This window comes from Variovorax sp. P1_H2 (genome assembly GCF_056405295.1).
This window is the reverse complement of the sequence record NZ_JBFUCJ010000027.1, coordinates 1-55,372: the sequence shown is the minus strand read 5'-3', so window position 1 is coordinate 55,372 and position 55,372 is coordinate 1. Positions and strand designations below refer to the sequence as shown.

The following is a 55,372-nucleotide window of genomic DNA, read 5'->3' as shown; positions in this document are numbered from 1 at the left end:
CTGACCGAGCTGGCCTTCAAGTTCGGCCCGGCCGAGTACTTCTCGCTGATGGTGCTGGGCCTGATCGGCGCCGTGGTGCTGGCCTCGGGCTCGCTGCTCAAGGCCGTGGCGATGATCGTGCTGGGCCTGCTGCTCGGCATCGTCGGCACCGACGTCAACTCGGGCGTGGCGCGCTTCAGCTTCGACATCCCCGAACTGACCGACGGCATCGGCTTCGTCGTGATCGCGATGGGCGTCTTCGGTTACGGCGAGATCATCGGCAACCTGTCGCAGCCCGACGAGGAGCGCGAGGTATTCACCTCCGAGGTCAAGGGCCTGTTCCCGACCAAGGACGACTTCAAGCGCATGGCGCCGGCCGTGCTTCGCGGCACGGCACTGGGCTCCGCGCTGGGCATCCTGCCGGGCGGTGGTGCGCTGCTGGCCTCGTTCGCGGCCTACGCGCTCGAGAAGAAGATCAAGATGCGCCCAGGCGAAGTTCCCTTCGGCAAGGGCAACATCCGCGGGGTGGCATCGCCCGAGTCGGCCAACAACGCCGGCGCCCAGACCTCCTTCATTCCGCTCTTGACCTTGGGCATTCCGCCCAACGCGGTGATGGCGCTGATGGTCGGCGCGATGACGATCCACAACATCCAGCCCGGCCCGCAGGTCATGACCAGCAACCCCGAGCTGTTCTGGGGCCTGATCGCCTCGATGTGGATCGGCAACGCGATGCTGATCATCCTGAACCTGCCGCTGATCGGCATGTGGATCAAGCTGTTGACGGTGCCCTACAAGTTCCTGTTCCCGGCGATCGTGCTGTTCTGCGCGATCGGCGTGTACTCGACCAACAACAACACCTTCGACATCTGGATGGTGGCGGCCTTCGGCTTCATCGGCTATCTGTTCATCAAGCTCAGGACCGAGCCGGCGCCGCTGCTGCTGGGTTTCATCCTCGGGCCGATGATGGAAGAGAACCTGCGCCGTGCGCTGCTGCTGTCGCGCGGCACCTGGAGCGTGTTCGTGACGCGTCCGCTGTCGGCCGGGCTGCTGATCGCGGCCTGCCTGCTGCTGGGGATCGTCTTGCTGCCGTCGATCAAGGCAAAGCGGGAAGAAGCTTTTGTAGAGGAATAGGCGTCGGCCGGAGAGCGGCGGTTCGCCTGTTCTTCGGTTGCGCGTAGCGCGCCTGTTCGTGGGCCGTCACGGAACCGGCTTCGCCGGGCCGTGGACGGCACCCCCCGGTAGGGGGTGGGCGCCCGGCACGAAGTGCGGGCAACCTGGGGGCGAGCAACATCTACGGTGCCAGGTAGTCCGACACCACCTTCCACTTGCCGTCGACGATCTGCGACAGCCGCGACTGGTCGTTGCCCAGGCGCTTGGTGGCCGAGAAGGTCATCTTCGAGCTGCCGAACATGTCGGGCTCGAAGGTGCTGCTGTCCATGGCCTTGATGAAGCTGTCGGTCGTCAGGTTCGGGCCGGCCTTGTTCGCTGCCTGGATGAAGGACTGCACGATCATGTAGCCGTAGACCGAGAACACGGTCGGGTCCTCGTTGAACTTGGTCTTGTACTTGTTGGCCCAGAAGCGCAGCGGCTGGGACTGCTCGTCGGTGTAGGGGTTCTGCACCGTCATGGTGGCGTAGATGCCGTCCATCGGCTTGCCGCCGAGCTTGTGGATCAGGTCGGTGTAGGCCGCGCTGGAGCCCAGGAAGGTCGGGTTGAAGCCGGTCTTGCGCGCCTCGCCGACGGTGCCGATGGTCTCGCGGATGATGGTACCGAGCACCACCAGGTCGCAGTTGGCGGCCTTCATCTTGGCCACCTGGGAGGAGAAGTCGGTCGCCCCGCGCTTGAAGGAGGTCTTCTCGGCCAGTTCCATGCCCACCGCCTTCAGGCCGGCCTCGGCGCCGCGCTGCACCTCGAGGCCGAATTCGTCGTCCTGGTAGATGGTGCAGACTTTCTTGGCGCCCTTGTCCTTGATCATCCTCGGCAGCGCCATGCGGATCTGGTCGTAGTAGGTCGCGGCGAAGGAATACTTGAGCCGGTTGAGCGGCTCGTACATCTCGCGCGCCGCCGTGATCGGGAAGAAATTGACGATGTTCTTCTCGAACTGCACCGGCATCGCCGCCATGTTCTGGGCGGTGCCGATGTGGCCCGCCATGATGAAGATCTTTTCCTGGTTGACCAGCTTCTGCGCCGCCAGCACCGCCTTCTTGGGGTCGTAGCCCGAATCCTCGACGTAGAGCTTGAGCTTGCGGCCGTGGATGCTGCCCTGCTCGTTGAGTTCGTCCACCGCGAGCTGCATGCCGTTGCGCGACTGCTTGCCGAAGCCGGCCAGCGGGCCGGAGAGATCCTGGATCGTGCCGACGCGGATCTCGTCCTTGCTCACGCCCTGCTGCTGCGCGCTGGCCAGGCCGGAGCCCAGCGCGAGACCCGCCGCGGCGGCCAGGGGGAACAGTGTCTGGGTCTTCATACGGTTGTCTCCTCTAGGTGGTCGAATGATTGGGCTACGCGTACATGGCGTCGATGCGGTCGGCATACTTGGCCTGCACCAGCTTGCGCTTGAGCTTCATGGTCGGGGTCAGTTCCTCGTCCTCGGCGCTGAGCTGGGTCTCGAGCAGGAAGAACTTCTTGATCTGCTCGACCCGCGCGAACTTGGCATTGACGCGATCGAGTTCGGCCTGGATCAGGTCCTGGACCTCCTGCGCGCGCGTCAGGCTCTGGTAGTTGCTGAAGGGCACGTCATGGTCCTGGGCGAATTTCTCGACGTTCTCCTGGTCGATCATGATGATCACGCTGAGGTAGGGCTTTGCATCGCCGATCACCACCGCGTCGGTGATGTAGGGGCTGAACTTGAGCTCGTTCTCGAGCTCGCTCGGCGTGATGTTCTTGCCGCCTGCCGTGATGATGATGTCCTTCATGCGGTCGGTGATGCGGAAATACCCGTCCCCGTCGACCGTGCCGACGTCGCCGGTGTGCAGCCAGCCCTCGGCGTCGATGGTCTCGGCGGTCTTCTCGGGCAGGTTCAGGTAGCCCATGAAGACATTGGTGCCGCGCACCAGGATCTCGCCCGTCGCGGGATCGAGCCGCACCTCGTTGTAGCCCGCGGCCGGACCGATGGCGCCCGGCTTGATGCGCGCCGCCGGCACGCCGGTGGCGGCGCCGCAGGATTCGGTCATGCCCCAGACCTCCAGCATCGGCACGCCGAGCGCGAGGTACCACTTCACGAGMTCGGGCGAGATCGGCGCCGCGCCGGTGACGAGGAAGCGGGCGCGGTGGATGCCGATCAGCTTGCGCACGTTGTCCAGGGCCAGCCAGCGCGCGATGCGGAACTTGAAGCGCAGTACAGCGCCGACCGGCTGCCCGGCCAGCACGCGATCGGCGATGGTGGTGCCGACGCCGATGCTCCACGCATAGGCGGCCTGCTGCACGCGGCTGGCTTCCTTGAGCGCGATCATCACGCCCGAATAGAACTTCTCCCACACGCGCGGCACCGCGGTGAACACGGTCGGTGCGATCTCGCGCACGTTCTCGGGCACGGTCTCGGGGTTCTCGACGAAGTTGAGGATCGAGCCGGTGTACATCGCGAAGTACTCGCCGCCCATGCGCTCGGCGATGTGGCACAGCGGCAGGAAGCACATGCGCTCGTCGTGCTCGTCCTGCGCCACCAGCGTGTTGTAGCCGCGCGTCGTGTAGACCAGGCCGCGGTGGCTGTGCATCGCGCCCTTGGGCTTGCCGGTGGTGCCCGAGGTGTAGACCAGGATGGCCAGGTCCTCGGGCCGGCAGCCGGCGACGCGCTGCTCGAGCTCCTGCGGATGGGCCTTGTTGTAGTCGCGGCCGAGCGCGCGCAGGGCGTCCAGGCTGATGACGTCGTCATCGTGCAGGTCGCGCAGGCCCTCCATGTCGAAGACCACGATCTTGCGCAGCAGCGGCAGGCCGGCGCGGACCGCGAGCGCCTTGTCGAGCTGCTCGTCGTCCTCGACGAAGAGCACGGTGGTGCGCGAGTCCTCGCAGAGGTAGTGCACCTGCGAGGCGGCGTCGGTCGGATAGATGCCGTTGGCCACGCCGCCGCAGCTCAGCACCGCGAGGTCGCAGAGCACCCATTCGATCACGGTGTTCGACAGGATCGAGGCGCACGCGTGCGGCGCGAAGCCGATCGCCATCAGGCCGCCGGCGATCTCGGCGACCGCGTCGGCGGTCTGCTTCCAGTTCCAGCTGCGCCAGATGCCGAGCTTCTTCTGCCGCATCCAGACGCTGTCGCCGCGCAGGCGGGCGGCGTTCCAGAACATCGCGGCCAGGGTCTCGCCGGGCACCACGATGTCGGTGCGCGATTGAATCCGGCCCAGGTCCCAGAGGCCGGCGGGTGCCTTGGCGTGCATGGCGTGGGTCATCTCCAGGTCTTCTTCTTTTTCCAGCGCCGCTCGCCGCGCACGCCGTCGTCCTTGAGGCCGAGGTAGAACTCCTTGATGTCCTCCTTCTCGCGCAGCCGCTCGCAGGTGTCTTCCATCACGATGCGGCCGTTTTCGAGCACGTAGCCGTAGTCGGAGGCATTGAGCGCCATGTTGGCGTTCTGCTCGACCAAGAGGATGGTGGTGCCGCGCTCGCGATTGATGCGCACCACGATCTCGAAGATCTCCTTGGTGAGCTTGGGCGAGAGGCCGAGGCTGGGTTCGTCGAGCAGGATCAGGTGCGGCGCCGCCATGATGGCGCGCGAGATGGCCAGCATCTGCTGCTGGCCGCCCGAGAGCAGGCCGGCGTCCTGCGTGGCGCGCTCCCTGAGGATCGGGAAGTAGCCGAACACGGTCTCGATGTCGCGCGCGACGCCGTCGCGGTCACGGCGGGTGTAGGCGCCCATCAGGAGGTTGTCCTTGACCGACAGCAGCGGGAAGACTTCGCGGCCTTCCGGCACATGGCTCAGGCCCTGCTGGACGATGTGGGCCGGGTCCTGGGCGGTGATGTTCTTTCCCTTGAACTCGATGCTGCCCTTGCGCGGATCGATGATGCCCGAGATGGTCTTGAGGATGGTGGTCTTGCCGGCGCCGTTGGAGCCAAGCACCGTGGCGATCTCGCCGGCCCGCACCTTGAGGCTGACGCCGCGGATGGCCTTGATGGGGCCGTAGGCGCTTTCGACGTTGAGGAGCTGGAGGACGACGTCGGTCATGAGACACAAACCTCCGACGCGGTGTGTCCGGGGGGCCGGCGGCGGGCGGTATGCCCCGGACCGGCCGACGTCACCGGCCGCTTCGCGGCTGCCCTGCGCTGCTCACGGTACGCGGGGTCTCGCTCAAACTCGCTTCGCTCAAACAGTCGCGAGCCCTGATCCGCGTACCGCTGCGCTGCTCGGCGGTGCCTCAACGGCCGGCCCGGGGCATACCGCCCACCGCCGCTGACACGCTGGGGGCGAACTGTCCGCCTCGACGGTCGATGGGCGCGCAGGTCTCTGACGTTGGAGGCGCCTGCCCGCGTCGCACACCCCCGAAGCCCGGCATGCGGTGCGGGACGGGCGATCCCCTCTGCGCCGCTGAGGAGCGCAGCTTCAGGCGGCTCGCGAAGCGGGGATCCGCTCACTTCGCGCAGCGAAGTTATGCGGATACCAAAAAGGGCCGCGCGAGTTTGAGCGCAGCGAGTTTGCGCGGACCCCGCCTGAAGCGAGCACCGCAAGGGAGCCCGAAGGGCCGGCGCAGTGGGGTCGACTGGCCCGTACCGCGTGCCGGGCGCCCGCCCCGAAGACAACGAAGAAGACATCAAGCAGCCCTCCGCAAGCTGCTCACGTCATCCACGGTACCCAGATACGCCTCGATCACCTTCGCATCCGACTGCACCTCCAAAGGTGTCCCGGAAGCCAGCGCCTCCCCCATGTTCATCGCCAGCACCCGGTCCGACACCTTCGACACCAGCGACATGTCGTGCTCCACCATCAGCACCGAGATGCCGAGCTCTTGCTGGATGTCCTGGATCCAGAAGGCCATGTCGGCCGTCTCCTCGACATTGAGGCCGGACGAAGGCTCGTCGAGCAGCAGCAGCTTGGGTTCGGTGCACAGCGCCCGCGCCAGCTCGACCACCTTGCGCACGCCGTAGGGCAGGCCCGCGACCATCGAGTCGCGGTGGTGCTGCAGGTCGAGCAGGTCGATCACCTGCTCGGCCTTCTCGCGCGCCTCGATCTCGGCGCGGCGGGTGGCGGAGGTGAAGAACACCTCGCTCCAGAAGCCGGTCTGGCGGTGCGTGTGGCGGCCGATCAGCAGGTTGTGCAGCACGGTCGCATGTTCGAACAGCTCGATGTTCTGGAAGGTGCGCGCAATGCCCAGCGCCGCGATCTCGTGCGGCGCCTGCTCGGTCAGCGCCAGCGGCGCAGCGCCGCCATGCCAGACGATCTCGCCGGTGGTCGGCGTGTAGATGCGGCTGATCAGGTTGAACACCGTGGTCTTGCCGGCGCCGTTGGGACCGATCAGCGTGAAGACCTCGCCGCGGCGGACCTCGAAGCTGACCTTGTTGACCGCCAGCACGCCGCCGAAGCGCACGCTCAGGTCCCTGGCGGAAAGCAGGATGTCGGATGTCGTCATCTGAGTCGGTCCGACTTGGTGAAGGACTTCTGCCGCTTGAACAGGCCGCGCCGGTAGAACGGGAACAGCTGCAGCCAGGTGCGCACCTTGAGCCAGCGTCCATAGAGGCCGAGCGGCTCGAACAGCACGAAGCCGATCAGCACCAGCCCATAGACCAGGCCCTGCAGGCCCGGCGCCTGGCCGATCGCGGCCGGCAGCCAGTCCTTGGCCGACGCGATCAGCTGCGGCATCGCTATCAGGAAGATCGCGCCCAGGAAGGCGCCATGCACCGAGCCCAGCCCGCCGATCACCACCAGCAGCAGCAGGTCGATCGACTGCAGGATGTTGAACTGGTCGGGCGAAATGAAGCTCAGCTTGTGGGCGTACAGCGCGCCGCCGAGCCCGGCCAGCGCGGCCGAGATCGCGAAGGACGTCGTCTTGTAGCGCGCCAAGTGGATGCCCATGCTCTGCGCCGAGATCTCGGAATCGCGAATGGCGACGAAGGCGCGGCCGGTGGGCGAGCGCAGCAGGTTCAGGATGGCCAGCGTGCACAGCACCGCGATGACCAGGCACACCAGGTAGAAGCTCTCGCTCGAGTTCAGCTCCCAGCCGAACAGGCTCGCCGACTTCACGTGCAGCCCCGAGTTGCCGCCGGTGACGCTCTCCCAGCGCGCGAACACCTCCTCGACGATGAAGCCGAAGGCCAGCGTCGCGATGCCGAGGTAGATGCCCTTGACGCGCAGGGCCGGCAGCGCCACCACCACGCCGACCGCCGCCGACAGCGCCGCGGCCGCGACCAGCGCGATCGGGAACGGCACCCCCATGTTGCTCAGCACCGCCTGCGTGTAGGCCCCGGTGCCGAGGAAGGCCGCGTGGCCGATCGAGAACTGGCCCGTGAAGCCGGCCAGCAGCATCAGGCCGAGGCCGACGATGCCGTAGATCAGCACGAAGGTCAGCTGTGCCAGCCAGTACTCGGGCACCACCCACGGCGCCGCGATCAGCGCCACGCCGAGCAGGCTGTACCAGAACACGTGGCCGCCGTGCTTGGCGAGATCGATGTCCTGCGAGTAGCTGGTCTTGAAGATGTAGCGCATGAAGAACGGCCTAGACTTTCTTGCGCAGTTTTTCGCCAAAGAGGCCGTTGGGCTTCACCATCAGCATCACAAGCACCACGATGTAGGGCGCCGTGTCCTTGAAGCCGTCGGGCAGGTAGAAGCCCGCGAACGATTCGACGATGCCGATCACCAGGCCGCCGACGATCGCGCCCGGCAGGCTGCCGAAGCCGCCCACCACCGCGGCCGGAAAGGCCTTGAGGCCGATGAAGCCCATGTTGGCGTGCACGAAGGTGATCGGCGCCAGCAGCATGCCGGCGATCGCCGCCACCGCCGCGGCCAGTCCCCACACCAGTCCGTTGAGGCGCTTCACCGGAATGCCCATGTAGTAGGCCGCGAGCTGGTTCTGCGACGAGGCCTGCATCGCGATGCCGAGCTTGCTGTAGCGGAACATCGCGAACAGCAGGCCGCAGAGCACCGCGGTAGCGACGATGATGGCCAGCTGCTCGAGGTTGACGACCAGCTCGCCCAGCTTCCAGATCTGGTCCTTGTAGGGCACCGGCAGCGTGTGGGTCTCGGTGCCGATGCCCGGGATCATCGTGACCAGCCCGCGCGCCACGTAGCCGATGCCGATGGTCAGCATCACGATCGAGAACTGCGGCTGGCCCAGGATCGGACGGATCACGACCAGTTCGAGCAGCACGCCGAGGGCGACCATCGCCGCCACCGCCAGCAGCGCGGCCAGCCAGAAGGGCAGTCCGAACAGCGACATGCCGGCGAAGGCGCAGAAGGCGCCGACCATCATGAGCTCGCCCTGCGCGAAGCTCACGGTCTCGGTGGCCTTGTAGATCAGCACGAAGCCCAGAGCGATCAGGCCATAGATGCAGCCTTGTGCGATGCCTGAGAGCAGGAGCTGAAGTATTTGCAAGTAGGTCTCGTTCGGGTTTCGCGGTTTATAGCGGTGACTCGCCCCCGCGACGCAGAGGGTTGTCCCGCATCGGCTTCTTCACGCGGCGCTCCGCGCGCGCTTCATTGGTGCACGGCGAGCCGCCGCGATCCGGCCAGGATGTCGCTGGGACGCAGGCCGTAGACCTGCCGGATCGAGTGGCTGAAATGGGTCGAGTCGGGATAGCCGGTGTCGAGCGCGATGTCGGTCAGCGTGCTGCTCTGGCGCACATGGCGCAGCAGGCTGCGGGCGCGCTTCCAGGCCCGGAAGGCGCGGAAGGTCAGGCCGGTCTCCTGCTTGAACAGATGCAGGAAGCGGGAGAACGAGAGCCCCACCGAGGCAGCGCATTGCTCGGCCGAGGTGGGCGCCGCCGGATCGGCGTTGATGCATTCGATCACCTCGCGGATGCGGGCGTCGAGCGGCCGCGCCGCCAGCGGCGCACCGAAGAACAGCGTGTCGAAATCGAAGCGGTCGAAGCTCTCGCGTCCCGAGGCCTCGGCCAGTTGCACGTGCACGTCGCGCACGCGCTGCACGAAGGCCGGCGCATCGGCTGGCCCGCAGTGCCGGAGGAAATCCGGCAAGCGGGCCGGGTCGACGAATTCGGGTTCGATCAGCAGATTCAGGATGCTGCGGTGCTCGGTCTCGATCTGGTGCGGCACCAGGGGCGGTACCACCATCAGCTCGCCGCTCTGCCAGGCGCCGCCACCGATGCGAATCCGCAGCACCGCACCGACGGGCGAAAGATAGACGCCGTGTCCGCCCATGCTGCGCTCCGTGGCTGCGCCCAGCAGGCCGGCGTAGAACACGCGCTGCGAGGTGATCCACATGAGGCGCTCGTCGCGGTCGTTGCCGCGCGGCGCGCGCTTCGCTTGCCTGCTGACCAATGCCGTCTCCTCCGCTGAACGACGGCCGGCCCGGTGGCCGGCGTCGCCATGGGTCGATCGTAGCGGCGGACGCTTGAAAAATGCCGTCCGCGGCGCGGGGGTTTTCCCCTCTAGCTGTTCAATGACTCATTGCTCGAATCGAATGCGACTCGGTCGACCAAGCCTACGCCGACAAGGGTCTTCCCCTAATTTAGAAGCTTCGAGCCAATTCGCGGCAGCTTGCGGGAAAGTTCCGCTTGTCGGTACTGCGGTACCTGGGCAGGATCGCGGTCGACGCCGCATGGTCGCGGCGCAAGCCTATTGGACGAGCAGTGCGAGATCTTTTTTGAAGTTGACGGGAATTGACGGCGAATCGCAGGATGCAAAGCATGTCGGAGAAATTGACGTGCTGTGCTGGGATTGGAAGATCACTCAAAAATCCAGCATGCATTCCGGCAGCGGTGGCGGCGCGGGGAAGGCGACTGTCGGGGACTTAGTCTTTGACCACTACATCGACCGCGCATCGCCCAATTTGTTTAAATATTGCGTGACTGGCAAGCATATCGAAACGGCCGTGCTTGTCGCTCGCAAAGCTGGAGGCTCGCCGCTCGATTATTTCAAGATGACGATGAACGATGTCATTGTCACGGGCGTCTCATCTTCGCTTTATACAACGATGCCGAGATTGAGAGAAGAGATTCGACTCTCTTTTGCCCGAGTGACTCAAGAATATGTCATTCAAAATGCGCAAGGTGGTTCCGATGGCACCGTGTCGGCGGCTTTCGATATTCAAGCAAACAGAGAGATTTRAAAAGGATTGAGGATGCTATTCATCGATAGAAACGGACTTGTCGACGCCGAAAAAGTCAAGCTCAAGATTTTTCCTTTGATTGAAAATCGCCCAATGGGGACGGTAAACGGTATTGTGGTCCATCAGACTGGCGGGTCTACGGCTGACGGGGCCTACAGTTCCTATTCCAAATTGCAGCCAAATGGCAAGCGACCAAATGGGGCTCATTTCATGATCGAGAAGGACGGCACGATTTATCAGACTGCGTCGTTGCATAAGACAACCAATCACGTCGGCGACTTGCAATCGAGATGTCTTCTCAAGAAAAAATGCAGCAATGTCGACTTGCAGGCAGCACGAAAGCTGGATCAAACCAAAAGCAACAGGGCTCGGGCGGATGCGACCAATAAGGTGGAGTTTGCGAAGCCATTCCCCGATAGATTCCCCTATAACGCCGACTCGATAGGCATAGAAATTGTGGGTGCGCCGACAAGGGAGTCGAACGAGGAAATTTATGAGCGAGTCAATGCTGCGCAAAATGCATCCTTGCAATGGCTCGTCAAAGAACTGGCAGAGACGTTAAATGTCTCTATGCAAGAAATCTATCGACATCCGGAGATTGGGCGCAAAAATCTAACCGAGGCCAGTACCGCAAAATGGTGAAGAAGCTATTTGTTGTTTTGGTTGCGTTATGCAGCGCTTTGCCTGCAGCGGTGCAGGCGCGAACTGTCAAGAGCGTAAAAATTGTGAAAACGGGCTTGGATATGGGGCCAGACCCAAGAAATCCGCCTGATATGTGCACGCCATTTAAGCCAACTCCAAGCCAGGTGAAGCGCTTCTTCACCAAGGCATACCCGATTCCCGATATTGTTGTATTCAAAGATCGGTACACCCCCTGTCATGCAACTGGGACTATCGAATTCAGCGATGGTCATTCGGCAAAATGGAGAATTTATTCCGGCGGAACCGCAAAACTTGAATTCGACGCAGGGGGTTCGGTTCACCTTTTTTACAAGGATCGAAAATGGTACGACCCGACCGCCTGCACATACGGAAATGATGTTCCCTCTGTGTGCTGACCCCTCTGTGCGTCCGATGCTGCTCGTGCCCTCCCGAATCGCATTTGATGCGACTCGAAGTATCGAACGAAGGGCCCGCGCTCAGCGCAGCGCGCGGCGCAACTCCGCCGCGCAGATCGAAACCGCCGTCTGGGCCTCGTCGAGCAGCCGCCCCATCGTGATGAAGCCGTGGATCTGGCGCTCGAAGCAGACGTAGCTCGTGCGGTTGCCGGCGGCGGTGAGCGCGCGCGCATAGTCCAGGCCTTCGTCGCGCAGCGGGTCGTAGCCGGCGGTCAGCACCAGGGCCGGCGGCAGGCCCGCGAGGTCCTCGTGCAGCAGCGGCGAGGCGCGCCAGTCGAGGTCGTGCGCCGCATCGGTGATGTACTGGTCGTGGAAATAGCGGATGGTGTCGGCGGTCAGCACGTAGCCCTGACCGTTGCTGACATGCGAGGGATGGACGCGGCGCATGTCGGTCGCCGGATAGATGAGCAGCTGGTAGGCGATGGGCAGGTCGCCGGCGTCGCGGGCCGCGATCGCGGCCACGGCCGCCAGGTTGCCGCCGGCGCTGTCGCCGCCGACCGCGAGGCGGCCGGGATCGACGCCGAGTGCCCCAGCCTGCCGGCGAACCCAGCGCGTGGCCGCGAGCACATCGTCGACCGCCGCCGGAAAGCGATGCTCGGGGCCCATGCGGTAGTCGACCGCCACCACGGCGCAGCCCGACAGGTTGCAGAGCTCGCGGCACAGCGTGTCGTGGGTGTCGAGGTCGCCGATGGTCCAACCGCCGCCGTGGTAGTACACCAGCACCGGCAGGACGGCAGAGGCCGCGGCGCCCAGGGGCCGGTAGAGCCGCATCGGGATCGCGCCCTGCGGCGCCTCGGCCCGAAGTTCGCGCACCTCGGCCACCTCGCCGGGATCGGGCTGCGTCAGGGCCCGCCGCTCGCGGTAGAACTTGCGGGCGTCGGCCGGCGTCAGCGTGTGCGTCGGCGGCACGCCGCGCTGCACGAGGAGGTCGATGAAGGCCTGGGCTTGGGGATGCAGCATCAGAGGGGCTCCGGCAATCGAGAAGATCAGGCTTGTCTTGGCTTCACGCGCGAGGCCGCTTCCTTGGCGTTGCGGCGCGCGGTGTCGATGTCGGCCGCATGCGCCAGCGCCACGCCCATGCGCCGCTTCGTGAAGCTCTCGGGCTTGCCGAACAGCCGCAGGTCGACGCCCGGCACCGCCAGCGCCTCGGCCACGCCGTCGAAGACGATGCCGGTGGCGTCGACGCCGCCGTAGACCACGGCACTGGCGCCCGGGCTCTTGAGCGTGGTGTCGACCGGCAGCCCGAGGATCGCCCGGGCATGCAGCTCGAACTCGTTCTGCCACTGGGTCGCCATCGTCACCATGCCGGTGTCGTGCGGCCGCGGGCTGACCTCGCTGAACCAGACCTGCTCGCCCTTGACGAACAACTCGACGCCGAACAGGCCCTGGCCGCCGAGGTCGGCGGTCACGGCCTGCGCGATCCGCTGCGCCTTCTGCAGGGCGGCCGGCGCCATCGGGTGCGGCTGCCAGCTCTCGACATAGTCGCCGCTCACCTGCACGTGGCCGATCGGCTCGCAGAACTGCGTCTGCACCACGCCGGTGCCGTCGAGGGCGCGCACGGTCAGCAGCGTGATCTCGTAGTCGAAGTTGATGAAGCCCTCGACGATCACCCGGCCGTGGCTGACCCGGCCGCCGGCCATGGCGTAGTCCCAGGCCTTCTGCACGTCGGCCGGACCGTCGATCTTGCTCTGGCCCTTGCCCGAGCTGCTCATCACGGGCTTGACGATGCAGGGATAGCCGATGCCCGCGTCGATCGCGGCTTGCAACTCGGCCAGTGAATCGCAGAACTTGTACGGGCTGGTCGGCACGCCCAGCGTCTCGGCGGCCAGCCGGCGGATGCCCTCGCGGTCCATCGTGAGGCGGGCCGCCCGCGCGGTCGGAATGACGCGCACCACGCCGGCGTCCTCCAGCTGCTGCAGCATCGGCGTCGCGATGGCCTCGATCTCGGGCACCACCAGCTGCGGCTTCTCGGCCTCGATCAGCGCCTTCAGCTGGTCCGGGTCGCTCATGGTGATGGTGCGGGCGTGGTGCGCGACCTGCTGGCCGGGCGCGTTGTCGTAGCGGTCGACCGCGATGGTCTCGACGCCGAGGCGCTGGAGGGCGATCAGCACCTCCTTGCCGAGCTCGCCGGAGCCGAGCAGCATCACGCGGGTGGCGGAAGGGGAAAGGGGCGTGCCGAGGGTGGTCATGGGTCGGTTCGTGGCGGGAAGGATGAACGCGGGACTTTAAATCACTCGCGCCGCATTCGGCACTGTCACGGACGGCAACGCGGGCGGCCGCGCTCTGTTCCACAATCTCCGCCACGGGATGCCGTCCGCGGGCGGCGGCGCCCTCCTCTTTCATTCTTCAGTTCAAGGAGCATTTCTCATGGCAATCCAGACGGTCGGCATCATTGGCGCGGGCACGATGGGCAACGGCATCGCCCAGGCCTGCGCTGTCGCAGGCGTCAACGTGGTCATGGTCGACATCGCGCAGGCCGCGGTCGACAAGGGCGTCGCCACGGTGGCGGGCAGCCTCGACCGCCTGATCAAGAAGGACAAGCTCACGGCGGCCCAGAAGGACGCCGCGCTGGCGCTGATCAAGGGCTCGACGAACTACGACGACCTGAAGTCGGCCCAGCTGGTGATCGAGGCCGCGACCGAGAACCACGCGCTCAAGCTCAAGATCCTCCAGCAGGTCGATGCGCTGCTGGCGCCCGAGGTGATCATTGCGTCGAACACTTCGTCGATCTCGATCACGCAGCTGGCCGCCGCGACCTCGCGCGCCGACCGCTTCATCGGCATGCATTTCTTCAACCCGGTGCCGATGATGGCGCTGGTCGAGATCATCCGCGGCTACCTGACCAGCGACGCGACGCACGACGCCGTGAAGGAACTGGCGGTGAAGCTCGGAAAGTCGCCGATCACGGTCAAGAACGCACCGGGCTTCGTGGTCAACCGCATCCTGGTGCCGATGATCAACGAGGCCTTCTTCGTGCTCGCCGAGGGCCTGGCGACCGCCGAGGACATCGACGCCGGCATGAAGCTCGGCTGCAACCAGCCGATCGGCCCGCTGGCGCTGGCCGACATGATCGGGCTGGACGTCTGCCTGGCGGTGATGGAGGTCTACCTGGCGCAGTTCGGCGATTCGAAGTACCGGCCGTGTCCGCTGCTGAAGGAGATGGTCGCGGCCGGTCAGCTCGGCCGCAAGACCGGGCGCGGCGTGTACAGCTACTGAGTCGAAGCTGAAGACCTTGCGGGACAGACCAAGAAACGGCGCAGCAGTTCTTGCTCTGTCCCCAAATGCTGAGACCTTGCGGGACAGACCAAGAGACTGCGCAGCAGTTCTTGCTCTGTCCCCAACTGATTAAGGAGACAACCGCAAATGACCACCACACCGACCCACCCGCCCGCCGAAGGCTGCATCGACACCCAGGTGCTCGACCACGTGCTGCTGATCGGCATCAATCGGCCCGCCAAGCGCAACGGCTGGACGCCGCCCATGTTCAAGCAGCTCGCCGAGGCCTACACCCGGCTCGACGACGACCCCGGGCTGCGCGTGGGCGTGCTGCATGCCTTCGGGGACCATTTCACGGCCGGCCTGGACCTGCCGGCCGTGGCCGAGTACATGCGGCGCGGCGAGAAGGCGGTCCCGCAGGGACTGGTCGAACCGCACGACTTCGGCATGGCCGGCTACCGCCGGCGCACCAAGCCGATGGTGGTGGCGGTCAAGGGCATCTGCTTCACGGTCGGCATCGAGCTGATGCTCGGCGCCGACATCGTGGTGGCGGCCGACAACTGCCGCTTCTCGCAGATGGAGGTGCAGCGCGGCATCATGGCCACCGGCGGCGCGACGCTACGGATGGCCGAGCGCGCGGGCCTCGGCAACGCGATGCTGCACCTGCTCACGGCCGACGAGTTCGACAGTGCCGAGGCCTTCCGCCTCAACTTCGTGCAGCGGGTGGTGCCGGCCGGCCAGGAGTTCGACGAGGCGCTGCGCATCGCGCATCGGATCGCGGCCCAGGCGCCGCTGGCGGTGGTCGCGACCCGGCTCAACGTCATCAAGGCGATCGAACAGGGGCCGCTGGCGGCGGTCGAGGAGTTCATCCCGGTGCAGCAGCGCCTCGCGAACAGCGAGGATGCGGCCGAAGGCGTGCGCTCCTTCGTCGAACGCCGGCCCGCGCGCTTCAGCGGCCGTTGATGCATCGGCTGCGGCCCCCATGACGGAGGCCGCAGCAGGGAAAGACCCTGCAGTCCGAATTATATTGTGCGCAATTTAATTGCTCGCTACAATTCGCTCCATGCCCGCCGCAACGATCCCCGCCGACGACCTGCTGAAGCTGGACAACCAGCTCTGCTTCGCGGTCTATTCGGCCTCGCTCGCGATGACGCGGCTCTACAAGCCACTGCTCGAGAAGCTCGGCCTCACCTACCCACAGTACCTGGTGCTGCTGGTGCTGTGGGAGCACGACGGGCTCACGGTGTCCGAAGTCGGCGAGCGGCTGTCGCTCGACTCGGGCACGCTGACGCCGCTGCTCAAGCGGCTCGAGGCCAATGGCCTGGTGGCGCGCATCCGCGACGTCGCCGACGAGCGCCGCGTGCATGTGAATCTCACGGCCGTGGGGCGAAAGCTCAAGGCGCGCGCCGCCGACGTGCCGGGCTGCCTGATTTCCGCCTCGGAGTGCTCGGTGCCCGAACTCATTTCGCTGACTCAGCAGATCCAGTCCTTGCGCGACCGCATCAAGAAGGCCGCATGAACAAGCCCCCACGCTCCGTCACTTCGTGTACTCGCTGCCCCCCGAGGGGGCCCAGTCCGCCTTGGGGCGGCCCGGCGGCGGACTGAGCCTCTCATCCCCATTCCGTTTTCCCTCCTCCCTCCACCACCACTGCAAAGGAATCACCATGACCACCAAGCTCGACAAGGTTCTCTACACCGCCCAAGCCCACACCATCGGCGGCCGCGACGGCGCCGGCAAGTCCAGCGACGGCGCGATCGACGTCAAGCTCAGCCCGCCCGGCTCGGGCAAGCCGGGCACCAACCCCGAGCAACTGTTCGCGGTCGGCTACGCCGCCTGCTTCATCGGCGCCATGAAGGCCGTCGGTCCGAAGATCAGCGTCAAGGTGCCGGACGACGTCGCCATCGACTCCAGCGTTTCGCTCGGCCCGATCAACGAAGGCAAGGCCTACGGCATCGCGGTCAAGCTCGCGATCACGCTGCCGGGCCTCGACGACGCGCAGAAGAAGCTGCTGGTCGACACCGCGCACCAGGTCTGCCCGTACTCGAACGCCACCCGCGGCAACATCGACGTCGAACTGTCGATCGCCTGATCGACCGATAGCGCCAGCCCGGCCCGGCGTCGCCTGCGCGACGGCGGCCGGGCTTTTCTTCATGCGCTCGACGCAGGTCTGCGCTAATGTTTCTGGATGAGCACAGAACAATTGCTGATCCGCAAGGACGACCTGTCTTCCACCCGCCTGCGCAGCAGCGCCGACGAGCGGCTGGGCGACGGCCAGGTGCGCGTGCGCATCGAGCACTTCGCGCTGACCTCGAACAACATCACCTATGCCGCCTTCGGCGAGGCGATGAGCTACTGGCAGTTCTTCCCGAGCGGCGAGGAGGGCTGGGGCAGCATCCCGGTGTGGGGTTTCGCGACCGTGTCGCACTCGCTGCATCCGGGGGTCGCGGTGGGCGAGCGGCTGTACGGCTACTTCCCGATGGCCTCGGCCGTGGTGCTGACGCCCTCACGGCTCTCGCCCGAACGCTTCACCGACGCCGCGGCGCACCGCAGCGCCCTGCCCGCGGTCTACAACCAGTACTTCCGCTGCAAGTCCGATCCGCTCTACACGGCGGGCACCGAGGACATCCAGGCGCTGCTGCGGCCGCTGTTCATTACCTCGTGGCTGATCGACGACTTTCTCGACGACAACGATTTCTTCGGCGCCCGTCCGGGTGCCGCGCTGCTGTCCAGCGCGTCGAGCAAGACGGCCTACGGCACCGCTTTCCAGCTGGCGCAGCGCGAAGGGATCGAGGTGATCGGCCTGACCTCGGCCGCCAACAAGGCCTTCTGCGAAAGCCTGGGCTGCTACCACCGGGTGCTGGCCTACGAAGAACTGGACCAGGTTGCGGCCGACACGCCTTGCGTCTATGTGGACTTCGCCGGCAACGCAGCGCTGCGGCGCGCGATCCATACCCGCTTCGCGAACCTGAAGCACAGCGCGTCGATCGGCGGCACGCACGTCGACCAGCTGGCGGCCAGCGGGTCCGGCAAGGATCTGCCGGGGCCTCGCGCGACCCTCTTCTTCGCGCCGGCGCAGATCAAGAAGCGGACCGCCGAGTGGGGTGGCGAGGCCTTCGGGCAGCGGATGGTCCAGGCGTGGCATGCATTCATTGCGCGGGTCGGGGATGCGCAGGCACCCTGGCTGCGGGTCGCGCGGCACCAGGGCGCGGCCGAAGTGCAAGCGGCCTACAACGAAGTTCTGGCGGGTCGGGGGGATCCTCGCGTGGGCCACATCCTTTCGCTGGCCGAGTCGGCGACCGACCAGCGCCCCCAGGCTGTCAAGTGAGCAAAACCTCGACGCCCTTTGCTTCCACCCGCTGAAGCAGCTTGGCGGCGGCGCCCGTTCCGGGCGCGATGACGAAGTTGGCCTTGGCCCCGGCCCTCGTCGCCGCGCGGCGCTGAAGCCACGTCATCGTTTCCTTTCCGGGCTCCGGCAGTTCGCGTCGGTGGACGACTCTGGGGTTGTCACGCAACGCACGCACTGCGCGACGGTGCGCCGCCAGCCCCCCGAGGAGCATGTCGTCGACGACGAGATCCGGGTCATTGACGATACGGCTGCCGGCCATGTGGCCCTTTGTTTGTGCCGAAGCGGCGAATTCCAGGCACCATCTTGATCAAAGAGTCATTAGTTGCACAAATGATCATTTCAAAACAAGGACATGTCAGACTAATTCTCTATTTCATCGGCATTTCTCTAGATACCAAGGTAAATATTCGTCTATCTTTATAAATTTCAATGATCATTTGATCCACGTATTGACAATAGATCAAAGAAAGCAATACTCCATTTCGCTCGCACCCATCCATCGATCACGGTCGAGCGACCAGGGAGACAAGAAAAATGAATGTGGCGATCGGCTGCGACGGCGCGGCTTCGGGGCTCAAGACCTTGCTGATGGCGCACCTGCGCGCGCAAGGCCATCAACTCACCGACTTCGGCACCCACGGTGAGGAAGACGCGCTCTACCCGGACATCGGCATCGCGGTCGCCGAAGCGGTCGCCAACGGCAAGCATGAGCGCGCGATCCTGCTCTGCGGAACCGGCATCGGCATGGCCATCTCGGCCAACAAGGTGGCCGGCATCCGCGCCGCGCAGGCGGACGCCCCATGAACACCCCCCTGCTCAAGGCCGACGGGGTTGCCAAGCGCTTCGGCGGTGTACCGGCCCTCATCGACGGCCGCCTCACGCTGGAACGGGGCAGCGTCCACGCCCTGTGCGGCGGCAACGGCGCGGGCAAGTCGACCTTCCTCAACATCCTCATGGGCATMCTGCGGCGGGACGGCGGCAGCGTCCGGGTCAGGGACCAGCTGGTCGACTTCCAGGGACCCGACGACGCCCTGCGCGCGCGCATCTCGATCATCACGCAGGAGCTCTCGCCGATTCCGGGCATGAGCGTCGCCGAGAACATCTATCTCGGCCGCGAGCCCCGGCGCCTCGGCGTCGTCGTGGACTACGCGCGCCTCTTCGCGATCGCCGGCGCGTTGATGGATCGCCTGGCCTTCGACATCGACCCGCGCGCGCCGATGCAACGTCTGAGCCTTGCGCAAACCCAGTTGGTCGAGATCGCCAAGGCCTTCAGCCACGACAGCGAGATCATCATCATGGACGAGCCGACCTCGGCCATCGGCGAGCGCGAGACCGAGGTGCTGTTCGATGCCATTCGCAGCCTCACCGCCCATGGCGCCGGCATCGTCTACGTATCGCATCGGCTGTCGGAGATCTTCCGCATCGCCGATCGCTACACGGTGTTCCGCGACGGCGCCTTCGTCGAGAGCGGCCTGATCGGCGACATCGACCGCAACCACCTGGTCAGCACCATCGTCGGCCGGACGCTGAAGCCGGCCGAGAAGGCGCGCCGCGCGCCCGGCGCGCCGGTGCTCCAGACCATCGCGCTGGGGCGCCGCGGAGAGTTCTCGGACATCTCGCTGACCGTCCACAAGAACGAGGTGCTGGGGATCTACGGCCTGATGGGCGCGGGACGCAGCGAGTTCCTCAACTGCATCTACGGCCTGAGCAAGCTGCAGCATGGCGAGATCAAGCTATGCAGCAGGAGGCTCGCGACGGGAAGCCCTTCGCGCAGCATCGCGGCCGGGCTCTCCCTGGTCACCGAGGACCGCAAGGAGACCGGGCTCGTCCTGACCAGCTCAATCGCCATGAACATCGCGCTGTCGGCTTACCGGCGCATGACGACGCTGTCGCTGGTCCACACCGGCGAAGCCCGCAAGCTGGTGACGACGATGGTCGAGCGCATGCGCATGAAGACCCGCTCGACCGAGCTGCCGGTCTCGTCCATGAGCGGAGGCAATCAGCAGAAGGTGGTGCTCGCGCGCTGCTTCTCGACCGCGCCGATGTGCCTGATGTGCGACGAGCCGACCCGGGGCATCGACGAAGGCGCCAAGCAGGAGGTCTATCGCCTGCTGGACGCGTTCRCACAGTCCGGCGGCGCGGTGCTGCTGGTGTCGTCGGAGGCGCAGGAAGTCCTGGACGTCAGTGATCGGATCGCGATCTTCAAGGCGGGTTGCCTGGTTGCCGTCGTCGACGCCGACCACGCCACTCAAGAGCAACTGCTTCACCTGGCCTCGTGATGACCCACAACACCCTCTCCTTGCCCACCGGCGCCAGCCGCGATGCGCCGAACGTGCGCGAGCTCTACGCCCGCTACGGCATCCTCGCCGCCCTGCTCGGGGTCTGCATCGCACTGTCCTTCGCCAACGAGTTCTTCATGACCTGGGGCAACTGGGCCGACATCCTGCGCCAGACCTCCATCAACGGCATCCTGGCCGTCGGCATGACCTACGTGGTGCTCACCGGCGGCATCGACCTGTCGGTCGGCGCCATCCTGGCCTTCTCGGGCATCGTCAGCGCCTGGCTGGTCGCGAGCGGCGGCTCCTATGGCGTGACCGCCAGCGTCCTCGCGGGGCTCGGGGTCGGCCTGTCGCTGGGCGCAGTCAATGGCCTGCTCATCGCACACTTCTCCGTGCCGCCCTTCGTCGCGACGCTGGGCATGCTCAGCGCGGCGCGCGGCTTCACCTACATCTTCAACGACGGCATGCCGGTCTCCGACCTGCCGCCCGCCTTCCTCGCGATCGGCGACGCCCGCGTCGGCGGCGTGCCTTTGCCGATCCTCATCTTCGCGGCGGTCATCGGCGTCTTCTGGTTCGTGCTGCGCTACACCATCTACGGGCGCTACATCTATGCGGTCGGCGGCAACGTGAAGAGCGCCAAGACCAGCGGCATCGGCACCCGCAAGGTGGTGTTCGCGGTCTACGCGGTGAGCGGGCTGCTGGCCGGACTGGCCGGCATCCTGCTCGCCGCCAGAACCACGGCCGCGCTGCCCCAGGCCGGCGTCTCGTACGAGCTCGACGCGATCGCCGCGGTGGTCATCGGCGGCACCAGTCTTTCGGGCGGCACCGGATCGCTGGCGGGCACGCTGCTCGGCGCGCTGCTGATCGGCGTCATCAACAACGGCTTGAACCTGCTGGGTGTCTCGTCTTACTACCAGCAGGTGATCAAGGGCGTGATCATCGTCGGCGCCGTGCTGCTCGACACCTCGCGCAAGAAGAACACGTAGGCGTTTTTTCACCAAGGGAGACAACCATGAAGCGACTGAAGACTCTGGCATCGGCCGTGGCACTGGCCGTGACGCTCGCGAGCGCGGCAACGGCCCACGCGCAGGACAAGCCCCTGCGCGTCGGTGCCGCCATCTACGGCCTCAAGGGCGAATTCATGCAGATGTGGAGCGCGCAACTGAAGGCCCACCCGTCCGTGATGGATGGCTCCGTCAAGGTCACGATCTTCGACGGCAACTACGACGCCCTCACGCAAAGCAACCAGTTCGACACCATGATCACGCAGAAGTACGACGCGATCATCTTTGTGCCGATCGACCTGAAGGCCGGCGCCGCGCCGGTGCAGAAGGCGATCAAGGCCGGCATCCCGGTCGTCGGCTCCAACACCCGCGTGTCCGGCGATGTGCTGACCTCCTATGTCGGCAACGACGACGTCGTCGCCGGCCGCATGGAAGCGGAGGCACTCATGAAGAAGATCGGCGGCAAGGGCAACATCGTCGTCATCGAGGGCCCGATCGGCCAGTCGGCGCAGATCGAGCGTGCCAGGGGCAACGACGAAGTGCTGGCGAAGCATCCCGAGGTCAAGGTGCTGGCCCGCAAGACCGGCAATTGGTCGCGCGCCGAATCGATGTCGCTGATGGAGAACTGGCTGACCGCCTTCCCCGGCAAGATCAACGGCGTCATCGCGCAGAACGACGACGAAGCGCTGGGCGCGGTGCAGGCGATCAAGTCCAAGGGCATGGACATCGCGAAGATTCCCGTGGTCGGGGTCGACGGCATCGCCGCGGCCATCGGCGCGGTGCAGCGCGGCGAGATGACGACCAACTTCCAGGACGCGCAAGCGCAGGCGCAAGGCGCGATGGACGTGGCGCTGCGCGCGATGAAAGGGCCTTCATACCAGCCGCGCTCCCCGATCTGGACCGAATACGCCGACCGGATGCCCTGGGGCGATGGCACGGCGAAGTCGTACACGGTCCCGTGGACCGAGATCACGCCAGCCAACGCGCAGGCGTTCCTCAAGAAGGTCAAGCCGCAGTGACGCACCAGGGGACGGCCATGCATTCGCAGTGGACCCACGGCTTCGATCTTTCCGGGCAGGCGGCGGTGGTCACGGGCGCAGCCAGCGGCATCGGCCTGGCGGCCGCAGAGCTGCTGTCGCGCTGCGGCGCCCGGCTCGCGCTGCTGGACCTTCGGCCCGAGGTGCTCGGCGTGGCGGCCGATCTCGAAGGCGGACTCGATCGCCATCTGGCCTGCCAGGTCGACCTGGAGGATCCTGACGCGATCGCCGAAGCCATCGCCCAGGCGCACGACCGCTTCGGCGCCGTCGACATCCTGGTCAACAACGCCGGCATCGCGCTGCTCGACAAGGCCGAGGATCTGTCCGCAGCGGCATGGGACAGGACGATGGCCGTGAACCTCAAGGCCCCTTTGCTGCTCGCGCAAGCCGTCGGCTGCGGCATGAAGCAGAGGCGCTACGGACGCATCATCAATCTGGCCTCGCAGGCCAGCGTGGTGGCGCTGGACCGCCACGCGGCCTACTGCGCCAGCAAGGCCGCGCTGGTCGGGCTGACCCGGGTGCTGGCGCTCGAGTGGGCACCCTACGGCATCACGGTCAACGCGATCTCGCCCACGGTGGTCGACACCGCGCTGGGCCGGCAGGCCTGGGACGGTGACCCGGGCATCGCCATGCGGGCGCGGCTCCCGGTCGGGCGCTTCGCCAGGCCCGACGAGATCGCCGGCCTGATCTTGTTCCTGTCGAGCGATGCCTCGGCCATGGTGACCGGAGAAAACATCCTGATCGACGGCGGCTACACCGCCCAGTGACAGGCAATCCAGAGAGGAGACAGCGATGAAATTTCACGACCAGGACATGCTGGCGGTGGTGTGCCACGCACCCCAGGACTACCGGCTCGAGCGCGTCAAGCGACCCGCCGCCGGCATCGACGAAGCAGTGATCCGGATCGCCGCCTGCGGCATCTGCGCCAGCGACTGCAAATGCCACGCGGGCGCGGCCCGCTTCTGGGGCGACCCGCAGAAGAACAAGCCGGCCTACGTCAAGCCGCCGGTCATTCCCGGCCATGAGTTCTGGGGCCACGTGGTCGAGCTCGGTCCGGGCGCCGACGCGCACCATGGCGTCGCGATCGGCGACCGCGTCATCGCCGAGCAGATCGTGCCCTGCACGCGCTGCCGCTACTGCAAGACGGGCTTGCGCTGGATGTGCGAAGTGCACGACGTCCACGGCTTTCAACGGCAGGTGGCGGACGGCGGCATGGCGGACTACATGCGATTGTCGAAGCGCGCGGTGATCCACAAGATTCCCGATCACATCTCCTTCGAGGATGCCTCGGTGACCGAGCCCTTGTCGTGCGCGATCCACGCGGTCAACCGGGCCGACATCCAGCTCGACGACGTGGTCGTGATCGCGGGCGCCGGCACCCTGGGGCTGCTGATGGTGCAGGTGGCCCGCCTCAAGACGCCGAAGAAGCTGATCGTGATCGACATGGTCGACGAACGCCTCGAGCTGGCGCGGGGCTTCGGTGCCGATGTCGTGATCCATCCAGGCCAGGAAGGTGCCGAGGCCGTCGTGCGCGCACTGACCGACAACTACGGCTGCGACGTCTACATCGAAACGACTGGCGCGCCGGCCGGCGTCATTCAGGGCCTGAACATGATCCGCAAGCGCGGCCGCTTCGTCGAGTTCAGCGTGTTCGGGCGCGACACCACGGTCGATTGGTCGATCATCGGCGAAGAGAAGGAACTGGACCTGCGCGGCGCCCATCTGAGCGGCGACTGCTATCCGATCGCGATCGACCTGCTCGCGCGCGGCCTGGTGAGCTCGGCGGGCATCGTGACCCACAGCTTCGCGTTGTCAGAGTGGGACACGGCGATCAGGCTGGCGGATTCCATGGATTCGATCAAGGTGCTGCTGAAGCCGAGCGCTTGAGCCTGCCGCTCGGCATCCAGCGGGCGCTGATTTCGGTCGATCACAAGGAGCCCAACAGCAGCGCGCACCGCTGGCCGGCGTCGTGGCGAACTACCTCGACCTTTACCCGCTCCGGCGGGTTCTTCTTTTTGGCGACTTGCGCTTGGGCGGACCTGCCCGCAGCACAGCCTCCCAGGCCCGGCGGGCCCAGAGCGCCGCTTCGTCTCGATCCTCGAACAGCTCGGGCGGAGCTTCGTAGTAGGAGAGGCGCGCGGTCTTGCCCTGGCGCATGTATTCGAAAGGCACCAATTTCCGGGCGTCGAAGAAGGCCACCGTCTGGTCGTCCGCCTTGAGGTAGAGACGGTCGCCGATGACCAGGCCGAACATGCGGCCGTCATGAAACACGCCATGGCCACCGAACATTCGCCGCAGCGAGATCCGACCGAAACGTTCGAAGACCTCATGCAGCTCGTCGGCAAATTCACTCATGGCGCCCCGTCGGTCCGTCGTGCGCCGGGGCCGCCATCTTGGAGGAGTTCCCCATTCAGGCGCTCACGCGCCAGAGCGCAAACACCATCGCCACCAGGACCACGATGACCCCGGTGGCCAGAACCAGTCGATCGGCAAACAAGCGGCGCATCGAAACCTCCTAGACGAAGCTGTAGCGCTCCGAATGGTACTTGGCGAGCGGCACCTTCATTTCGCCGAGTGCCGCCTCGATCGCGTCCATCATCACGTTCGGGCCGCAGATGAAGTACTCGTGGTCGGCGTAGCCCGGCGGCAGATGCCGCTTGAACAACGCGGCGTCGATGTAGCCGCTCTCGCCGGTCCAGCCTTCCGGCGGCTGCGACAGCACATAGACCACGCTGAGATCGATCCGCTTCGCCAGCGCATCCAGTTCCTCGCGGAAAGTCAGCGACTCCCAGTCCTTGCCGCCATAGAGCAGGATCAGCGGCCGCCTGTCGCCGCGATCGGCCAGCGTGCGGATCATGCTCATCATCGGCGTGATGCCGATGCCGCCCGCGATCAGCACGTGCATGTCGGCCGGGTTGCCGATGGTGAAGGCGCCGTACGGCCCGTCGAGGTAGACGCGCCGGCCCACCGGCACCTTCGCGATGCCGCGGGTGAAATCGCCGAGGTTGCGGATCGTCATCTCGACGCGCCCGTCGGCCGCCTCGGCGCTCGACGAGAACGAGAACGGATGGCCGGTGATCTTGAACGGGTTGCCCCAGAGCGTCAGCCAGCCGAACTGGCCGGGCCGGAAGCGGAAGCCCGCGTGGCCCTCGGGCCGCATCACCAGCGTCGTCGTGTCGCCGCGCTCGGCCCGCACCTCGGCCACGCGGTAGGGCCGGCGCAGCATGAACAGCGGCTTCACGATGCGCACGTACAGCAGCAGCGCAATCCAGAAGATCGTCATGCCGATCCACAGCGCGCGCTTCACCGGATCGACCAGATAGAAGCCCCAGCCCACCATGTGCAGCAGGCCGCCGCCGACCGCGGCGAGCGCGAGCAGGATGTGGGTCGCGTGCCAGAACTCGTAGCTGATCTTCAGCCGCGTGCGCCAGAGCGCCATCACCACCAGGAGGACCAACGCGCCGAGCGACAGCACCGCAAAGACGGCGCCCAGCGGCACCTCGGCCAGGGAGTCGGGCATCGCCATCTTGTCCGAACCGGTGGCCAGCAGGATCGTCGGGTGCACCACCACCAGCCCGACCGCGATCAGCGAGACGCGGCGGTGGAAATGGTAGATGACGTCCTCGCCCCACGGATCGGTCACGTACCGGAAGCGCGCCGTGAGGCCGAACTGCAGGCCCATCATCGCAAGGCCGGTGTAGCCGAGCGCCACCGAGAATTCGGTCCAGAAGCCGCGGCTGGGCGGCAGCGCGCCGGTCAGCAGTGCCAGCAGCGGGGCCAGGATGAAGAGCAGGTAGATCGCGGCCCAGACGGCCTTTCGGACGGCATCGCGGGAGCTCATCGGCGTACCTCCGCGCAGCAGCGCTGCGGTATTCGCCTTGGGAGCGGCCCGGCGGCTCATGGCTCACCCCGGTTGGGTTCGCTTGGAATCAGATGCATGACGTGAGCAGCAGCGACGGACCGAGCGCGAGCACGCCGCTCGCAAAGGCAGCGAGGGTGGTCCAGACGATCGCGTCGTGCAGGAAGCTTGCGGTGTCGCCGGACCCGGGGTCGGGCGCGGCCCTGGCGAACTTGAGCCACATCCAGCCGATCACGGCCAGGTGCGCGATGAAGACCAGGACCAGGGTCCAGCGCAGCGAGGCCGCCGACCAGCCGAACGCGCAGCCGATGGCGTGGATCGCATACAGCGCCGACAGGGCGATGCACCAGACGATGAACGCGGCGGCGAGCCACCAGGCACGCCGGGGTGGGACGGTCGTCGCTGCCGCATTCATGGCCGAGCTCCCAGGACCGTCACCAGCGACGGCAGCGCGAGCACCAGGCCCAGCGCGATGACGCCCGTCACCAGCGTGTAGTCGATCCACAGCCGCGTCAGGCGCAGGTCGGTGAAGCGCCGCTGCGAGATGTAGCCGCCGCGGATGCGCTGGAAGTTGCTGATGAGAAACAGCAGCCCGACAGCGGCATGCAGGCTCACGTAGCCCAGCAGCACCGCAGCGGTGGCCCCGAGCGCGTGCGCGCGCGGATGCGGCGTGACGCCCATGATCAGCTGCACCAGCGCCGCGACGGCAGCGATCAGCGCGACAGCGACCAGGCCCATCCAGCCCGATGCCTTGCCGCCGGCCATCACCGCCTTGAGCGAGCCGCGCGCGGCCACCGCCGCGACGACCAGGCAGGCGATGGCGCCGAAGGCCAGCAGCCGGCTCGGCTCGGGCGGCGGCATCTTCTGCCAGTCGCCACCGGCCAGCCAGAGATAGAAGGTACCGAACACCAGCGACGTGAACAGCGTGCCATTGGCCACCAGGGCGCAGACCAGCGACAGCCAGGACGGCGAGCTCGCGGCCTCGGTGTGCGGCGGCACGGCAACGCCCAGCCCGACCGGCAGCGGACCATAGTCGCGCGGCAGGCCGGCGCGCCGCCCCGCGAAGACGAACAGGCCGAAGGTGACCAGCGCCAGAGCCAGCGACACCCAATAGGCCTTGAACAGGAAACCCAGCACGGCACCGCCCGTGAAGATCGCCGTGACCAGCGGCAGGTAGGTCGGGTTCGGCAGCACGATCAGCTGCTCGGCCTTGCCGCTCGTGATGTGCACGCCCAGCGCCTCCTGCCAGCCGTTGCGCGTCGAGCCCAGGTAGCCTTCGCCACGCGCCAGCGACAGCGCGAGCTCGGCCTTCGGCACACCCTCGGTCTGCGGACCGACATGCGGTATCGACGCGAAGGCATACGGCGCCGGCGGGATCGGCATCGCCCATTCGAAGGTCTGGGCCCGCCATGGATCGCGCCGGACGCGGCGCCCATGGCGCAGCTGCACCACCAGGTCGATGATCAGCAATCCGAAGCCGATGGTCATCACGAAGCTGCCCACCGAGGACAGCAGGTTGAGCCAGTTCCAGCCTTCGTCGCCACGGTAGGTGTAGACCCGCCGCGGCATGCCGAGCAGGCCGGTCAGGTGCATCATGAAGAAGGTCATGTTGAAGCCGACGAAGATCAGCCAGAACGCCGGCACCGACAGGCGCTGCACCGCGGCGCGCCCGGTCAGCAGGGGCAGCCAGTAGTAGAGCGCGGCGACCATCGGGAAGGCCAGCGCGCCGGCCACCACGTAGTGCATGTGGGCGACCACGAAATAGGTGTCGTGCGCCTGCCAGTCGAAGGGCACCATCGCGAGCATCACGCCGGTGAGCCCGCCCATCGCGAAGACGAAGAAGAAGCCGAAGACGTAGAGCATCGGCACGTCCCAGCGCGGCTTGCCGTGCGACAGCGTCGCCAGCCAGGCGAAGACCTGCACGGCCGTCGGCACCGAGACGATCGCCGAGCCGGCCGAGAAGAAGGCCAGCGCCAGATGCGGGATGCCCACCGCGAACATGTGGTGCACCCAGATGCCGAAGCTCAGGAAGGCCAGCGCGATGATGGCCACGACGATGGCCCGGTAGCCGACCAGCTTCCGGTTGGCGAAGACCGGAATGAGGGTCGACAGCACGCCTGCCATCGGCAGGAAGATGATGTAGACGTCCGGATGGCCGAACAGCCAGAACAGGTGCTGCCACAGCAGCGCGTCGCCGCCGCGCGTCGGGTCGAAGAAGGGCAGGCCGAAGGCGCGTTCGAGTTCCAGCAGGATCGAGGCCAGGATCAGCGGCGGAAAGGCGACCAGCATCATCATCGCCGTGACGAGGATGTACCAGCCGAAGATCGGCATCCGGTCGAGCGACATGCCCGGCGCGCGCATCTTCAGCACCGAGACAGTGATCTCGATGGCCAGCGACAGCGCCGAGATCTCGACGAAGGTGATGCCGAGCAGCCAGACGTCGGCATTCACGCCCGGGGTGTAGACGTTGGAGCTCAGCGGCGTGTACATGAACCAGCCGCCGTTGGGCGCCACGCCCAGGATCAGCGATACGGTCACGATCGAGGCCCCGAAGAGGTAGCACCAGTAGCCGTAGGCGGTCAGCCGGGGGAATGCGAAATCCCGCGTGCCGAGGATCTTCGGCGTCAGGTAGACCGCGAAGCTCTCCACCATCGGGATCGCGAACAGGAACAGCATCATCGACCCGTGCACCGAGAAGACCTGGTTGTAGGTCTCGGGATCGAGGAACAGCGAATGCGGCGTGGCGAGCTGCACGCGGGTCAGCATGCCCAGCAGGCCGGCGATCAGGAAGAAGGCGAAGGACGTGATGAACATCCGCAGGCCGATCACCGAATGATTGACCGCGGCCAGCCGCTGCCATCCCGGCCCGGTGGCCCAGATCTTGTTCAGCTGCCGGTGCAGCCGCAGGGCGCGGGCGCCTTCCGGCCGCGGGTCGACGGGTCCGGTCATAAGGAAACCTCCGTGCTTCGCACTGCGGTGCGAGCTTGCTCGGGGCGGCCCGTCGCGGCGCTCATTTCCTGGCCTCCGGTGCTGCAAGTGCCTGCGTCATTGCGGCGGAAAAGTCCTCCGGACGATGGACGATGACCGCGAAGCGCATGCCCGTGTGGCCGAGGCCGCAGAACTCGTCGCAGGTTCCTTCGTAGCGGCCGGGTTGATCGGCCTGGATGCGCAGCCGGTTGACCCTGCCCGGCACCGCATCGATCTTGCCGGCGAAGCGCGGCACCCAGAAGGCGTGGATCACGTCCTTGCTCGTCACGACCATGTCGACCGGCTTGCCGACCGGCAGCAGCAGCACGTTGCGGGTCTCGACGCCGCCGTGCTCGGGATAGCGAAAGGTCCAGGTCCACTGCGACGCGATCGCCTCGATGCGCTGCGGCGGCGCGCTGCCGGCGAGCGGCAACAGGCGCTCGCCGGTGACCAGGCCGTAGGCCAGCAGCGGCAGCAGCACGAAGGCCGGCAGCACCAGGCCGCCGAGCACGATCCAGCGCGTCGGCGAGACGCTCGAGCCCCAGCCCGGCCGCCTGATCACCAGGATGAAGATGCCGACGACGAGCAGGAACAGAAGGGCCGAGCCGATCAGCATCACCCACCACATCGTTGCGATCGAGGCCGCGGCCGGCCCCGAAGGATCGAGCGTCGACAGCGGTCCGCTGCAACCGGTCAATGCCGCCAACGATCCGGCTTGGAGCGATGCGCGCAAGACGCTACGATATCCGCTGATCGGCTGCCGCCGCGGCCAAGGAGAAGAACCATGGCCGACAAGGGCGACCCGACGCCACCCCAGAGCCAGGTGCTGCTGGAACTGCAGCGACTCGATGTCGGCTCGGCGGTGGCGCTGGTCGGTCATCCCTTGCACGTGATGCTGGTGCATTTCCCGGTCGCATTCGTGGTCGCGACACTCGGCGTCGATGTCTTCTACTGGTGGTCGGGCGATGTGTTCTGGCTGCGTGCAGGCCTCTGGGCGGCCGGCATGGCGTTCTGGAGCGGCGTCGCCGCCAGCCTGGTCGGCACCGGCGAGCTGCTGCTGGTGCGCGGCATCCGCCTGCACGAAGCCAGCTGGTCGCACGCCATCGCCGCGATGACGCTGGTGGCCATCGCCGGCGCCAGCTGGGGCCTGCGCCTGACCGATCCGGCCTCCGTGCTGCCGCACGGACTGGTGCTCTCGGTCCTGGCCTCGATCATGGTGGGCTTCGCCGGTTGGCACGGGGGCAAGCTGGTGTTCGATCATGGCATCGGCATCCTGGTGTCGCCGAAGGACTGATGCCACAGGCGTGAGAGCGCGCCGGGCTCGAACAGGTGGGCGGCGAACTGGTTCGAGTCGATCTGCGGCTTGGCCAGCACCACCCACAGGATGGCGACGATCAAGACCGCGTAGGTGCCTGACAGCGCGACGAACGAGAAGCGCCCGAAGGTCCCCTTGGGCGAGAACAACTGGTGCACCACCAGACCAGCCACCACGTGCAGCATGGCCATGATGCCGACCAGCACCATCTTGATCGAGAACCACTCCTCGAAGGTGGCCTGAAGGAAGATCAGCGCCGTGCCGCTGCCGATCGCGATGAAGGCCGCCGGCGAAGTCAGCTCCACATACACCAGCCGGACGATCCGGTGCAGCCGGTCGAGCTCCGCCCCCGCCTCGAGCCCGCGCCGCTGCCAGAACAGGAAGGGCAAGGCGAGCAGGCCGCCCGACCAGACCGCGATCGCGGCCAGATGGACGAACTTGAGGAAGGTCGTCACAGGGCCGCCTCGGCGGGTCGCAGGCTGGTCCAGGCGCGCCAGAGTCCGACGGCGAGATAGGGCAGCATCGCCGGCACCCACATCAGCAGGCCGGCGAGCTGCTGGTCGGCCAGCGGCGTGAAGCCCCAGGCCAGGGTGCTCGCGAAGTGCACCGGATAGAGCGGCTGCGCCGCGAAGACGATCAGGGCGCCCAGCAGCCCCATCTGCCCGATCGTCACCGCGAGCGCGACCAGCGCCAGGCCGGCTGGCGTGGCCGGCGACAGGATCGCCCGCCACAGGAGCCAGGCGCTGCCAAGCAGGGAGAGCTGCATCAGCCAATAGGCCGGAACGCTGGCCAGCCCCCAGGCATAGGGGCCCGGCGCGTGCCAGAGCCAGAGGACGACCGCGTGGGCCGCGACAAGCATCGCCAGCGGCACCGGACCGGCGCGCCGCTGCGGGAATGCCAGCGCCAGCAGCGGCGCCACGGCGCTGACGAGGATCACGTGGTGCAGCACGCGGACCGAGAAGAGCGCCGACGACAAGGCGCAAAGCGGCGAGACGAAGACCACGGCCATCAGCGCGATCGCGCCCCAGCCGGCCCGAGCGTCGGAGGTCCGGCCGCGGGCAACCCCGAAGGCCAGGGCGGCGAGCACGGCGATCAGCAGTGGATCGAGGTTCCAGCGCGTCCATGCATCGCCTGGGACCGCGGCGGCACCGCAGTAGGCGATCAACGAATTGACCATGGGCTTTCCTTCCCCGTTCTGCAGCCCCCTCGGGCTTTCGACTCCCGGAAAAATGCTAGCAGGGCCGGTGAGATTCGTCCAAGGGTTCGACTCGAATGACAAACTTGCATGGCTGTGCGCGCAAGCCGGGCAAAGATCAAGCGCCATCGCGCCGAAGCCCGACAATGTCGATGTGCCCCCTTTCAACTCCCCTCCCCCCGGTGCCGCCCCCGCCGCACATCCCTACGACCGCCTCACGCCCGACGTGGTGCTCGATGCGCTCGCGGCGCTCGACCTGCACGGCGACGGCCGCCTCACGGCGCTCAACTCCTACGAGAACCGCGTCTACCAGGTCCACCTCGAGGACCGCAGCGCGGTGGTGGTCAAGTTCTACCGGCCGGGCCGCTGGAGCGAGGCCGAGATCCTCGAGGAGCACGCCTTCGCCCTCGAGCTCGCGGCGGCCGAGGTGCCTGCCGTGGCCCCGATCGCGGTCGGCGGCCGGACGCTGCACCATCACGGCGGTTTCGCCTTCAGCGTCAGCCCCTACCGCGGCGGCCGCGCGCCCGAGCTCGACGATTTCGAGGTGCTCGAATGGATCGGCCGCTTCCTCGGCCGCATCCATGCGGTCGGTGCGCGCACGCCTTTCACGGCGCGGCCGGCGCTCGATCTCCAGACCTTCGGCATCGATTCCCGCGACTGGCTGCTCGGCCACCAGATGGTGCCGCTCGACGTTCAGCGCGAATGGGAGACCGCCTGCAACGCCGCCTTCGAGATGATCGCCGCCACCGCGCTCGGCAGCGGCCACGACGGCGACAACGACCCGGCGCTCAAGAGACTGCGGGTGCATGGCGACGTCCATCCCGGCAACATCCTCTGGACGCCGACCGACCGCCCCGGCGGCGGCCCGCACTTCGTCGACCTGGACGACGCCCGCACCGGCTTCGCGGTCCAGGATCTGTGGATGCTGCTCTCGGGCGACCGCGCCCAGCAGACCGGGCAGCTGAGCGGCCTGCTCGACGGCTACGAGCAGTTCCGCGACTTCGATCGCCGCGAGCTGGCGCTGGTCGAGCCGCTGCGCACGCTGCGCCTGATCCACTACAGCGCCTGGCTGGCGCGGCGCTGGGAAGATCCGATCTTCCCGATCAACTTCCCGTGGTTCGGCTCGAGCGACTACTGGAAAGGCCAGATCCAGATGCTGCAGGACCAGTGCGAGGCCATGGCCGAGGAGCCGCTCTACGCCTGATCACGCCCGATCGTCGGGCGGCGGCGTGTCGGCTCGCACGGCGCGGAGGAAGCCCTGCACCACCGCGTTCTCGGGCCCGTCGCGCCAGACGCAATAGGCATCCGAGCCGGGCACTTCTTCCTCGAGCGGCCGGAACACCGCCCCGCGCAGCGCGGCGCGCCGCAATGCACTCGGCACCAACGCCACGCCCATCCCCTGCGAAACCAGGGAAACGACCGAGAGCCAGTGGCGCACCTCGTGGCGCACCTCGGGCCGGAAGCCGGCACCGGCGCAGATCGCGAGGATGCGCTCGTGGTAGTCCGGCGAAGCGCTGCGCGAGAACAGCACGAAGGGCTCGTCGCGAAGGCTCGCGGCGGCCACCGTGCGCCTGCGCGCCAGCCGATGGCCGACCGGCAGGCAGGCGACGAACGGCTCCGACACCAGCAGCGCATGGCGCAGCTCCGGGGGCATGCGGCTGGTGTGGACGAAGCCGACGTCGAGCCGGTCGTGCAGCAGCTCGGTGATCTGCTCGCCTGAGTTGAGCTCGGCCAGCGCGACGCGCACCGCCGGATGCCTGGCCTGGAACTTGGCCAGCGCCTGCGGCAATCCGCGATAGAGCATGGCGCCGACGAAGCCGATCCGCAGCCGGCCCGCCGAGCCCCGCGCAACGTCGTGCGCCTCCAGCGCGGCCTCCTCCGCCTGGCGCAGCAGCAGCCGGGCCGAAGCCTGCAGCGCCTGGCCGGCCGGCGTCAGCCGCACTTCCTTGCTGTTGCGATCGAACAGCCGCGCGCCGACCGATTCCTCCAGCTGCCGGATGGCGACGCTCAGCGGCGGCTGCGAAATCGCCAGCCGGCGCGCCGCCCGGCCGAAATGAAGTTCCTCGGCCAGCACGACGAAATAACGCAGGTGACGCAGTTCCATGCGGGCCAGTTTTTCACAATAGGTAAATMAAATCAATCAAGACATATCTGATATTGGACAAGCATCGTCGAGCGCGGAAAGATGCGACCGACAAGGAGACGAGACATGTCCAGCACCCCCGCAACCCGCGTTGACTCCCCCGTCCACCCGGTGCCCGACCGCCACGGGCAGAACCTGTTCACCACCGACACCGAGCTGCAGCAGATGCTCGCGCTCTACCTGCCGCCCGCGCTGCTGCAGCACATGCGCCCGCACTTCGAGCGGCTGGGCGCCCTGGCCGGCGGCCGGCTCGACGAGCTGGCGCAGACCGCAGACAAGAACCCACCGACGCTGTCGCTGCGCACCCGCACCGGCATCGACCAGCAGAAGGTGACCAAGCACCCGGCCTACGTCGAGATGGAGCGCCTCGCGCTCAGCGAGTTCGGGCTGGCCGCGATGTCGCACCGCGACGAGACGCTGGGCTGGAAGGGCAAGATGCCGCCCCTGGTCAAGTACGTGCTGACCTACCTCTTCGTGCAGGCCGAGTTCGGCCTGTGCTGCCCGGTCTCGATGACCGACTCGCTGGCCCGCACGCTGAAGAAGTTCGGCAGCCCCGAACTGGTGAAGCGCTTCCTGCCGCGCTTCCAGTCGCTGGATTTCGACACCCTGGCCCAGGGCGCGATGTTCATGACCGAGCAGGCGGCGGGTTCCGACATCGCCGCGACCCTCACCCTGGCTCGCAAGGACGAGGCCGGCCAATGGCGCCTCGAAGGCGACAAGTGGTTCTGCTCCAATCCCGACGCCGACTTCGCGATGGTGCTGGCGCGCGCCGACGACGCGCCGGCCGGCATGAAGGGCGTCTCGCTGTTCCTGCTGCCGAAGCAGCTCGAGGACGGCAGCGCCAACCACTACCGCATCCTGCGCCTCAAGGACAAGCTCGGCACCCGCTCGATGGCCAGCGGCGAGATCCGGCTCGAAGGCGCGGTGGCCTACCTGGTGGGCGAGGAAGGCCGCGGCTTCCAGCAGATGGCCGACATGGTCAACAACTCGCGCTTGTCGAACGGCGTGCGCGCCGCCGGCCTGATGCGCCGCGCGGTCGCAGAGGCCGAATACATCGCCAGCGAACGCCGTGCCTTCGGCCGCCGGCTGGCCGACATGCCGCTGATGCAGCGGCAGCTGCACAAGCTCAGGCTGCCGGCCGAGCAGGCCCGCAGCATGGTGTTCCAGACCGCACTGGCGCTGGCGCGCTCGGACGGCGGCGAAGAAGGCGCCTACGCGCTGCTGCGCATCCTGACGCCGCTCATCAAGTTCCGCGCCTGCCGCGACGCCCGCAAGGTCACCGGCGATGCGATGGAAGTGCGCGGCGGCTGCGGCTACATCGAGGAATGGAGCGACCCGCGGCTGGTGCGCGACGCCCACCTGGGCTCGATCTGGGAAGGCACCAGCAACATCGTCGCCCTCGACGTCATCCGCGCCATCAAGCGCGAGGGATCGCTGCCTGCGCTGCAGGCGCACTTCGGCGCGCTGCTGGACGACACCGCGGTGGCGCCGGCCTTCGCGCAGGCGCTGCGCGATGCGCTGGCGCGCGCGGCGGCACTGGCCGCGACCGCGGCGCACGAGGGTGGCGACGTCCTGGCGCGCCAGGCGGCCTCGGCCCTCTATCACACCTGCAGCGCGATCGCGATGGCCTGGGAAGGCGCGCGCAGCGGGTCCGCGCAGCGCGTCCAGTGGGCGCAGGGCGTGCTGCTGCACCGCGTGCTGCCGCGCGATCCGCTGGCGCCGGATGCCGTGCCGGCGTCATGGCACAGCACGGCGATCGAAAAGCACGTCGCCACCGCCTGACCCCACACAACAACGATCCAGGAGACAACGTGAAACTGCTCAAGACCCTCATCCTCGCCGCCGGCGTCACGGCCCTGCCGGTGCTGCCTCTGCTGTCGACGGCCCATGCCCAGGCCTTCCCGACCAAGCCGATCTCGCTGATCATCCCGTTCCCGCCGGGCGGGCCCACCGACGCCATGGCGCGCACCCTGGCGGCCGAGATCAAGGGCAACCTGGGCCAGCCCGTGATCGTCGAGAACCGGGCCGGTGCCGGCGGCAACATCGGCGCCGACTTCGTGGCCCGCGCGCCGGCCGACGGCCACACGCTGCTGTTCGGCACCTCGGGGCCGCTGGCCATCAATTCGAGCCTCTATCGCAAGATCAGCTACGACCCGACCACGAGCTTCGCGCCGGTGATCCAGGTCGGGCACCTGCCCAACATCCTGGTGGTGAACCCCGCGGTGCCCGCGAAGGACGTGCGCGAGCTGATCGCCTATGCCAAGGCCAACCCGGGCAAGCTGAGCTACGCCTCGTCGGGCAACGGCGCCTCGTCGCACCTGGCGGGCGTGCTGTTCAACGGCATCGCCGGCACCGACCTGCAGCACGTGCCCTACAAGGGCACCGGCCCGGCGCTCAACGACCTGCTGGGCGGCCAGGTGTCGATGAGCTTCACCGACGTGCTCACCGCGCTGCCCTACGTCAAGGCCGGCAAGCTGCGGGCGCTCGGCATCGCCACCGCACAGCGCTCGCAGGCCCTGCCCGATCTGCCGACGCTGGCCGAACAGGGCGTGACGGGCTACGACGTCAGCGTCTTCTTCGGCATCGTGGCGCCGGCCGGCACCCCGCCGGAGACCATCGCGAAGCTCAACAAGGCCTTCGCCGACGCCTTGGCGACGCCGAAGGTGAAGCAGCTGTTCGCCTCGCAAGGCCTGGAGCCGGCCGCGGACGGCTCGCCGCAGCAGCTCGGACGCTTCATCGCGTCGGAGACCGCCAAGTGGAAGGACGTGGTCAAGAAGTCCGGCGCGCAGCTCGACTGATCCCGAGGAGCGACACATGACCTCCATCGTCAACACCGGCGCACTGGCCGGCATCCGCGTGCTCGACATCTCGCGCATCCTCGGCGGCCCCTATTGCGGCCAGATCCTCGGCGACCACGGCGCCGACGTGCTCAAGGTCGAGCCGCCGCAGGGCGACGACACACGCACCTGGGGCCCGCCCTTCAAGGACGGGGTCGCTTCGTACTACCACGGCCTGAACCGCAACAAGCGCACCATGGCGCTCGATCTCGGCAGCGACGAAGGACGCGAGGCGCTGCTGGCGCTGGTGGCCGAGGCCGACGTGCTGATCGAGAACTTCAAGACCGGCACGATGGAGCGCTGGGGCCTCGGCTACGACGCGCTGTCGACGCGCTTCCCGCGGCTGATCTGGTGCCGCGTGTCGGGCTTCGGCGCCGACGGGCCGCTCGGCGCCCTGCCGGGCTACGACGCCGCGGTGCAGGCCATGACCGGCATCATGAGCATCAACGGCGAGTCCGACGGCGGACCGCTGCGCGTCGGGCTGCCGGTGGTCGACATGGTGACCGGGCTCAACGCCGTGATCGGCGTGCTGCTCGCGCTGCAGGAGCGCAACCGCAGCGGGCTCGGCCAGTTCGTCGAGGCGGCGCTGTACGACAGCGGCCTGTCGCTGCTGCATCCGCATGCGGCCAACTGGTTCCTCGACGGCCGGGCGCCGCGCCGCACCGGCAACGCGCACCCGAACATCTATCCGTACGATGCGCTCAAGACCGGCACCGACCCGATCTTCCTGGCGGTCGGCAACGACCGCCAGTTCGCGAGCTTCTGCCGCACGATCGGGCTGCCCGAGCTCAGCGACGACCCGCTCTACCGCGACGCCGGTTCGCGCTCGGTGAACCGCGATGGCCTGAAGCAGCGGCTCGAGGCCCAGCTGGCGGCCTTCGACGGTCGCCAGCTGGTCGACCAACTGATGGCCGCGGGCGTGCCGGCCGCACCGGTGCTGGCGGTCGACGCCGCGCTCGAACATCCGCACACGAAGCACCGCCAGATGGTGGTCGAGATGGAAGGCGGCTACCGCGGCATCGGCGCGCCGGTGAAGCTGAGCCGGACACCGGCGAGCTACCGGCATGCGCCGCTGACGCCGGGCACGTGCTTCGAGCCCGACGCCGAACCGCCGCACTGACGATTCCTCGAAGTCGGCCGGCCTGCTTCAGGCCAGCAACTGCTCGGTGATGAGCCGCCAGTGCGGCGCCTCGACCGGCGTGATCGACAGCCGGTTGCCCTTGCGCAGCACCAGCATGTCGGCCAGCGCCGGCGTGGCGCGCAGTTCCGGCAACGACAGCAGCCGTGTCTTGCGCAGCGCCTGCACGTCCAGCAGCAGCCAGCGCGGCTGCTCGGGCCTGGACGCCGCGTCGAAGTAGGGCGAGGCCGGGTCGAACTGCGTCGGGTCCGGCCGGGTGCCCGAGGCCACGCGCGCGATGCCGACGATGCCGGGCTCGGGGCAGCTGGAGTGATAGAACAGCACGCCGTCGCCGACCTCCATCGCATCGCGCATGAAGTTGCGCGCCTGGTAGCTGCGCACGCCGGTCCAGGGCACGGTCGCCTTCGGGGCGGCCAGTGCATCGTCGATCGAGCACTCGTCGGGCTCGGACTTCATCAACCAGTAGCTCGGCATGGCAGCGTCGCGCGGCGCGCGCCTCAGACCAGCAGGGCGTTGACCCGGCGCACGTAGGCGGCGGGGTCGGCCGGCAGGCCGCCTTCGGCCAGCAGCGCCTGATCGAACAGGATGTTGGCCAGATCGTCGAAGTGCGCCGACCCCTCCAGCTTCCTGACCAGCGGATGCTCGGCGTTGACCTCGAGCACCGGTTTCAGGTCGGGGGCGGGCTGGCCGGCCTGCTTGAGCATGCGCGCGAGCTGGGTGCTCATGCCGCCGTCCTGCACCACCAGGCAGGCCGGCGAATCGACCAGGCGGGTGGTCACGCGCACGTCCTCGGCCTTGTCCTTGAGGGCCTCCTTGAGCCGCTCGAGCAAGGGCTTGAAAGACTCGGCCGCTTCTTCGGCCGCCTTCTTCTCGGCCTCGTCCTGCAGCTTGCCCAGGTCGACCGCGCCCTTGGCCACGCTCTGCAGCGGCGTGCCGTCGAACTCCGTCAGGTAGTTCAGCGCCCACTCGTCGACGCGGTCGGTCATCAGCAGCACCTCGATGCCCTTCTTCTTGAAGATCTCGAGCTGCGGGCTGTTCCTGGCGCCGGCCAGCGTGTCGGCCGTGATGTAGTAGATCGCGTCCTGGCCGTCCTTCATGCGCGACTTGTAGTCGGCGAAGCTCACGCTGACCGTGTCGCTGGTGCTCGACGCGAAGCGCAGCAGCTTCGCGATGCGCTCGCGGTTGCCGAAGTCCTCGCCCAGGCCTTCCTTGAGCACCGAGCCGAACTCGGCATAGAAGCTGGCGTACTTGCCCGATTCGTCGGCGTACTCGGCCGCGGCTTCGGCGGCGGGCATGCTGTCGGCAGCCTTCTTGTCGACCACGTCGGTGACGCCTTCGGTCGGCTCGGGTGCCGGCACGGATTCACCGGAACCGACGTCGATCTTGCCTTCGATGCTGTCGACGGCGGTCTTCTGCTTCTTCGCCAGGTCCTCCAGCATGCCGAGCACGCGCTTGGTGCTGCCTTCGCGGATCGCCTTGACGTCGCGGCTTTCCTGCAGCAGCTCGCGGCTGACGTTGAGCGGCAGGTCGGCCGAGTCGATCACGCCCTTGACGAAGCGCAGGTAGCTCGGCAGCAGCGCCTCGGCGTCGTCCATGATGAAGACGCGCTTGACGTAGAGCTTGACGCCGGCACCCTTGTCCCGGTTCCACAGGTCCATCGGCGCCTTGGCCGGAATGTAGAGCAGCTGCGTGTATTCGGTGTTGCCCTCGACCCGGTTGTGGCTCCAGGCCAGCGGCGCCTCGAAGTCGTGGCTGATGTTCTTGTAGAAATCGACGTACTGCTCGTCGCTGATGTCCTTCTTCGGCCGGCTCCAGAGCGCGTTGGCCTTGTTGACCGGCTCCCACTCGCCGGTCTTGGCCATCGCGCCGCCCTTGTTGTCCTCGCCCTCCTTCCACTCTTCCTTCTCCATCAGGATCGGCAGCGAGATGTGGTCGGAGTACTTGCCGATGATCGACTTGAGCTTCCAGGCGTTGAGGTATTCCCCGGCGTCTTCGCGCAGGTGCAGGGTCACGCTGGTGCCGCGCTGCGGCCGCGCGATGCTGTCGACCTCGAAGTCGCCGGCGCCGCTGCTGACCCAGCGCACGCCCTCCTCGGCCGGCAGGCCGGCGCGGCGCGATTCGACGGTGATCTTGTCGGCCACGATGAAGCCCGAATAGAAGCCGACGCCGAACTGGCCGATCAGCTGCGCATCGGCCTTCTGGTCGCCCGAGAGCCGGCTCATGAACTCCCTGGTGCCGCTCTTGGCGATGGTGCCGAGGTGGTCGATGGCTTCCTGCTGGCTCATGCCGATGCCGCTGTCGGTGATGGTCAGGGTCTTGGCTTCGGCGTCGAAGGCGACGCGCACCTCGAGCTGGGGCTGGTCCTCGAACAGCGCCGGCTGGTCGATGGCTTCGAAGCGAAGCTTGTCGCAGGCATCCGAGGCGTTCGAGATCAGCTCGCGCAGGAAGATTTCCTTGTTCGAGTAGAGCGAATGCGTCACCAGGTGCAGCAGCTGGGCGACTTCGGCCTGGAACGGGAGTTTGGTCTTGGAAAGGGTCATGGCGCAGTGGCAATCAAAATGAAAACGGCTCGCCTTCGGCGAACCGGCAACTTTACAAGAGCTGGGGCAGCTTGACCGATTCGCAAGGGCGAGTCGGTTTCAAAGGCTTACAAGGCCTCAGGCCGGCGCCGGGCCGCCCCAAGGCGGCCTGCGGCCCCCTCGGGGGGCAGCGAGTACACGAAGTGAGGGAGCGTGGGGGTCAGCTAGGCCGGCGCCGGGCCGCCCCAAGGCGGCCTGCGGCCCCCCCGGGGGGCAGCGACCCACACGGAGTGGGGGAGCGTGGGGGCCAGCCAGGCCGGCGCCGGGCCGCCCCAAGGCGGCCTGCGGCCCCCTCGGGGGGCAGCAACCCACACGCAGTGGGGGAGCGTGGGGGCTCAGCGCGGCTGCGACTCCACTTCGCGCGTCCAGCGATCGATCAGCCGCTTGCGCTCGGCCGCCTGGCCGTATTTCTCGAAGTCGTACTTGATCAGCTTGACGCCGTCCATCGACGGGATCCGCGGGTCGGGCTTGAAGGTCCGGTTGGCCGGCGACTGCAGGCTCCCCGCCTGGGCGCCGATCGCCTGCCCGGCCGGGCTCATGAGCCAGTCGTAGTAGCGCTGCGCGTTGGCCCGGTTGCGGGCCCCCTTCACCAGCGCGATGCCGCCGATCTCGTAGCCGGTGCCCTCGCACGGCGCCACCGCCTTGACCGGGTACTTGTCATGGCGCCACTTGTCGAAGCCGAAGATGAAACTGATGCCGACCGCCACCTCGCCCTTGGCCACGTTGGGCGCCTGGGCCTGGCCGCTGCGGGTGTAGGTGTTGGTGTTGCGGTGCAGCTTCTTCAGATAGTCGAAGGCGGCGTCCTCGCCCATCAGCTGCACCAGGCCGGCGACGATGGTGTAGCCGGTGCCGCTGGTGGCCGGGTGCGACATCTCGACCTCGCCCTTGTACTCGGGCTTGACCAGGTCGGCCCAGCAGCGCGGCTCGGGCAGATGTTTCTTCTTCAGCACCTCGGTGTTGAAGCCGAAGCCCATGGCGCTGGTGTAGAAGCCGCCGACCCGGTTGCCCGACATCGCGTACTGCCGCACCGACCAGTCGTACAGGTCGTTGATGTAGGCCGGGCGGTAGGGTTCGAGCAGGCCCTCCTCGGCCGCCTGCAGGAACGGATCCCCGGTGCCGCCCCACCAGATGTCGGTCTTCGGATTGGCGGCCTCGGCGCGCAACTGGGCGCCGATCTCGCCGGTGCCCTTGTGCGCCTGCAGCACCCGGATGCCGGTGGCGCGGCTGAACTCGGCCGCCGCGGCCTCGCACCAGCCGGCGTCGGTGCTGCAGAGCGCGTTGACCGTCCCCTGCGCGCCGGCGCCGGTCGCCGCCAGGAGCCCCAGGAGTGCACTGAGGAAGGCGGCGTATCTGGAACGGAAGTGGCGCATGGCGGATCCCGGGTTTCGCGAAGGAAACCGCAGGATAGCGCCTGGCGCCGCCCCCTAATCAGCGCGGCGTGCCCGAAGTGATGCCGGCCATGCCGGTCGACTGGCCGATCGACTCGGTGTTCGAGGGATGCGCGGCCTCGATCGCGCCCTTGCGGACTTCCGCCCGCGTGAGCTGCGAATTGACCATGGGCGCCGCGGTCGACTCGCCGATGGCCTCCGTGCCGGTCGGTCGCGCCGCGGCCATGGCGCCGGCACTCACCTCGGGATTCGGCGCCGTGTTGTTCGTCTGCATCGGACGATAGTCGACCCCGTCCGACTGCGCGCTGGCGGTCATCGAGGCGAGGGCACCCAGGGTGGAGATGGCGCCGAAGGCGAGGATCTTGACGGAAGCATGCATGAGGGATCTCCTGGAGTTGCACGGGGCCGTCCCGCAGCACGCGAAGGGCGGCGCGGGCGGCCTGTTGCCACTCTAGGCAGGCCGACTGAGCGGGGAATGAGCAAAGAATGAGCTCAGGATGAGCCCGGCAGGACCACGCGGGCCCGCAGACCCCTGCCGTCCGTCCGGTTCGCGAGCGCGATGCGCATGCCGTTGCGCAGCGCCGCCGCCTGCGCGATGGCGAGGCCCAGTCCGCTGCCTCCGGGCGGCGCGCCCGCGGCCCGGAAGAAGCGGTCGAAGACGCGCTCGAGCTGGTCGGCCGGAATGCCCGGGCCGTCGTCGAGCACATCGACCACCGGCTGGCCGTCGACCCTGTGCAGCCAGACGTCGACCACCCCGCCCTCCGGTGCGTAGCGCACGGCGTTGTCGATGAGGTTGTCGAACACGCTGCGCAGCTCGGCCGGCGGCGCGGAGACCAGCGCGACGATCCGGCCCTCGAAGCCGACGTCGATGCGGCGCTGGTCGGCCAGCACCATCAGCTGACTCACGCTGTCGCGCAGCAGCATGGCGACATCGACCGGTCCGCGCGAGGCCGCCGCGGGCGCATCCTGGCGCGACAGCCGCAGCAACTGCTCGATGAGATGCTGCGCGCGCTTCACCCCGCTCTCGAGCTGGGCGAAGCGCTCGCCGGCGTCGCCGGCCGGCACATGGGCGCGCAGGTTCTCGATCTGGAGCCCGATGGCGGCCATGGGCGTGCGCAACTCGTGTGCCGCATCCTGCATGAAGCGGCGCTGCGTCGAGAGGGCCTTGCGCAGCCTGCCGAGCAGGCTGTTGTAGGCGCTCACCAGCGGCGCGATCTCCTCCGGCACGCGGGCGACGGCGACTTCGGCGATGTCGCCCTCCTCCTGCGCGGCCACGTCCCGCGCCACGGCACGCAGCGAGCGCGAGGCCGCCGAGACGATCAACAGCAGCATCAGCAGCGAGACGGGCAGCATCAGCAGGATCGGCAGGCTCTCGAACAGGGCCCGTCGAACGATGCGATTGCGGCGGAAGCCGTCGTTCTGCACCACCTGCACGCGTGGCGCATCCGCCTGCAATCCGCCTTCCGAGGTATAGACGCGCCATGCGTCCTCGCTCCCGAGGCCCAGGCGCACGTCGCTGAAACCCGGCTCGGCCTGCAGCGGCAGGACCAGCCCGGGCCAGGAGGAGGCGAGCAGCGCGCGGCCGTCCGCGCTCCAGACCTGGACGGCGAAGCTGCCGCGGCGAAGCGCGTCGTCGCGGGTGGTGGCATCCAGGGTCGGCGGCCGGTGATGGGTCGCGTGCGATTCGGCCACGAGGCGCATCTGGTCGTCCATGAAGTTGTTGACCAGCCGGCCGTAGGCGACGTACGAGAACCAGACCGTGGCCGCGATCGCCACCAGGTGCAGCGCAACCAGCCACAGCAGCAGCCGTCCGCGCAGCGACCGGAGCCGGAAGGGCGCCTTCACGCCGGCACGACCCGCCAGCCGAGCCCGCGCACGTTGCGTATCGCATCGGCGCCGAGCTTGCGCCGCATGCCGTGGATCAGGACGTCGATGGCGTTGCTGGTGACCTCCTCGCCCCAGCCGTAGATGCGGTCCTCGAGCTGCTCGCGCGACAGGATCGCGCCGGGCCGCTCGAGCAGCGCGTGCAGCAGAGCGAACTCGCGCGCGGTCAGGACTTCGCGCACGCCGTTCACGATCACGTCGCGGGTCGTCAGGTCGAGCTGGAGCGCGGCGGTGCCGATCACCGAATGGGCGGCGCCGTCGCGCCGCCGCACCACGGCGCGCATGCGCGCCAGCAGCTCGCGCAGTTCGAAGGGCTTGAGCAGGTAGTCGTCGGCGCCGAGGTCGAGGGTGTGGATGCGGTCGTCGAGCCCGTCGCGCGCCGTGAGCACCAGGACCGGCGTGGCATCGCCGCGCTTGCGCGCGCGCCGCAGGACTTCGGTGCCATCTTCGCCGGGGAGGCCGAGATCGAGCAGCACACAGGTGTAGCCGCCGTCGGCCAGGGCGCTGTGCGCCAGCACGCCGTCGCGCACCCAGTCGACCGACCATCCGGCGTTGTCGAGCGCGTGCATGAGGCCGCGGCCGATCATTTCGTCGTCTTCCACGAGCAAGGCGCGCACAAGGTCTCTCCTTGGCGTTCGACACGCCATTCCGGGCGAGGCTACGCCTGAATTCTTAGGCGCGCATGAGCATGCGGCACAAGGACGCCGGGGCGGAGTTCGCCCTCGCCTAGGGTCTGTTCACACTATTTCCGGGGATCGCGGAAATAGTGTGAACAGACCCTAGAAGCGCTCGTGCGGCCCCAGGTAGCGCCACTGCCCGACCGGCAGGTTGCCCAGCACCACTTGGCCGATGCGGATGCGCTTCAGGCCCACCACCTTGAGCCCGACCTGCTCGCACATGCGGCGGATCTGGCGCTTCTTGCCTTCGGTCAGCACGAAGCGCAGCTGCTCGGGGTTCTGCCAGTCGACCTTGGCCGGCTTCAGCGGCTGGCCGTCCAGGCTCAGGCCATGGCGCAGCCGGGCCAGTTCCTCGCGCGGGAAGGCGGCCTGCGAGTTCTGCGCCACCGGTCCGTAGGAGACGCGCACCAGGTATTCCTTCTCGATGCCGGAGTCCTCGCCGATCAACTGGCGCGCCACGCGGCCGTCCTGCGTCAGCACCAGCAGGCCGACCGAATCGATGTCGAGCCGGCCCGCCGGCGCGAGGCCGCGCAGCTGCGGCGGCGAGAAGCGGTTGCGGCTCGGGTCCTCGCGCCAGTGGGTGCGCGGATTGATCAGCACCACCGCCGGCTCGTGGCCGTCCTCGGCCTGGCCGCTGACATAGCCCATCGGCTTGTGCAGCAGGATCGTGACCTGCTGCTGCTGCTGGTTCTGCGCCTTCTTGTCGACCTCGATGCGGTCGGAGGGCAGTACCTTGACGCCCATCTCGGCCACCTGGCCATTGACCTTGACCCAGCCCTGCGCGATCCAGTCGTCGGCCTCGCGGCGCGAGCACAGGCCCAGCTCGGCCATGCGCTTGTTGAGGCGGGAGGGGGCGGGGGTTTCGGACATCGCGGGTGGGATCGTGGGACTCGGCGATGCATTGTCCGCGATCCGGGATCGTGCGTTTTTCACGCCCGCCGCTGCTGTTGCAACTCGGAGCGCCGCAGCGTGATTTCGTTGCTGTGCGCGCAGGCATCGCCTGCGTACAACCGGTGCCATGGACTGACCAAGGAGCCGCTCATGGACACCGATGCCATCGCACTGATCGTCGACGAACCGATCGCCGGCCATTTCTACTGGGTGCTGCAGAAGCAGGACGGCTGCGACTGCCGCCCCATCGATGCCGCCGAGGGGCCGATGCCGACCTACGGCGCGGCCATGATGGCCGGCATCGCGGCGCTGCAGCGGCGCGCCGACGCGCGGGACGATTCCGGGCCGCCGACGATCCACTGACGCGGCCCCGCGGGCTCGCGATCCGCGACCTCGCCCCTCTCGAATGGCGAGCACTGCAGCGCGCTCGTTCAGGCACACTCGGCGCCAGTGCGCCGCACCCTCGCGGCGCCCGAACGACGAGACATCCCATGATCCGAAAGCTGCTCACCATCGCCGCCCTGGCGCTGGCCTTCACTGCCGCGCAGGCCCAGCCCTACCCCGCCAAGCCGATCCGCATGATCGTGCCCTTCCCGCCCGGCGGCGGCACCGACATCCTGTCGCGGCTGGTCGCCAACAAGCTGACCGAGGCCAGCAAGTGGACCGTGGTGCCCGACAACCGCGCCGGCGCCGGCGGCACCATCGGCATCGCCGAAGCGGTGCGCGCGGCGCCCACCGGCTACGACATGGTGATGGGCCAGAAGGACAACATGGTCGTCGCGCCCTGGCTCTACAAGAACCTCAGCTACGACCCGACCAAGGACCTGGTGGCGGTGGCGCATGTCGCCTACACGCCGGTGGTGATCGTCACCCGCAGCGACTCGAAGTTCAAGACCCTGGCCGACGTCGTCAATGCCGCCCGCGCGGCGCCCGATTCGATCACCTACGGCTCGCCCGGCAACGGCACCACGATCCACCTGGCCGGCGAGATCTTCAAGACCGCCGCCAACATCAAGATGCGCCATGTGCCCTACAAGGGCTCGAACGCCGCGATGATGGACGTGCTGGCCGGCAACGTCGACCTCATGGTGTCGTCGCTGCCCTCGGCCATGAGCCAGATCCAGGGCGGCAAGCTGCGCCCGCTGGCCGTGACCTCGGCCCGCCGCAGCAGCTCGCTGCCGGATGTGCCCACGGTCGCCGAACTGGGCTACAAGGGCTTCGACGTCAGCACCTGGTATGGCCTCTTCATGCCCGCCGGGACGCCGAAGGAGATCGTCACGACCGTGAACACCGAGGTCAACAGGCTGCTGGCGACACCCGAAATGAAGGCCGCGATCATCGCCCAGGGCGCAGAGCCGCAGGCCATGACGCCGCAGGAACTCGAAACCCTGCTGAAGACCGACTACCTGAAGTGGAAGGGCATCGTGCAAGCCTCAGGCGCAACGATTGAGTAACCCCCCAGGTCGGGCTCACTGCGTGTAGCCCTCCCACCCCCCCTGCTGGGGGCAACACCTGCGGCCTGGCGAAGCCAGTTCCGCGGTGGCACTGTTGCTCGCCCCCAGGTTGGGCTCACTTCGTGTAGCCCGCCCACCCCCTGGCGGGGGCAACACCAGCGGCCCGGCGAAGCCGGTTCCGCGGTGTTTCACCAACAGGCCTGGCTGCGCCGGCCGGGTGGGGTCAGTCTCGGATATCGGCCACCGGATTGCTGCCGAAATCGGGGCGCTCCAGGTACTTGAGGATCTTGGCGGCGGCCGAGGCCGGCGAGTCGAGCAGGCCGTCGGACTTGAGCTTCTCGAAGCGCACGCGGTCCGGGAACATGTCGGCTTCRCTGGTGCGCAAGGCCACCTGCATGTCGGTGTCGATGACGCCGGGCGCCAGCGACACGATGCGCGCGCCACCGGCCACGGTTTTCTCCTCGAGCGCCACGGCGCGCGAGAAATGGTCCATGCCGGCCTTGGCGGCGCAGTAGGGGGCCTGGCTGCCCATCGCGTTGCGGCCCAGGCCGGAGGAGATGTTGAGCACCTTGCGCTCGGCGCGCCAGCCCTTGGTGGCACCGAGAAAGGCGGACGTCAGCAACATCGGCGCTTCGAGTCCGACGCGCAGCGCCTGTGTCAGCTCGCTCGCCACCGCCTCCGACAAGGGGCGCGGGCGGCCGACCGTGCCGGCGTTGTTGATCAAGGTCGCGCTGTCGAAGGCGCCGGCGTCGAGGCCCTGCAGCCAGGCCGCCAGCCGCTCCGCGGCCGGCACCGGGTCGGACAGGTCCAGCTGCCACTGCTCCAGCTCGGCGCCGGTCTCGCGGGCACGGGCGGCGAGTTGCGTGTCGCCGTGGCGGGAAATGCAGARCAGGCGCTGGCCCGGTTGCAGCAGTTGCTCGGCCATGGCGCGGCCCAGGCCACGGGAGGCGCCGGTGATGATGGCGAGATGGGATGATTTCATGGTGTTTTGTGGCAATTTCGTGAGCAAAGGCGCGTCGGCAGCCATTGCGCGCCGGCCGACCCTTCCAATGGTATCGGCGCCTGACTAGAATCGGCCGGCGTTCACACCCTCAGGCCATGCCCACCCACTACCAAGCAGCGAGCGAGCCAGGTCACTTCGCCCAGCGCTTCGGTCTGGCCTGCAATCCCGAGGCATCGATCGTGCGGCCGGGCCAGCAGGGCCTGTTCGTGCGACGCCCTCGTGCCGACGACGCGGCCCAGGAGGCGCTGGGCCGGTTCCAGATCGCCCCCGGGCGCTGGGGCCTGATCCCGCTGTTCAGCAAGGACGGCCAGGATCGCAACACCCATGAGGCGCGCGGCGAGACCGCCTTCGCCGAACGCAACTTCTACCAACCGTGGAAGCGCGGCCATCGCTGCGTGATCCTTGCCGATGCGCTGTTCCAGGCCGGAGCCAGCGACGGCGAGACCGTGCGCGTGTCGCGAACCGACGGCCAGCCGCTCGCGCTGGCCGGCCTCTGGAACGGCTGGCGCTCGCCCGCCGGCGAGTGCGTGGAGAGCTTTGCGCTGCTGACCTTCGGTGCGCCGGGCAACCCGGAGCAGCGCCGCAGCGCGATCCTGCGCGACGCCTGGATCGACGACTGGCTCCACTGTCCGGTGGAGGAAACCGCGGCCTACCTGCGGCCTTATGCCGACGACAAGCTGGTGCGGCAGGTCCTGCCGGTCGACGTCGCGGTCTAGGGTCTGGCCACCGACACGCCCGCGCGCAGCGCCGCCAGGTCGATCACGCGCAGTCCGCCGTACTCGACCCGGATGGCGCCTCGCGCCTGCAAGGTGCGCAGGGCCTCGTTGACCCGCTGGCGCGAAAGCCCGATCAGGTAGGCCAGTTCCTGCTGCGTGATGCGCAGCAGTTCGCCCACGCCCGGGAACAGCACCGGGTTGAACAGCGCCGCGAGGTTGCGCGCCACGCGCACGTCGGGGTCGTTGAGGCGGTCGGTCTCGCGCGCGGCGATGAACTGGGCCAGGCGCTCGTTGAGCTGGTTCATCACGAAGCGGTTGAAGCCGATCGAGTGGTCGAGCAGCCAGTGGAAGTCGTCCGTCGGCAATCCGCCCACCACGCTGTGCCGCAGTGCCTGGACGTTGTAGCGGTAGGGCTCGCGCTTGAGCACGGTGCCCTCGCCGAACCAGCCCCCCGGCGGCAGGCCGCTGTAGGTCATCGAGGTGCCGTCGGCGTTGTCATTGCTCATCTTGAGCAACCCTGCAATGACGCCGAACCAGTAGGTCGGTGCCCGGCCGATGCGGCAGACCAGGTCGCCCGGCTCGGCCTCGCCGACCACCACCGCCGCTTCGGCGCGCCGCCGCTCGGGGAGCGTGAGCGCCTCCATCCATGGGATGCTGGCGAGTTCGTCGCCGCTGGCCGGCCGCACGCGGTCGCGGATCGAAGAAGTGCCGCTGTCAGTGCCGACGCGCATCGGGAAACTCCGGGGAGTAGTGTCCCTAGGATTGTCGTTGAAACGACAAGTTGGCGTCAAAGTTGGTCCTACAGTCCGCCCATCGTGCAGACCACAGACCCTACCTTCCCCCGCCTGTTGCTGGCCCATGCGCAGCAGCAGCCCGATGCCCCCGCGGTGCGCGAGAAGGATCTCGGCATCTGGCAGAGCTGGCGCTGGGCGGACGTCGCGCGCGAAGTGCGGGAGTTCGCCTGCGGACTGGCGAGCCTGGGCTTCAAGGCCGGCGACAACCTGGCGATCGTCGGCGCCAACCGGCCGCACCTCTACATGGCGGTGATCGCGGCGCAAAGCCTGCGCGGCGTGCCGGTTCCGCTCTACCAGGACGCGGTGGCCGGCGAGATGGTCTTCATGCTCGAGGACGCCGCCGTCGAGTTCGTGATCGCCGAGGACCAGGAGCAGGTCGACAAGCTGCTCGAATGCCGAGAGACCCGACCGGCCATCCGCCACATCATCTACGACGACCCGCGCGGGCTGCGCAACTACGACCAGCCCGGGCTGCTGAGCTACGAGAAGCTGTGCGAACTCGGCCGCGCCTGGGACGCCGCGCATCCCGATTTCTTCGCGCAGAGCGTGGCGGCCGGCGAGGCCTCCGACGTCGCCGTGATCCTCTACACCTCGGGCACCACGGGCCRCCCCAAGGGCGTCTGCCAGACCCATGCGAGCTTCATCGCGGCGGGCCGCGGCGGCGTCGAGACCGACCGGCTCGGCCCCGGCGACAACATCATGAGCTACCTGCCGATGGCCTGGGTCGGCGACCACCTGTTCTCGGTCGCCCAGTGGCTGGTCGGCGGCTTCACGCTCAACTGCCCGGAGTCGGCCGAGACCGTGATGAACGACATGCGCGAGATCGGGCCCAGCTACTACTTCGGCCCGCCGCGCACCTTCGAGGGCCTGCTGACGGCGGTGTCGATCCGCATGGAGGACGCGGCCGCACCCAAGCGCTGGCTGTACGCGAAGTTCATGGCGCTGGCGCGGCGCGTGGGCGCCGACATCCTCAACGGCGCACCGGTCGGCGCCATGGACCGCCTGGTGTACGCGCTCGGCGACCTGATGGTCTACGGGCCGCTGCGCAATGTGCTCGGCATGAGCCGCATCCGGGTGGCCTATACCGCGGGCGCGGCGATCGGGCCCGACCTGTTCCGCTTCTACCGCTCGATCGGCGTCAACCTGAAGCAGTTCTACGGCCAGACCGAAACCTGCGCCTATGTCTGCCTGCAGCGCGACGGCAAGGTCAAGCTGCAGACCGTGGGCAGCGCGGCGCCCGGCATCGAGTTGCGGATCGCGGACGACGGCGAAGTGCTGGTGCGCGGTGTGTCGGTGCTGCAGGGCTACTACAAGCGGCCCGACGCCACCGCCGAGGTGCTCGATGCCGACGGCTACTTCCACACCGGCGACGCCGGCGTGCTGGATGCCGAAGGCCACCTGCGAATCATCGACCGCGCCAAGGACGTCGGCCGCATGCACGGCGGCGCGATGTTCGCACCCAACTACATCGAGAACAAGCTCAAGTTCTTTCCGCAGATCAAGGAAGCCGTCTGCTTCGGCGATGCGCGCGACGAGGTCTGCGCCTTCGTCAACATCGACTACGAGGCGGTCGGCAACTGGGCCGAGCGGCGCGGCCTGGCCTACGGCGGCTATGTCGACCTGGCGGGCAAGCCCGAGGTGCTCACGCTGGTGGCCGAGTGCATCGCCAAGGTCAACGCCGACCTGGCGACCGAGGACGGCATGGGCGACACCCAGATCGCGCGCTTCCTGGTGCTGCACAAGGAACTGGATCCCGACGACGACGAGCTGACGCGCACGCGCAAGGTGCGGCGCGGCTTCATCGCGGGCAAGTACGCGGTGCTGATCGATGCGCTGTACGGCGGCAAGACCGAGCAGTACATCGAGACGCAGGTCAAGTTCGAGGATGGCCGCACCGGCTTGGTCAGTGCGACGCTGAAGATCGTCGAGGCCAAGCGGTTCCCACCGATGAAGGCGGCAGCATGAGCGCGAGGAAGATCGGCGAGGTCATCCTGGACGTGCAGAACATCTCGCTGAGCTTCGGCGGCGTCAAGGCGCTGACCGACATCAGCTTCGACGTCCGCGAGCACGAGGTGCGCGCGATCATCGGGCCCAACGGCGCGGGCAAGAGCTCGATGCTCAACTGCATCAACGGGGTCTACCAGCCGCAGCAAGGCGAGATCACCTTCCGCGGCCAGCACTTCAAGCACATGAACTCACGCCAGGTGGCCGAGATGGGCGTGGCGCGCACCTTCCAGAACCTGGCGCTGTTCAAGGGCATGAGCGTGCTCGACAACATCATGACCGGGCGCAACCTCAAGATGAAGAGCGGCCTGCTGGCGCAGGCGCTGCGCTGGGGCCCCGCCGAGCGCGAGGAGATCGCGCAGCGCGAGTTCGTCGAGCGCATCATCGACTTCCTCGAGATCCAGCTGCACCGCAAGACGCCCGTGGGCCGCCTGCCCTACGGCCTGCAGAAGCGGGTCGACCTCGGCCGGGCGCTGGCGATGGAGCCGCAGGTGCTGCTGCTCGACGAGCCGATGGCCGGCATGAACGTGGAGGAGAAGCAGGACATGAGCCGCTTCATCCTCGACGTCAACGACGAGTTCGGCACCACCATCGTGCTGATCGAGCACGACATGGGCGTGGTGATGGACATCTCGGACCGCGTGGTGGTGCTCGACTACGGCAAGAAGATCGGCGACGGCACGCCGCACGAGGTTCGCAACAACGAGGACGTGATCCGGGCATACCTGGGCGTGGAACACTGACATGGGTTTTTTCCTGGAAACACTGTTCGGCGGCCTGATGGTGGGCATGCTGTATTCGCTGATCGCGATCGGCTTCGTGCTGATCTACAAGGCCTCGGGGGTCTTCAATTTCGCGCAGGGCGCCATGGTGCTGTTCGCGGCACTCGCGATGGCGCGCTTCGCCGAGTGGCTGCCGCGCTGGCTCGGTTTCGAGAGCCTGGTGCTCGCCAACCTGCTGGCCTTCGTCGCCGCGATGGCGGTGATGATCGCGGTGGCCTGGCTGATCGAGCGGCTGGTGCTCTCCAGACTGGTCAACCAGGAGGGCATCACGCTGCTGATGGCGACGCTGGGCATCGCCTACTTCCTCGACGGCCTGGGCCAGACGCTGTTCGGCAACGACATCTACAAGATCGACGTCGGCATGCCCAAGGAGCCGATGATGGTGCTCGAGAACCTGTTCCAGGGCGGCCTGCTGCTGAGCCGCGAGGACCTGATCGCGGCGCTGGTGGCCGCCGCGCTGGTGGTGGTGCTGGCGCTGTTCTTCCAGAAGACCTCCACCGGCCGCGCGCTGCGCGCGGTGGCGGACGACCACCAGGCCGCGCAGTCGATCGGCATTCCGCTGAATCGCATCTGGGTCATCGTGTGGTCGGTGGCGGGCTTCGCGGCGCTGGTCGCCGGCATCATCTGGGGCTCCAAGCTCGGCGTCCAGTTCTCGCTCTCGCTGGTGGCGCTGAAGGCGCTGCCGGTGGTGATCCTCGGCGGCCTGACCTCGATCCCGGGCGCGATCATCGGCGGCCTGCTGATCGGCGTCGGCGAGAAGCTGTCGGAGATCTACCTCGGCCCGATGCTCGGCGGCGGCATCGAGATCTGGTTCGCCTACGTGCTGGCGCTGGTCTTCCTGCTGGTCCGGCCGCAAGGCCTGTTCGGCGAAAAAATCATCGATCGGGTCTGAAAATGCAAAGCCCCCACGCTCTTCACTTCGTGTATCGCTGCCCCCCGGGGGTGCGCTCAGTGCCCTTCGGGCGGCCGGGCGGGTATCCAGGCCCCCACGCTCTTCACTTCGTGTATCGCTGCCCCCCGGGGGGGCGCTCAGTGCCCTTCGGGCGGCCGGGCGGGCACTGACATGTTCTACAGAGAGAACGGCCAGTTCAAGTCGAGCTACCGCGCCGACCAGCAGATCTTCCCGATCCTGCAGGACCGCGTGCTGATGCTCGTGCTGCTTGTCTTCGCCTTCGCGGTGGTGCCCCTGACCGCGCCCGAGTACTGGTTCCGCGCGATCCTGATCCCCTTCCTGATCCTGTCGCTCGCGGCGCTGGGCCTCAATATCCTGGTCGGCTATTGCGGCCAGATCTCACTCGGCACCGGCGCCTTCATGGCGGTCGGCGCCTATGCGGCCTACAACTTCCACGTCCGCATCGACGGCATGCCGCTGCTGCTGTCGCTGCTGCTGGGCGGGCTGTGCTCGACCGCGGTCGGCGTGCTGTTCGGCATCCCGAGCCTGCGCATCAAGGGCCTGTATCTCGCGGTGGCCACCCTGGCGGCGCAGTTCTTCGTCGACTGGGCCTTCCTGCGCATCAACTGGTTCACCAACAACTCGTCCTCGGGCTCGGTCAGCGTGTCGAGCCTGAGCCTGTTCGGACTGCCGATCGAGACCGCGGTGCAGAAGTACCTGCTGTGCCTGAGCCTGCTGGCCGTGTTCGCGCTGATGGCGAAGAACCTGGTGCGCAGTTCCATCGGCCGCGAATGGATGGCGATGCGCGACATGGACGTGGCGGCCGCGGTGATCGGCATCCGCCCGGTGTATGCCAAGCTGACCGCCTTCGCGGTGAGTTCCTTCATCGTCGGCGTGGCCGGCGCGCTGTGGGGCTTCGTGCATCTGGGCACCTGGGAGCCGGCGGCCTTCAACATCGACCGCTCGTTCCAGCTCCTCTTCATGGTGATCATCGGCGGCCTCGGCTCGATCATGGGCAGCTTCTTCGGCGCCGCCTTCATCGTGCTGCTGCCGATCCTGCTCAACCAGCTGCCGGGCTGGTTCGGAATCTCGATCTCGACCGCCTTCGCCTCGCACCTCGAATTCATGATCTTCGGCGCCCTGATCGTGTTCTTCCTGATCGTCGAGCCGCACGGCCTGGCGCGCCTGTGGTCGACCGCCAAGGAGAAGCTGCGCCTCTGGCCCTTCCCGCATTGATCTCTCGAAATTCGTTCGCAACAACCCCTAGGAGACAGGCATGAAACTCAAATCGCTCGCTGCCACCGCCGCCCTCGCGGCCGCCACCTTCGGCGCGCTGCTCGCGCCCTCGCTCGTTCAGGCGCAGGCCAAGGAACAGTTCTTCCCCCTGCTGGTCTACCGCACCGGCCCCTATGCACCGAACGGCACGCCCTGGGCCAACGGCAAGCAGGACTACATCAAGTACATCAACGCCACCGGCGGCATCAACGGCGTGAAGATCGCCTACGAGGAATGCGAGACCGGCTACGCCACCGACAAGGGCGTCGAATGCTACGAGCGCCTCAAGGACAAGGGCGCGACCCTGATCGACCCGCAGGCGACCGGCATCACCTTCGCGCTGACCGACAAGGCGCCGGTCGACAAGATCCCGCTGATCACGCTCGGCTACGKCCTGTCGGCTTCGCAGGACGGCAACACGTTCAAGTGGAACTTCCCGCTGATGGGCAGCTACTGGACCGCGGCCGACATCCTGATCCAGCACATCGCCAAGAAGGAAGGCGGCGCCGACAAGCTCAAGGGCAAGAAGATCACGCTGGTCTACCACGACTCGCCGTTCGGCAAGGAGCCGATCCCGCTGCTGCAGGAGCGCGCGAAGATGAACGGCTTCGAGCTGTCGCTGATCCCGGTCGCGGCGCCCGGCATCGAGCAGAAGTCGGCCTGGCTGCAGGTGCGCCAGTCGCGGCCCGACTACGTGCTGCTGTGGGGCTGGGGCGTGATGAACTCCACCGCGCTCAAGGAAGCGGTCGCCACCGGCTACCCGCGCGAGAAGATGTACGGCGTCTGGTGGGCCGGCGCCGAACCCGACGTGAAGGACGTGGGCGCGAACGCCAAGGGCTACAACGCGCTGGCGCTCAACAGCGCGGGCACGCAACCGAAGGTGATGCAGGAGATCCTCAAGAACGTGCACGACAAGGGCCAGGGCACGGGCCCGAAGGACGAGGTCGGCTCGGTGCTCTATACGCGCGGCGTGATCATCCAGATGCTCGGCATCGAGGCGGTCAAGCGGGCGCAGGAGCGCTTCGGCAAGGGCAAGGTCATGACCGGCGAGCAGGTGCGCTGGGGCCTCGAGAACCTCGCACTCGACCAGAAGAAGCTCGACGCGCTGGGCTTCACGGGCGTGATGCGGCCGATCAGCACCTCCTGCCAGGACCACATGGGCTCGACCTGGGCCCGCATCGAAACCTGGGACGGCAGCAAGTGGAACATCGCGCCCGACTGGTACGAGGCCGACGAGCAGATCATCAAGCCGATGGTCAAGGCGGCGGGCGAGAAGTACGCAGGCGAGAAGAAGTTGAACCGGCGCGACGCCGCCGACTGCAGCGCCTGAGCTTGGCCGCCCCATGAGCGAACGCAAGATCCTGCTCGACGTCAAGGGCATCGAGGTCATCTACAAC

54 protein-coding genes and 1 pseudogene (1 of these 55 cut by a window edge) are annotated in these 55,372 nt (G+C 67.5%); 28 read left to right on the top strand and 27 right to left on the bottom strand.

All coding sequences use genetic code 11. From position 1 onward, the window contains the following. Nucleotides 1-1,110, top strand: partial view of a tripartite tricarboxylate transporter permease gene (locus AC1D2E_RS12265; RefSeq protein WP_478197657.1) — the 3' portion only. It extends 402 nt beyond the left edge of the window; only the last 1,110 of its 1,512 coding nucleotides appear in the window; its start codon lies beyond the left edge, outside the window; it ends in the stop codon at nucleotides 1,108-1,110. Nucleotides 1,111-1,270: 160 nt separating this feature from the next. On the opposite strand, the gene AC1D2E_RS12260 is transcribed toward AC1D2E_RS12265, so the two are convergent. The 7 genes from AC1D2E_RS12260 to AC1D2E_RS12230 form a co-directional block, all read right to left on the bottom strand. Then, complete coding sequence (locus tag AC1D2E_RS12260) at nucleotides 1,271-2,443, bottom strand: ABC transporter substrate-binding protein (RefSeq protein WP_478197656.1); 1,173 nt, start codon at nucleotides 2,441-2,443, stop codon at nucleotides 1,271-1,273. Nucleotides 2,444-2,477: 34 nt separating this feature from the next. After that, the gene (locus tag AC1D2E_RS12255) at nucleotides 2,478-4,361 is read right to left on the bottom strand and encodes an AMP-dependent synthetase/ligase (protein WP_478197655.1); all 1,884 of its coding nucleotides are present in this window, start codon (nucleotides 4,359-4,361) and stop codon (nucleotides 2,478-2,480) included. Further along, complete coding sequence (locus tag AC1D2E_RS12250; RefSeq protein ID WP_478197654.1) at nucleotides 4,358-5,131, bottom strand: ABC transporter ATP-binding protein; 774 nt, start codon at nucleotides 5,129-5,131, stop codon at nucleotides 4,358-4,360. The genes AC1D2E_RS12255 and AC1D2E_RS12250 overlap by 4 nt, the downstream gene beginning before the upstream one ends. 583 nt (nucleotides 5,132-5,714) lie before the next feature. Next, entirely contained in the window at nucleotides 5,715-6,530 is an 816-nt protein-coding gene (locus AC1D2E_RS12245; RefSeq protein WP_478197653.1) for an ABC transporter ATP-binding protein, read from the bottom strand. Continuing rightward, nucleotides 6,527-7,603: a branched-chain amino acid ABC transporter permease gene (locus AC1D2E_RS12240; protein WP_478197652.1), complete on the bottom strand. Its 1,077-nt coding sequence runs from the start codon at nucleotides 7,601-7,603 to the stop codon at nucleotides 6,527-6,529. Before AC1D2E_RS12240 ends, AC1D2E_RS12245 begins: the two co-directional genes overlap by 4 nt. A 10-nt stretch (nucleotides 7,604-7,613) precedes the next feature. Next, complete coding sequence (locus AC1D2E_RS12235) at nucleotides 7,614-8,489, bottom strand: branched-chain amino acid ABC transporter permease (protein ID WP_478197651.1); 876 nt, start codon at nucleotides 8,487-8,489, stop codon at nucleotides 7,614-7,616. Between the two features lie 101 nt (nucleotides 8,490-8,590). After that, complete coding sequence (locus AC1D2E_RS12230) at nucleotides 8,591-9,334, bottom strand: helix-turn-helix transcriptional regulator (RefSeq protein WP_478197665.1); 744 nt, start codon at nucleotides 9,332-9,334, stop codon at nucleotides 8,591-8,593. 337 nt (nucleotides 9,335-9,671) lie between these two features. Here AC1D2E_RS12230 and AC1D2E_RS12225 point away from each other — a divergent pair, with 337 nt between their 5' ends. Genes AC1D2E_RS12225 through AC1D2E_RS12215 form a run of 3 tightly spaced genes read left to right on the top strand, consistent with a single transcriptional unit; the run spans nucleotide 9,672 to nucleotide 11,239 of the window. Next, nucleotides 9,672-10,181: an Hcp family type VI secretion system effector gene (locus tag AC1D2E_RS12225; RefSeq protein WP_478197664.1), complete on the top strand. Its 510-nt coding sequence runs from the start codon at nucleotides 9,672-9,674 to the stop codon at nucleotides 10,179-10,181. Between the two features lie 12 nt (nucleotides 10,182-10,193). Then, nucleotides 10,194-10,823: a peptidoglycan recognition protein family protein gene (locus tag AC1D2E_RS12220; RefSeq protein ID WP_478197663.1), complete on the top strand. Its 630-nt coding sequence runs from the start codon at nucleotides 10,194-10,196 to the stop codon at nucleotides 10,821-10,823. Next, nucleotides 10,817-11,239 carry a hypothetical protein gene (locus AC1D2E_RS12215; RefSeq protein ID WP_478197650.1) on the top strand — a complete coding sequence of 141 codons (423 nt, stop codon included), beginning with the start codon at nucleotides 10,817-10,819 and terminating at the stop codon, nucleotides 11,237-11,239. Before AC1D2E_RS12220 ends, AC1D2E_RS12215 begins: the two co-directional genes overlap by 7 nt. Nucleotides 11,240-11,320: 81 nt before the next feature. Here the strand turns inward: AC1D2E_RS12215 and AC1D2E_RS12210 are convergent, their stop codons facing one another. Beyond that, the gene (locus tag AC1D2E_RS12210) at nucleotides 11,321-12,259 is read right to left on the bottom strand and encodes an alpha/beta hydrolase (protein WP_478197649.1); all 939 of its coding nucleotides are present in this window, start codon (nucleotides 12,257-12,259) and stop codon (nucleotides 11,321-11,323) included. Between the two features lie 26 nt (nucleotides 12,260-12,285). Continuing rightward, nucleotides 12,286-13,488, bottom strand: coding sequence for a formate-dependent phosphoribosylglycinamide formyltransferase (gene purT / locus AC1D2E_RS12205; protein WP_478197648.1), 1,203 nt, complete (start codon nucleotides 13,486-13,488; stop codon nucleotides 12,286-12,288). Nucleotides 13,489-13,666: 178 nt separating this feature from the next. Between purT and AC1D2E_RS12200 the strand changes: the two genes are divergently transcribed. From AC1D2E_RS12200 to AC1D2E_RS12180, 5 genes are all read left to right on the top strand, one after another. Next, nucleotides 13,667-14,515, top strand: a complete 849-nt coding sequence (locus AC1D2E_RS12200) for a 3-hydroxybutyryl-CoA dehydrogenase (RefSeq protein WP_478197647.1) — start codon at nucleotides 13,667-13,669, stop codon at nucleotides 14,513-14,515. Between the two features lie 147 nt (nucleotides 14,516-14,662). Next, nucleotides 14,663-15,478, top strand: a complete 816-nt coding sequence (locus AC1D2E_RS12195) for a crotonase/enoyl-CoA hydratase family protein (RefSeq protein WP_478197646.1) — start codon at nucleotides 14,663-14,665, stop codon at nucleotides 15,476-15,478. 100 nt (nucleotides 15,479-15,578) lie between these two features. Continuing rightward, a complete protein-coding gene (locus AC1D2E_RS12190) occupies nucleotides 15,579-16,034 on the top strand; it encodes a MarR family winged helix-turn-helix transcriptional regulator (RefSeq protein WP_478197645.1) in 456 nt (151 codons plus the stop codon). A 145-nt stretch (nucleotides 16,035-16,179) separates the two neighbouring features. Further along, on the top strand, nucleotides 16,180-16,605 hold the full coding sequence (locus AC1D2E_RS12185; RefSeq protein ID WP_478197644.1) for an organic hydroperoxide resistance protein: 426 nt from the start codon (nucleotides 16,180-16,182) through the stop codon (nucleotides 16,603-16,605). Nucleotides 16,606-16,701: 96 nt separating this feature from the next. Beyond that, nucleotides 16,702-17,841 (top strand): DUF2855 family protein, encoded by a 1,140-nt coding sequence (locus AC1D2E_RS12180; RefSeq protein WP_478197643.1) that lies wholly within the window; start codon nucleotides 16,702-16,704, stop codon nucleotides 17,839-17,841. On the opposite strand, the gene AC1D2E_RS12175 is transcribed toward AC1D2E_RS12180, so the two are convergent. Continuing rightward, nucleotides 17,834-18,121, bottom strand: coding sequence for a hypothetical protein (locus AC1D2E_RS12175; RefSeq protein ID WP_478197642.1), 288 nt, complete (start codon nucleotides 18,119-18,121; stop codon nucleotides 17,834-17,836). The genes AC1D2E_RS12180 and AC1D2E_RS12175 overlap by 8 nt on opposite strands. A gap of 275 nt (nucleotides 18,122-18,396) precedes the next feature. On the opposite strand from AC1D2E_RS12175, the pseudogene AC1D2E_RS12170 reads away from it, so the two are divergent. The 6 genes and pseudogenes from AC1D2E_RS12170 to AC1D2E_RS12145 form a co-directional block, all read left to right on the top strand. Continuing rightward, nucleotides 18,397-18,651, top strand: a pseudogene (locus AC1D2E_RS12170) (RpiB/LacA/LacB family sugar-phosphate isomerase); the annotation flags it as partial. A gap of 11 nt (nucleotides 18,652-18,662) precedes the next feature. Further along, nucleotides 18,663-20,141, top strand: coding sequence for a sugar ABC transporter ATP-binding protein (locus tag AC1D2E_RS12165; RefSeq protein ID WP_478197641.1), 1,479 nt, complete (start codon nucleotides 18,663-18,665; stop codon nucleotides 20,139-20,141). Continuing rightward, the gene (locus tag AC1D2E_RS12160; RefSeq protein ID WP_478197640.1) at nucleotides 20,141-21,127 is read left to right on the top strand and encodes an ABC transporter permease; all 987 of its coding nucleotides are present in this window, start codon (nucleotides 20,141-20,143) and stop codon (nucleotides 21,125-21,127) included. Before AC1D2E_RS12165 ends, AC1D2E_RS12160 begins: the two co-directional genes overlap by 1 nt. A 26-nt stretch (nucleotides 21,128-21,153) precedes the next feature. Further along, entirely contained in the window at nucleotides 21,154-22,164 is a 1,011-nt protein-coding gene (locus tag AC1D2E_RS12155) for a substrate-binding domain-containing protein (protein ID WP_478197639.1), read from the top strand. 17 nt (nucleotides 22,165-22,181) lie between these two features. Further along, entirely contained in the window at nucleotides 22,182-22,949 is a 768-nt protein-coding gene (locus AC1D2E_RS12150) for a GolD/DthD family dehydrogenase (RefSeq protein WP_478197638.1), read from the top strand. 25 nt (nucleotides 22,950-22,974) lie between these two features. Continuing rightward, the gene (locus AC1D2E_RS12145) at nucleotides 22,975-24,069 is read left to right on the top strand and encodes an alcohol dehydrogenase catalytic domain-containing protein (protein WP_478197637.1); all 1,095 of its coding nucleotides are present in this window, start codon (nucleotides 22,975-22,977) and stop codon (nucleotides 24,067-24,069) included. A gap of 102 nt (nucleotides 24,070-24,171) precedes the next feature. Here the strand turns inward: AC1D2E_RS12145 and AC1D2E_RS12140 are convergent, their stop codons facing one another. From AC1D2E_RS12140 to coxB, 5 genes are all read right to left on the bottom strand, one after another. Beyond that, complete coding sequence (locus tag AC1D2E_RS12140) at nucleotides 24,172-24,537, bottom strand: TfoX/Sxy family protein (protein WP_478197636.1); 366 nt, start codon at nucleotides 24,535-24,537, stop codon at nucleotides 24,172-24,174. 160 nt (nucleotides 24,538-24,697) lie between these two features. After that, nucleotides 24,698-26,023 carry a ferredoxin reductase family protein gene (locus AC1D2E_RS12135; protein WP_478197635.1) on the bottom strand — a complete coding sequence of 442 codons (1,326 nt, stop codon included), beginning with the start codon at nucleotides 26,021-26,023 and terminating at the stop codon, nucleotides 24,698-24,700. A gap of 88 nt (nucleotides 26,024-26,111) precedes the next feature. Continuing rightward, a complete protein-coding gene (locus tag AC1D2E_RS12130; protein ID WP_478197634.1) occupies nucleotides 26,112-26,456 on the bottom strand; it encodes a hypothetical protein in 345 nt (114 codons plus the stop codon). Further along, on the bottom strand, nucleotides 26,453-28,990 hold the full coding sequence (ctaD, locus tag AC1D2E_RS12125) for a cytochrome c oxidase subunit I (protein WP_478197633.1): 2,538 nt from the start codon (nucleotides 28,988-28,990) through the stop codon (nucleotides 26,453-26,455). The genes AC1D2E_RS12130 and ctaD overlap by 4 nt, the downstream gene beginning before the upstream one ends. Nucleotides 28,991-29,051: 61 nt before the next feature. Then, a complete protein-coding gene (gene coxB, locus AC1D2E_RS12120; RefSeq protein WP_478197632.1) occupies nucleotides 29,052-29,741 on the bottom strand; it encodes a cytochrome c oxidase subunit II in 690 nt (229 codons plus the stop codon). A gap of 51 nt (nucleotides 29,742-29,792) precedes the next feature. Here coxB and AC1D2E_RS12115 point away from each other — a divergent pair, with 51 nt between their 5' ends. After that, on the top strand, nucleotides 29,793-30,302 hold the full coding sequence (locus tag AC1D2E_RS12115; RefSeq protein WP_478170925.1) for a DUF2231 domain-containing protein: 510 nt from the start codon (nucleotides 29,793-29,795) through the stop codon (nucleotides 30,300-30,302). Here AC1D2E_RS12115 and AC1D2E_RS12110 read toward each other — a convergent pair. Then, complete coding sequence (locus AC1D2E_RS12110) at nucleotides 30,266-30,778, bottom strand: CopD family protein (protein WP_478197631.1); 513 nt, start codon at nucleotides 30,776-30,778, stop codon at nucleotides 30,266-30,268. The genes AC1D2E_RS12115 and AC1D2E_RS12110 overlap by 37 nt on opposite strands. After that, nucleotides 30,775-31,500: a cytochrome c oxidase assembly protein gene (locus AC1D2E_RS12105; protein WP_478197630.1), complete on the bottom strand. Its 726-nt coding sequence runs from the start codon at nucleotides 31,498-31,500 to the stop codon at nucleotides 30,775-30,777. The genes AC1D2E_RS12110 and AC1D2E_RS12105 overlap by 4 nt, the downstream gene beginning before the upstream one ends. Nucleotides 31,501-31,672: 172 nt before the next feature. Between AC1D2E_RS12105 and AC1D2E_RS12100 the strand changes: the two genes are divergently transcribed. Next, entirely contained in the window at nucleotides 31,673-32,722 is a 1,050-nt protein-coding gene (locus AC1D2E_RS12100) for a serine/threonine protein kinase (RefSeq protein ID WP_478197629.1), read from the top strand. On the opposite strand, the gene AC1D2E_RS12095 is transcribed toward AC1D2E_RS12100, so the two are convergent. After that, nucleotides 32,723-33,622, bottom strand: coding sequence for a LysR family transcriptional regulator (locus AC1D2E_RS12095; protein ID WP_478197628.1), 900 nt, complete (start codon nucleotides 33,620-33,622; stop codon nucleotides 32,723-32,725). 105 nt (nucleotides 33,623-33,727) lie between these two features. Here AC1D2E_RS12095 and AC1D2E_RS12090 point away from each other — a divergent pair, with 105 nt between their 5' ends. The 3 genes from AC1D2E_RS12090 (at nucleotide 33,728) to AC1D2E_RS12080 (ending at nucleotide 37,618) form a co-directional block, all read left to right on the top strand. Next, a complete protein-coding gene (locus AC1D2E_RS12090; RefSeq protein WP_478197627.1) occupies nucleotides 33,728-35,443 on the top strand; it encodes an acyl-CoA dehydrogenase family protein in 1,716 nt (571 codons plus the stop codon). Between the two features lie 74 nt (nucleotides 35,444-35,517). Beyond that, nucleotides 35,518-36,459: a Bug family tripartite tricarboxylate transporter substrate binding protein gene (locus AC1D2E_RS12085; RefSeq protein WP_478197662.1), complete on the top strand. Its 942-nt coding sequence runs from the start codon at nucleotides 35,518-35,520 to the stop codon at nucleotides 36,457-36,459. A 16-nt stretch (nucleotides 36,460-36,475) separates the two neighbouring features. Next, nucleotides 36,476-37,618 (top strand): CaiB/BaiF CoA transferase family protein, encoded by a 1,143-nt coding sequence (locus AC1D2E_RS12080; protein WP_478197626.1) that lies wholly within the window; start codon nucleotides 36,476-36,478, stop codon nucleotides 37,616-37,618. 27 nt (nucleotides 37,619-37,645) lie between these two features. Here AC1D2E_RS12080 and AC1D2E_RS12075 read toward each other — a convergent pair whose 3' ends face one another. The 7 genes from AC1D2E_RS12075 to AC1D2E_RS12045 form a co-directional block, all read right to left on the bottom strand. Continuing rightward, nucleotides 37,646-38,110, bottom strand: a complete 465-nt coding sequence (locus AC1D2E_RS12075; protein ID WP_478170918.1) for an EVE domain-containing protein — start codon at nucleotides 38,108-38,110, stop codon at nucleotides 37,646-37,648. A gap of 23 nt (nucleotides 38,111-38,133) precedes the next feature. Then, nucleotides 38,134-40,176 carry a molecular chaperone HtpG gene (gene htpG, locus AC1D2E_RS12070; protein WP_478197625.1) on the bottom strand — a complete coding sequence of 681 codons (2,043 nt, stop codon included), beginning with the start codon at nucleotides 40,174-40,176 and terminating at the stop codon, nucleotides 38,134-38,136. Between the two features lie 374 nt (nucleotides 40,177-40,550). Continuing rightward, nucleotides 40,551-41,585 (bottom strand): ABC transporter substrate-binding protein, encoded by a 1,035-nt coding sequence (locus tag AC1D2E_RS12065; RefSeq protein ID WP_478197624.1) that lies wholly within the window; start codon nucleotides 41,583-41,585, stop codon nucleotides 40,551-40,553. Nucleotides 41,586-41,643: 58 nt separating this feature from the next. Beyond that, entirely contained in the window at nucleotides 41,644-41,982 is a 339-nt protein-coding gene (locus AC1D2E_RS12060) for a hypothetical protein (protein WP_478197623.1), read from the bottom strand. 113 nt (nucleotides 41,983-42,095) lie between these two features. Further along, entirely contained in the window at nucleotides 42,096-43,448 is a 1,353-nt protein-coding gene (locus AC1D2E_RS12055; RefSeq protein WP_478197622.1) for a sensor histidine kinase, read from the bottom strand. Further along, on the bottom strand, nucleotides 43,445-44,104 hold the full coding sequence (locus tag AC1D2E_RS12050) for a response regulator (RefSeq protein WP_478197621.1): 660 nt from the start codon (nucleotides 44,102-44,104) through the stop codon (nucleotides 43,445-43,447). The genes AC1D2E_RS12055 and AC1D2E_RS12050 overlap by 4 nt, the downstream gene beginning before the upstream one ends. Before the next feature lie 162 nt (nucleotides 44,105-44,266). Then, nucleotides 44,267-45,034 (bottom strand): pseudouridine synthase, encoded by a 768-nt coding sequence (locus tag AC1D2E_RS12045; RefSeq protein ID WP_478197620.1) that lies wholly within the window; start codon nucleotides 45,032-45,034, stop codon nucleotides 44,267-44,269. 171 nt (nucleotides 45,035-45,205) lie between these two features. On the opposite strand from AC1D2E_RS12045, the gene AC1D2E_RS12040 reads away from it, so the two are divergent. Then, entirely contained in the window at nucleotides 45,206-45,418 is a 213-nt protein-coding gene (locus tag AC1D2E_RS12040) for a hypothetical protein (RefSeq protein ID WP_478170911.1), read from the top strand. A gap of 128 nt (nucleotides 45,419-45,546) precedes the next feature. Next, entirely contained in the window at nucleotides 45,547-46,509 is a 963-nt protein-coding gene (locus tag AC1D2E_RS12035) for a Bug family tripartite tricarboxylate transporter substrate binding protein (protein WP_478197619.1), read from the top strand. Nucleotides 46,510-46,732: 223 nt separating this feature from the next. Here the strand turns inward: AC1D2E_RS12035 and AC1D2E_RS12030 are convergent, their stop codons facing one another. Further along, a complete protein-coding gene (locus tag AC1D2E_RS12030; protein WP_478197618.1) occupies nucleotides 46,733-47,491 on the bottom strand; it encodes an SDR family NAD(P)-dependent oxidoreductase in 759 nt (252 codons plus the stop codon). A 116-nt stretch (nucleotides 47,492-47,607) separates the two neighbouring features. On the opposite strand from AC1D2E_RS12030, the gene AC1D2E_RS12025 reads away from it, so the two are divergent. Then, nucleotides 47,608-48,228: an SOS response-associated peptidase gene (locus tag AC1D2E_RS12025; RefSeq protein ID WP_478197617.1), complete on the top strand. Its 621-nt coding sequence runs from the start codon at nucleotides 47,608-47,610 to the stop codon at nucleotides 48,226-48,228. On the opposite strand, the gene AC1D2E_RS12020 is transcribed toward AC1D2E_RS12025, so the two are convergent. Continuing rightward, nucleotides 48,225-48,959: a Crp/Fnr family transcriptional regulator gene (locus AC1D2E_RS12020; RefSeq protein WP_478197616.1), complete on the bottom strand. Its 735-nt coding sequence runs from the start codon at nucleotides 48,957-48,959 to the stop codon at nucleotides 48,225-48,227. The two genes, AC1D2E_RS12025 and AC1D2E_RS12020, sit on opposite strands and share 4 nt — an antisense overlap. An 84-nt stretch (nucleotides 48,960-49,043) precedes the next feature. Here AC1D2E_RS12020 and AC1D2E_RS12015 point away from each other — a divergent pair, with 84 nt between their 5' ends. The 5 genes from AC1D2E_RS12015 (at nucleotide 49,044) to AC1D2E_RS11995 (ending at nucleotide 55,305) form a co-directional block, all read left to right on the top strand. Next, complete coding sequence (locus AC1D2E_RS12015; protein ID WP_478197615.1) at nucleotides 49,044-50,987, top strand: AMP-dependent synthetase/ligase; 1,944 nt, start codon at nucleotides 49,044-49,046, stop codon at nucleotides 50,985-50,987. After that, nucleotides 50,984-51,769, top strand: coding sequence for an ABC transporter ATP-binding protein (locus AC1D2E_RS12010; RefSeq protein WP_478197614.1), 786 nt, complete (start codon nucleotides 50,984-50,986; stop codon nucleotides 51,767-51,769). Before AC1D2E_RS12015 ends, AC1D2E_RS12010 begins: the two co-directional genes overlap by 4 nt. A gap of 1 nt (nucleotide 51,770) precedes the next feature. Continuing rightward, nucleotides 51,771-52,700: a branched-chain amino acid ABC transporter permease gene (locus tag AC1D2E_RS12005; protein ID WP_478170904.1), complete on the top strand. Its 930-nt coding sequence runs from the start codon at nucleotides 51,771-51,773 to the stop codon at nucleotides 52,698-52,700. Between the two features lie 171 nt (nucleotides 52,701-52,871). Continuing rightward, on the top strand, nucleotides 52,872-53,936 hold the full coding sequence (locus AC1D2E_RS12000) for a branched-chain amino acid ABC transporter permease (RefSeq protein WP_478197613.1): 1,065 nt from the start codon (nucleotides 52,872-52,874) through the stop codon (nucleotides 53,934-53,936). A 40-nt stretch (nucleotides 53,937-53,976) separates the two neighbouring features. Beyond that, nucleotides 53,977-55,305 carry an ABC transporter substrate-binding protein gene (locus tag AC1D2E_RS11995; RefSeq protein WP_478197612.1) on the top strand — a complete coding sequence of 443 codons (1,329 nt, stop codon included), beginning with the start codon at nucleotides 53,977-53,979 and terminating at the stop codon, nucleotides 55,303-55,305. Nucleotides 55,306-55,372: the final 67 nt, after the last annotated feature.

Excerpts from the sequence above, each read along its gene's own strand:
- AC1D2E_RS12185 (WP_478197644.1), top strand. The coding sequence starts at position 16,180 with ATGACCACCAAGCTCGACAAGGTTCTCTACACCGCCCAAGCCCACACC.
- AC1D2E_RS12075 (WP_478170918.1), bottom strand. The coding sequence starts at position 38,110 with ATGCCGAGCTACTGGTTGATGAAGTCCGAGCCCGACGAGTGCTCGATC.
- AC1D2E_RS12155 (WP_478197639.1), top strand. The coding sequence starts at position 21,154 with ATGAAGCGACTGAAGACTCTGGCATCGGCCGTGGCACTGGCCGTGACG.
- AC1D2E_RS12245 (WP_478197653.1), bottom strand. The coding sequence starts at position 6,530 with ATGACGACATCCGACATCCTGCTTTCCGCCAGGGACCTGAGCGTGCGC.
- AC1D2E_RS12200 (WP_478197647.1), top strand. The coding sequence starts at position 13,667 with ATGGCAATCCAGACGGTCGGCATCATTGGCGCGGGCACGATGGGCAAC.
- AC1D2E_RS12250 (WP_478197654.1), bottom strand. The coding sequence starts at position 5,131 with ATGACCGACGTCGTCCTCCAGCTCCTCAACGTCGAAAGCGCCTACGGC.
- AC1D2E_RS12020 (WP_478197616.1), bottom strand. The coding sequence starts at position 48,959 with ATGCGCGTCGGCACTGACAGCGGCACTTCTTCGATCCGCGACCGCGTG.
- AC1D2E_RS12195 (WP_478197646.1), top strand. The coding sequence starts at position 14,663 with ATGACCACCACACCGACCCACCCGCCCGCCGAAGGCTGCATCGACACC.
- AC1D2E_RS12210 (WP_478197649.1), bottom strand. The coding sequence starts at position 12,259 with ATGCTGCATCCCCAAGCCCAGGCCTTCATCGACCTCCTCGTGCAGCGC.
- AC1D2E_RS12220 (WP_478197663.1), top strand. The coding sequence starts at position 10,194 with ATGCTATTCATCGATAGAAACGGACTTGTCGACGCCGAAAAAGTCAAG.
- AC1D2E_RS12005 (WP_478170904.1), top strand. The coding sequence starts at position 51,771 with ATGGGTTTTTTCCTGGAAACACTGTTCGGCGGCCTGATGGTGGGCATG.
- AC1D2E_RS12145 (WP_478197637.1), top strand. The coding sequence starts at position 22,975 with ATGAAATTTCACGACCAGGACATGCTGGCGGTGGTGTGCCACGCACCC.
- AC1D2E_RS12230 (WP_478197665.1), bottom strand. The coding sequence starts at position 9,334 with ATGTGGATCACCTCGCAGCGCGTGTTCTACGCCGGCCTGCTGGGCGCA.
- ctaD (WP_478197633.1), bottom strand. The coding sequence starts at position 28,990 with ATGACCGGACCCGTCGACCCGCGGCCGGAAGGCGCCCGCGCCCTGCGG.
- AC1D2E_RS12060 (WP_478197623.1), bottom strand. The coding sequence starts at position 41,982 with ATGCATGCTTCCGTCAAGATCCTCGCCTTCGGCGCCATCTCCACCCTG.
- AC1D2E_RS12025 (WP_478197617.1), top strand. The coding sequence starts at position 47,608 with ATGCCCACCCACTACCAAGCAGCGAGCGAGCCAGGTCACTTCGCCCAG.
- AC1D2E_RS12140 (WP_478197636.1), bottom strand. The coding sequence starts at position 24,537 with ATGAGTGAATTTGCCGACGAGCTGCATGAGGTCTTCGAACGTTTCGGT.
- AC1D2E_RS12105 (WP_478197630.1), bottom strand. The coding sequence starts at position 31,500 with ATGGTCAATTCGTTGATCGCCTACTGCGGTGCCGCCGCGGTCCCAGGC.
- AC1D2E_RS12215 (WP_478197650.1), top strand. The coding sequence starts at position 10,817 with ATGGTGAAGAAGCTATTTGTTGTTTTGGTTGCGTTATGCAGCGCTTTG.
- AC1D2E_RS12175 (WP_478197642.1), bottom strand. The coding sequence starts at position 18,121 with ATGGCCGGCAGCCGTATCGTCAATGACCCGGATCTCGTCGTCGACGAC.
- AC1D2E_RS12190 (WP_478197645.1), top strand. The coding sequence starts at position 15,579 with ATGCCCGCCGCAACGATCCCCGCCGACGACCTGCTGAAGCTGGACAAC.
- AC1D2E_RS12090 (WP_478197627.1), top strand. The coding sequence starts at position 33,728 with ATGTCCAGCACCCCCGCAACCCGCGTTGACTCCCCCGTCCACCCGGTG.
- htpG (WP_478197625.1), bottom strand. The coding sequence starts at position 40,176 with ATGACCCTTTCCAAGACCAAACTCCCGTTCCAGGCCGAAGTCGCCCAG.
- AC1D2E_RS12130 (WP_478197634.1), bottom strand. The coding sequence starts at position 26,456 with ATGAATGCGGCAGCGACGACCGTCCCACCCCGGCGTGCCTGGTGGCTC.
- AC1D2E_RS12115 (WP_478170925.1), top strand. The coding sequence starts at position 29,793 with ATGGCCGACAAGGGCGACCCGACGCCACCCCAGAGCCAGGTGCTGCTG.
- AC1D2E_RS12065 (WP_478197624.1), bottom strand. The coding sequence starts at position 41,585 with ATGCGCCACTTCCGTTCCAGATACGCCGCCTTCCTCAGTGCACTCCTG.
- AC1D2E_RS12080 (WP_478197626.1), top strand. The coding sequence starts at position 36,476 with ATGACCTCCATCGTCAACACCGGCGCACTGGCCGGCATCCGCGTGCTC.
- AC1D2E_RS12000 (WP_478197613.1), top strand. The coding sequence starts at position 52,872 with ATGTTCTACAGAGAGAACGGCCAGTTCAAGTCGAGCTACCGCGCCGAC.
- AC1D2E_RS12045 (WP_478197620.1), bottom strand. The coding sequence starts at position 45,034 with ATGTCCGAAACCCCCGCCCCCTCCCGCCTCAACAAGCGCATGGCCGAG.
- AC1D2E_RS12095 (WP_478197628.1), bottom strand. The coding sequence starts at position 33,622 with ATGGAACTGCGTCACCTGCGTTATTTCGTCGTGCTGGCCGAGGAACTT.
- AC1D2E_RS12010 (WP_478197614.1), top strand. The coding sequence starts at position 50,984 with ATGAGCGCGAGGAAGATCGGCGAGGTCATCCTGGACGTGCAGAACATC.
- AC1D2E_RS12035 (WP_478197619.1), top strand. The coding sequence starts at position 45,547 with ATGATCCGAAAGCTGCTCACCATCGCCGCCCTGGCGCTGGCCTTCACT.
- AC1D2E_RS12180 (WP_478197643.1), top strand. The coding sequence starts at position 16,702 with ATGAGCACAGAACAATTGCTGATCCGCAAGGACGACCTGTCTTCCACC.
- AC1D2E_RS12150 (WP_478197638.1), top strand. The coding sequence starts at position 22,182 with ATGCATTCGCAGTGGACCCACGGCTTCGATCTTTCCGGGCAGGCGGCG.
- purT (WP_478197648.1), bottom strand. The coding sequence starts at position 13,488 with ATGACCACCCTCGGCACGCCCCTTTCCCCTTCCGCCACCCGCGTGATG.
- AC1D2E_RS12135 (WP_478197635.1), bottom strand. The coding sequence starts at position 26,023 with ATGAGCTCCCGCGATGCCGTCCGAAAGGCCGTCTGGGCCGCGATCTAC.
- AC1D2E_RS12040 (WP_478170911.1), top strand. The coding sequence starts at position 45,206 with ATGGACACCGATGCCATCGCACTGATCGTCGACGAACCGATCGCCGGC.
- AC1D2E_RS12260 (WP_478197656.1), bottom strand. The coding sequence starts at position 2,443 with ATGAAGACCCAGACACTGTTCCCCCTGGCCGCCGCGGCGGGTCTCGCG.
- AC1D2E_RS12240 (WP_478197652.1), bottom strand. The coding sequence starts at position 7,603 with ATGCGCTACATCTTCAAGACCAGCTACTCGCAGGACATCGATCTCGCC.
- AC1D2E_RS12160 (WP_478197640.1), top strand. The coding sequence starts at position 20,141 with ATGACCCACAACACCCTCTCCTTGCCCACCGGCGCCAGCCGCGATGCG.